Source organism: Pseudoalteromonas sp. 2CM28B, assembly GCF_023161935.1.
In genome coordinates this window covers 115,344-173,014 of sequence record NZ_JALNTH010000004.1, presented here as the reverse complement: position 1 = coordinate 173,014, position 57,671 = coordinate 115,344, and the positions used below count along the sequence as shown (strand labels likewise).

At 41.0% G+C, this 57,671-nt stretch carries 51 protein-coding genes and 1 tRNA gene (2 of these 52 cut by a window edge); 37 read left to right on the top strand and 15 right to left on the bottom strand.

From position 1 onward, the window contains the following. The 5 genes in view from MTN96_RS07535 to MTN96_RS07515 are tightly spaced (at most 3 nt apart) and all read right to left on the bottom strand, a layout consistent with a single transcriptional unit that may run on beyond the window. Nucleotides 1–1,543 carry the 5' portion of a VWA domain-containing protein gene (locus tag MTN96_RS07535; RefSeq protein WP_248531117.1) on the bottom strand. 362 nt of this gene lie to the left of the window's left edge, so only the first 1,543 of its 1,905 coding nucleotides appear in the window; its start codon is at nt 1,541–1,543; the stop codon falls past the left edge of the window. Further along, complete coding sequence (locus tag MTN96_RS07530; RefSeq protein WP_248531116.1) at nt 1,543–2,529, bottom strand: VWA domain-containing protein; 987 nt, start codon at nt 2,527–2,529, stop codon at nt 1,543–1,545. The genes MTN96_RS07535 and MTN96_RS07530 overlap by 1 nt, the downstream gene beginning before the upstream one ends. Continuing rightward, nucleotides 2,522–2,956, bottom strand: a complete 435-nt coding sequence (locus MTN96_RS07525) for a DUF4381 domain-containing protein (protein ID WP_055253030.1) — start codon at nt 2,954–2,956, stop codon at nt 2,522–2,524. Before MTN96_RS07525 ends, MTN96_RS07530 begins: the two co-directional genes overlap by 8 nt. 2 nt (nt 2,957–2,958) lie before the next feature. Further along, nucleotides 2,959–3,903 carry a DUF58 domain-containing protein gene (locus MTN96_RS07520; protein WP_054982187.1) on the bottom strand — a complete coding sequence of 315 codons (945 nt, stop codon included), beginning with the start codon at nt 3,901–3,903 and terminating at the stop codon, nt 2,959–2,961. 3 nt (nt 3,904–3,906) lie between these two features. Then, nucleotides 3,907–4,863, bottom strand: a complete 957-nt coding sequence (locus MTN96_RS07515; RefSeq protein WP_004587307.1) for a MoxR family ATPase — start codon at nt 4,861–4,863, stop codon at nt 3,907–3,909. Between the two features lie 329 nt (nt 4,864–5,192). Between MTN96_RS07515 and fadI the strand changes: the two genes are divergently transcribed. From fadI to MTN96_RS07500, 3 genes are all read left to right on the top strand, one after another. Continuing rightward, on the top strand, nt 5,193–6,503 hold the full coding sequence (gene fadI, locus MTN96_RS07510; protein ID WP_024031879.1) for an acetyl-CoA C-acyltransferase FadI: 1,311 nt from the start codon (nt 5,193–5,195) through the stop codon (nt 6,501–6,503). Continuing rightward, complete coding sequence (gene fadJ, locus MTN96_RS07505; RefSeq protein WP_054982189.1) at nt 6,503–8,725, top strand: fatty acid oxidation complex subunit alpha FadJ; 2,223 nt, start codon at nt 6,503–6,505, stop codon at nt 8,723–8,725. Before fadI ends, fadJ begins: the two co-directional genes overlap by 1 nt. 286 nt (nt 8,726–9,011) lie before the next feature. Further along, complete coding sequence (locus MTN96_RS07500; RefSeq protein WP_064386801.1) at nt 9,012–9,521, top strand: GNAT family N-acetyltransferase; 510 nt, start codon at nt 9,012–9,014, stop codon at nt 9,519–9,521. Nucleotides 9,522–9,558: 37 nt separating this feature from the next. Here MTN96_RS07500 and MTN96_RS07495 read toward each other — a convergent pair whose 3' ends face one another. Beyond that, complete coding sequence (locus tag MTN96_RS07495; protein WP_004587303.1) at nt 9,559–9,945, bottom strand: MmcQ/YjbR family DNA-binding protein; 387 nt, start codon at nt 9,943–9,945, stop codon at nt 9,559–9,561. 194 nt (nt 9,946–10,139) lie between these two features. Here MTN96_RS07495 and yeiP point away from each other — a divergent pair, with 194 nt between their 5' ends. Further along, on the top strand, nt 10,140–10,712 hold the full coding sequence (gene yeiP, locus MTN96_RS07490) for an elongation factor P-like protein YeiP (protein WP_004587302.1): 573 nt from the start codon (nt 10,140–10,142) through the stop codon (nt 10,710–10,712). Between the two features lie 252 nt (nt 10,713–10,964). Next, nucleotides 10,965–11,144, top strand: coding sequence for a hypothetical protein (locus tag MTN96_RS07485; protein WP_374274991.1), 180 nt, complete (start codon nt 10,965–10,967; stop codon nt 11,142–11,144). A gap of 2 nt (nt 11,145–11,146) precedes the next feature. Here MTN96_RS07485 and MTN96_RS07480 read toward each other — a convergent pair whose 3' ends face one another. Then, a complete protein-coding gene (locus MTN96_RS07480; RefSeq protein WP_248531115.1) occupies nt 11,147–13,405 on the bottom strand; it encodes an EAL domain-containing protein in 2,259 nt (752 codons plus the stop codon). A 55-nt stretch (nt 13,406–13,460) separates the two neighbouring features. Next, the gene (locus tag MTN96_RS07475) at nt 13,461–16,184 is read right to left on the bottom strand and encodes an insulinase family protein (protein ID WP_248531114.1); all 2,724 of its coding nucleotides are present in this window, start codon (nt 16,182–16,184) and stop codon (nt 13,461–13,463) included. Nucleotides 16,185–16,367: 183 nt separating this feature from the next. Between MTN96_RS07475 and sixA the strand changes: the two genes are divergently transcribed. Then, the gene (gene sixA, locus MTN96_RS07470) at nt 16,368–16,838 is read left to right on the top strand and encodes a phosphohistidine phosphatase SixA (protein WP_004587298.1); all 471 of its coding nucleotides are present in this window, start codon (nt 16,368–16,370) and stop codon (nt 16,836–16,838) included. A gap of 15 nt (nt 16,839–16,853) precedes the next feature. Then, complete coding sequence (locus tag MTN96_RS07465) at nt 16,854–17,204, top strand: RidA family protein (RefSeq protein WP_004587297.1); 351 nt, start codon at nt 16,854–16,856, stop codon at nt 17,202–17,204. A 6-nt stretch (nt 17,205–17,210) separates the two neighbouring features. On the opposite strand, the gene MTN96_RS07460 is transcribed toward MTN96_RS07465, so the two are convergent. Together MTN96_RS07460 and smrB are read right to left on the bottom strand one after the other, a co-directional pair. Beyond that, complete coding sequence (locus tag MTN96_RS07460) at nt 17,211–18,143, bottom strand: AEC family transporter (protein WP_248531113.1); 933 nt, start codon at nt 18,141–18,143, stop codon at nt 17,211–17,213. Between the two features lie 15 nt (nt 18,144–18,158). Further along, entirely contained in the window at nt 18,159–18,716 is a 558-nt protein-coding gene (smrB, locus tag MTN96_RS07455; protein ID WP_024031888.1) for an endonuclease SmrB, read from the bottom strand. A 151-nt stretch (nt 18,717–18,867) separates the two neighbouring features. Here smrB and prmB point away from each other — a divergent pair, with 151 nt between their 5' ends. From prmB to MTN96_RS07415, 8 genes are all read left to right on the top strand, one after another. Continuing rightward, nucleotides 18,868–19,803 (top strand): 50S ribosomal protein L3 N(5)-glutamine methyltransferase, encoded by a 936-nt coding sequence (gene prmB, locus MTN96_RS07450; RefSeq protein WP_004587294.1) that lies wholly within the window; start codon nt 18,868–18,870, stop codon nt 19,801–19,803. A 58-nt stretch (nt 19,804–19,861) separates the two neighbouring features. Then, nucleotides 19,862–20,959: a chorismate synthase gene (gene aroC / locus MTN96_RS07445; RefSeq protein WP_024031890.1), complete on the top strand. Its 1,098-nt coding sequence runs from the start codon at nt 19,862–19,864 to the stop codon at nt 20,957–20,959. A 119-nt stretch (nt 20,960–21,078) separates the two neighbouring features. After that, entirely contained in the window at nt 21,079–21,456 is a 378-nt protein-coding gene (locus MTN96_RS07440) for a DUF4112 domain-containing protein (RefSeq protein ID WP_248531112.1), read from the top strand. Nucleotides 21,457–21,574: 118 nt separating this feature from the next. Beyond that, entirely contained in the window at nt 21,575–22,222 is a 648-nt protein-coding gene (locus tag MTN96_RS07435; RefSeq protein WP_138577458.1) for a glutathione S-transferase family protein, read from the top strand. 101 nt (nt 22,223–22,323) lie between these two features. Beyond that, on the top strand, nt 22,324–22,878 hold the full coding sequence (locus MTN96_RS07430) for an elongation factor P hydroxylase (RefSeq protein ID WP_055253038.1): 555 nt from the start codon (nt 22,324–22,326) through the stop codon (nt 22,876–22,878). Continuing rightward, the gene (locus tag MTN96_RS07425; RefSeq protein ID WP_029773968.1) at nt 22,868–23,998 is read left to right on the top strand and encodes an ATP-NAD kinase family protein; all 1,131 of its coding nucleotides are present in this window, start codon (nt 22,868–22,870) and stop codon (nt 23,996–23,998) included. Before MTN96_RS07430 ends, MTN96_RS07425 begins: the two co-directional genes overlap by 11 nt. Nucleotides 23,999–24,002: 4 nt before the next feature. Continuing rightward, nucleotides 24,003–24,278, top strand: coding sequence for a YfcL family protein (locus MTN96_RS07420; protein WP_004587288.1), 276 nt, complete (start codon nt 24,003–24,005; stop codon nt 24,276–24,278). Nucleotides 24,279–24,429: 151 nt separating this feature from the next. After that, complete coding sequence (locus tag MTN96_RS07415; RefSeq protein WP_121637194.1) at nt 24,430–25,986, top strand: AbgT family transporter; 1,557 nt, start codon at nt 24,430–24,432, stop codon at nt 25,984–25,986. 81 nt (nt 25,987–26,067) lie between these two features. Here the strand turns inward: MTN96_RS07415 and MTN96_RS07410 are convergent, their stop codons facing one another. The 3 genes from MTN96_RS07410 to MTN96_RS07400 all read right to left on the bottom strand — a co-directional run bounded on the left by MTN96_RS07410 (nt 26,068) and on the right by MTN96_RS07400 (nt 29,033). Next, nucleotides 26,068–26,403, bottom strand: a complete 336-nt coding sequence (locus tag MTN96_RS07410) for a hypothetical protein (protein WP_248531111.1) — start codon at nt 26,401–26,403, stop codon at nt 26,068–26,070. Between the two features lie 386 nt (nt 26,404–26,789). Further along, nucleotides 26,790–28,607, bottom strand: coding sequence for a DEAD/DEAH box helicase (locus MTN96_RS07405; protein ID WP_004587284.1), 1,818 nt, complete (start codon nt 28,605–28,607; stop codon nt 26,790–26,792). Between the two features lie 162 nt (nt 28,608–28,769). Next, a complete protein-coding gene (locus tag MTN96_RS07400; RefSeq protein ID WP_004587283.1) occupies nt 28,770–29,033 on the bottom strand; it encodes a GrxA family glutaredoxin in 264 nt (87 codons plus the stop codon). A 261-nt stretch (nt 29,034–29,294) separates the two neighbouring features. On the opposite strand from MTN96_RS07400, the gene MTN96_RS07395 reads away from it, so the two are divergent. The 9 genes from MTN96_RS07395 to MTN96_RS07355 all read left to right on the top strand — a co-directional run bounded on the left by MTN96_RS07395 (nt 29,295) and on the right by MTN96_RS07355 (nt 39,052). Continuing rightward, nucleotides 29,295–30,326 carry a response regulator gene (locus tag MTN96_RS07395; RefSeq protein WP_248531110.1) on the top strand — a complete coding sequence of 344 codons (1,032 nt, stop codon included), beginning with the start codon at nt 29,295–29,297 and terminating at the stop codon, nt 30,324–30,326. 21 nt (nt 30,327–30,347) lie between these two features. Further along, nucleotides 30,348–30,941, top strand: a complete 594-nt coding sequence (locus tag MTN96_RS07390) for an isochorismatase family cysteine hydrolase (RefSeq protein WP_248451045.1) — start codon at nt 30,348–30,350, stop codon at nt 30,939–30,941. Between the two features lie 10 nt (nt 30,942–30,951). After that, the gene (locus MTN96_RS07385) at nt 30,952–33,756 is read left to right on the top strand and encodes a PAS domain-containing hybrid sensor histidine kinase/response regulator (protein ID WP_248531109.1); all 2,805 of its coding nucleotides are present in this window, start codon (nt 30,952–30,954) and stop codon (nt 33,754–33,756) included. Nucleotides 33,757–34,294: 538 nt separating this feature from the next. Further along, entirely contained in the window at nt 34,295–34,585 is a 291-nt protein-coding gene (locus MTN96_RS07380; RefSeq protein ID WP_054982201.1) for a hypothetical protein, read from the top strand. Between the two features lie 298 nt (nt 34,586–34,883). Then, a complete protein-coding gene (locus MTN96_RS07375) occupies nt 34,884–35,705 on the top strand; it encodes a bifunctional diguanylate cyclase/phosphodiesterase (RefSeq protein ID WP_235207553.1) in 822 nt (273 codons plus the stop codon). Nucleotides 35,706–35,792: 87 nt separating this feature from the next. After that, entirely contained in the window at nt 35,793–36,164 is a 372-nt protein-coding gene (locus MTN96_RS07370) for an Hpt domain-containing protein (RefSeq protein WP_024033793.1), read from the top strand. Then, a complete protein-coding gene (locus tag MTN96_RS07365) occupies nt 36,151–37,569 on the top strand; it encodes a sigma-54-dependent transcriptional regulator (protein WP_374274989.1) in 1,419 nt (472 codons plus the stop codon). The genes MTN96_RS07370 and MTN96_RS07365 overlap by 14 nt, the downstream gene beginning before the upstream one ends. Before the next feature lie 258 nt (nt 37,570–37,827). Further along, complete coding sequence (locus MTN96_RS07360; RefSeq protein ID WP_064386792.1) at nt 37,828–38,358, top strand: peroxiredoxin-like family protein; 531 nt, start codon at nt 37,828–37,830, stop codon at nt 38,356–38,358. 247 nt (nt 38,359–38,605) lie between these two features. After that, the gene (locus MTN96_RS07355) at nt 38,606–39,052 is read left to right on the top strand and encodes an Hsp20 family protein (protein ID WP_004585880.1); all 447 of its coding nucleotides are present in this window, start codon (nt 38,606–38,608) and stop codon (nt 39,050–39,052) included. Nucleotides 39,053–39,110: 58 nt separating this feature from the next. Here the strand turns inward: MTN96_RS07355 and MTN96_RS07350 are convergent, their stop codons facing one another. Further along, the gene (locus MTN96_RS07350) at nt 39,111–40,667 is read right to left on the bottom strand and encodes a cryptochrome/photolyase family protein (protein WP_248531107.1); all 1,557 of its coding nucleotides are present in this window, start codon (nt 40,665–40,667) and stop codon (nt 39,111–39,113) included. Nucleotides 40,668–40,757: 90 nt separating this feature from the next. Next, the gene (locus tag MTN96_RS07345; RefSeq protein WP_004585882.1) at nt 40,758–41,219 is read right to left on the bottom strand and encodes a globin; all 462 of its coding nucleotides are present in this window, start codon (nt 41,217–41,219) and stop codon (nt 40,758–40,760) included. Between the two features lie 376 nt (nt 41,220–41,595). Between MTN96_RS07345 and MTN96_RS07340 the strand changes: the two genes are divergently transcribed. The 13 genes from MTN96_RS07340 to MTN96_RS07280 all read left to right on the top strand — a co-directional run. Next, nucleotides 41,596–41,672: transfer RNA gene (locus MTN96_RS07340), tRNA-Met, on the top strand. Between the two features lie 280 nt (nt 41,673–41,952). Continuing rightward, the gene (gene rimP / locus MTN96_RS07335; protein ID WP_004585883.1) at nt 41,953–42,408 is read left to right on the top strand and encodes a ribosome maturation factor RimP; all 456 of its coding nucleotides are present in this window, start codon (nt 41,953–41,955) and stop codon (nt 42,406–42,408) included. A 38-nt stretch (nt 42,409–42,446) separates the two neighbouring features. Continuing rightward, on the top strand, nt 42,447–43,946 hold the full coding sequence (gene nusA, locus MTN96_RS07330; RefSeq protein ID WP_004585884.1) for a transcription termination factor NusA: 1,500 nt from the start codon (nt 42,447–42,449) through the stop codon (nt 43,944–43,946). A 25-nt stretch (nt 43,947–43,971) separates the two neighbouring features. Then, nucleotides 43,972–46,629 (top strand): translation initiation factor IF-2, encoded by a 2,658-nt coding sequence (gene infB, locus MTN96_RS07325; protein WP_004585885.1) that lies wholly within the window; start codon nt 43,972–43,974, stop codon nt 46,627–46,629. Nucleotides 46,630–46,738: 109 nt separating this feature from the next. Beyond that, entirely contained in the window at nt 46,739–47,146 is a 408-nt protein-coding gene (gene rbfA / locus MTN96_RS07320) for a 30S ribosome-binding factor RbfA (RefSeq protein WP_004585886.1), read from the top strand. Further along, nucleotides 47,146–48,090: a tRNA pseudouridine(55) synthase TruB gene (gene truB / locus MTN96_RS07315; protein WP_248531106.1), complete on the top strand. Its 945-nt coding sequence runs from the start codon at nt 47,146–47,148 to the stop codon at nt 48,088–48,090. The genes rbfA and truB overlap by 1 nt, the downstream gene beginning before the upstream one ends. Nucleotides 48,091–48,199: 109 nt before the next feature. Continuing rightward, on the top strand, nt 48,200–48,469 hold the full coding sequence (gene rpsO, locus MTN96_RS07310) for a 30S ribosomal protein S15 (protein ID WP_004585888.1): 270 nt from the start codon (nt 48,200–48,202) through the stop codon (nt 48,467–48,469). A gap of 500 nt (nt 48,470–48,969) precedes the next feature. Next, entirely contained in the window at nt 48,970–51,096 is a 2,127-nt protein-coding gene (pnp, locus tag MTN96_RS07305; RefSeq protein WP_004585889.1) for a polyribonucleotide nucleotidyltransferase, read from the top strand. 140 nt (nt 51,097–51,236) lie between these two features. Beyond that, complete coding sequence (nlpI, locus tag MTN96_RS07300) at nt 51,237–52,115, top strand: lipoprotein NlpI (protein ID WP_248531105.1); 879 nt, start codon at nt 51,237–51,239, stop codon at nt 52,113–52,115. Beyond that, entirely contained in the window at nt 52,099–53,232 is a 1,134-nt protein-coding gene (locus MTN96_RS07295; protein ID WP_248531104.1) for a hypothetical protein, read from the top strand. Before nlpI ends, MTN96_RS07295 begins: the two co-directional genes overlap by 17 nt. A gap of 154 nt (nt 53,233–53,386) precedes the next feature. Then, nucleotides 53,387–56,179, top strand: a complete 2,793-nt coding sequence (locus tag MTN96_RS07290) for a monovalent cation/H+ antiporter subunit A (RefSeq protein WP_248531103.1) — start codon at nt 53,387–53,389, stop codon at nt 56,177–56,179. Continuing rightward, the gene (locus MTN96_RS07285; RefSeq protein WP_004585893.1) at nt 56,179–56,532 is read left to right on the top strand and encodes a Na+/H+ antiporter subunit C; all 354 of its coding nucleotides are present in this window, start codon (nt 56,179–56,181) and stop codon (nt 56,530–56,532) included. The genes MTN96_RS07290 and MTN96_RS07285 overlap by 1 nt, the downstream gene beginning before the upstream one ends. Further along, on the top strand, nt 56,529–57,671 hold the 5' portion of the coding sequence (locus MTN96_RS07280) for a monovalent cation/H+ antiporter subunit D (RefSeq protein WP_138684550.1). 375 nt of this gene lie beyond the right edge of the window; 1,143 of the gene's 1,518 nt are visible here — the first part of the coding sequence; its start codon is at nt 56,529–56,531; its stop codon lies off the right edge, out of view. Before MTN96_RS07285 ends, MTN96_RS07280 begins: the two co-directional genes overlap by 4 nt.

The window sequence follows — 57,671 nt, the reverse complement described above, 5'->3', positions numbered from 1 at the left end:
TTTGTTGGTCTTGCTCAGTGTCAGACTCATCACTTGGCTCACCTTGCTGATCTTGTGATTGCTCGCCTTGACTTTGCTCTGATTGAGAATCGCTATTTTCACCTTGTTGGCTTTGATCTGATTGCTGATTGTTTTGTTGCTCACTTTGATCAGATTGTTGCTGGTTATCTTGCGAATCACCCTCTTGCTGTTGCTGCTGTTGTTGCTCGAGCAACTGCTCAACCAAAGCTTGGTTATCAGCGGCTTCGCTAAAGTTAGGTTGTAGCGTTTGTGCTTGTTTGTAAGCATCTATGGCTTGTTCTAGCTGTCCAGATTTGGCAAGCGCGTTGGCATAGTTATAAAAACCAGTGGCTGATTTATCTTTACTAAAGGCTTCTAGTGCGGCATCAAAATTACCTTGTTGGTACAATGCAGACCCTTTTAAGCTGCTTGAGTCGGCATTGGCGGCCCGTTCAAAATCTTTATTTTTATAAGCATCTAGCGCTTGCTGATCAGTGTTTTTTAAAAAAGAGGGGAGCTCTAATGCACTTGCCTGTTGGGTTGGCAAAACGCTGAGTACTAAAAAGGCCCCTACAAATGCTGCACTTCTAAATAAATAAAGGCCTAAGGGCAGTAAAATAAGTAACCCATATATACCTGCGTCTATGCGCCACAGGGCATGGCTTTGTATTTCATCTTTTAATAACTCACTGTTGGCACTTGGTGCAAAAGTGGCTATGTCACTGCTGCTTGGTTGGTAAAGGGCAAACTTTCCACCACTGCGCGTCGCTAGGCTTTTTAAGCGGCTTATGTTAATGGTGGGGATGACTATTTGACCGTAGCTGTCTTTTAAAAAACCGCCTTCAGGTAATTTTATTGGTGCGCCTTGCTCTGTGCCTACGCCATAAATATTTAGCCGATAAGAAGAATTACTGGTAAAGCTAGTAATATCGCTTTGCTCTTCTTGGTCTATGCCATCGGTGACTAATATTATATCGCCATCAATATAGCCTGCTTGCGTTAAAAGCTCTTTTGCCATATCAAGGCCAGCTAAAACATTAGAGCCTTTGTCGGGCATAATGTCTGGGCTTAAACTCGGAATTAAATTAGTAAGCGTAGTGGCATCGTTTGTAAGTGGCGAGATAGTAAATGCACTGCCGGCATAGGCAACTAAAGCGGTGTCGCCTTCTTTAAATAGCTCAATCATATCGAGTGCTTTAAAGCGTGATTGCATTAAACGATTTGGTGCTATATCGGTACTGTACATTGAGTACGACATATCCATTACAATCACACGGGCACTTTTACTTTGAAATACAGGAACCTGTTTTTCTTCAAAGCTAGGGCCTGCACTAAAAATAATAGCTAAACAGCAAAATACAGCGACCAGCCAAAGTGGTTGGCTGGCTTTAGTGTTTGACTCGTTCATAATAAACGGCGCCAAATGAGGGGCAATTAGGTTATCTGCGCTTTGTTTTTTATGCTTAATAAAGGCTATAAAAAACAACGCAAGTGCAGGTATTAAAAGCCACAAAACAGCGGGACGAATAAATGTAAAGTCCATTAGTTAGGCTCCTTTAATGCACGTAAGGTGCTTAACATTACTTTTAAACTAATGAGTAAAATAGCAATAAGTAGTGGGTAGTAAAAAAATGAGCTTTGCGGGCGAAATGTTTGCTCATCTGCGCTAATTGGCTCTAATTTATCAAGCTCTGCGTAAATTTGCTGAAGGCCAGCCACATCTTTGGCTCTAAAATATAACCCACCGGTTTGTTCGGCAATGTCTTTTAACAAGCTTTCATCTAAGCTGCCCCCACTCATACCACCCATATTAAATAGGCTAAATCCACGGGGGTTATCTGAGCCTACACCTATGGTATATACTTTTATGCCTTCTTCGCGGGCAAGGAGTAGGGCATCTTCAGGTTTTAAATTACCAGCGGTGTTTTGGCCATCGGTTAATAGCACCACAATACGGTTACTTTTATCTTTGTTGGCAAAACGCTTTACCGATAAACCTAGCGCATCGCCAATAGCAGTGGCACGCCCAACTAAGCCTATTTGAGACTCGCTGAGCATTTTACTTACGGTTTTAACATCGCGAGTCAGTGGCGTTTGTAAAAATGCGGTGTCGCCAAATAATATAAGGCCTAACCTGTCGCCTTGGCGCTGCTCTATAAAGTCACTTAATACCGCCTTTACCATAGTGAGGCGATCAACATATTGGCCGTTGTAAGCCATGTCTTGTTCGGTCATTGAGCCAGACAAATCGACCGCAAGCATTATATCGCGCCCTTCGTTTGGTAATGAAATAGGGTCGTCTAACCATGTCGGGTTGGCTGCAGCAGTGACCAGTAATAGCCAAAGTAGCCATTCAAAAATAGTTAGTTTACGTGCGCTTTTTTCAAGGCTTTGGCTGGCTAAGTTATGTTTGGCAAAGCTTGGAATACGTAACCGGGTATGTGCGTTACTGGCAGCAGGTTTTAATAATAAAAGTAATAAGGGCAGAGGTAGTAATAAAAACAACCATGGCCAGCTAAATTCAAACATGTACTGGCTCCTTTAGTTTAAATTGCTTTATGCCTTGGCGTAATTTTTCGTTAAGCGCGTCATTGGTTTGCTGCGCATTATACAGGCTTAAAAGCTCATGCTCGGTAAAGCTTAAACCGGTTAAGGTATTAAGTGTGTTACACCAGTTAGCAGTTGATTGCGTTGCTAGGCGTTTATCGTAATACTCTATTACTAAGCGCTTTAAAATAATATGAAGTGTTTGCGCGCTTTGCTCGTTGTGGCTTAAATCGATTGCGTAGCGCTTAGGCTTTTTAAATTTATAATTTTTGTAAAACCAAAAAGCAGCTGCACAGATTGCTATGAACAGCAGGGTAATAATAACCCACCAAGCAGGGGCGAGTGGCCACCAACTAACTTGGCTTGGCGCTATTATATCGTGCAGGCCATCGAGTGGATTGGTTTGCATGGTTATTTTCTCACTAATTGCAGCTCAAGCGGGCTCGCTGCATTGAATGATATTAAGTTAAGACCCGATTTAGTTAAGCGATTTAGGCGTGTGCTAAATGCTTGCTCGGCGTTTTTTGCAAAGCGTTCTCTAAAGCTTTTATCCATAAGCGGTAGCGCAAAATCTTGGCCGTTGGCATTAACCGTGACAGTGTTTTTAAACGCGGGGAGCGTATGTTCAAACGGATCACTTATATGACAGCCTATCAGCTCACAGTGGCGGCTTAGTATTTCTAATTGTTTAAAGCTTGCATCATCTAAGGCATTAAAGTCAGAGACTAAATACACTAAGCTGCCAGGTTTAGCTAAGTGGTTAAGGCGTTTTAAATTATCGCTAAAGTTATTGGTTGCTTGTTTATCTATATTGTTAAGTGCTTGCTGGTGGCTGTCGCATAGGTTATGACACAGCTTTAATACCGCTTTTTCGCGGGCGCTGGGCTTTAGTTCTAAATGCGAGTGTTGATTAAACACGATACCGCCAATTCTATCTCCGCGTTGACACGCCGACCACGCAACTAGCGCGCTAATGTGCGCAGCCTGTACCGACTTAAGCAGCAGCTTTGAGCCAAATAGCATAGAGTTTGAAAAATCAGTAAATACAAAAACAGGGCGCTCTTTTTCTTCTTGAAAAAGCTTTGTATGGGTTTCGCCGGTACGCGCTGTTACTCGCCAATCAATAGAGCGAATGTCATCACCTTGCTGGTAATGACGCACTTCGGCAAACTCCATGCCTCGGCCTTTATGGGGCGCAAGGTATTGCCCAGTTAAACTGTTTTTAATTTTAACTTTTGGTGCCAGCTCTAATAACTGTGCTTTAGCTTTGTAATACAGCAGTTCTTTTAGCGCTAAATTTACACCGTGGCTGTGGCTTTCTTTTAGCCACGCCTTTGAGTCTAATTGTGTTTGCATAACTTAGGGTACGGCTACAAGTTCAACAATGCGGCTTATAACCTGATCTTTAGTAATGCCATCAGCCTGTGCTTCGTAGCTTAAAATAATACGATGGCGCAGTACATTATGTACAACGGCTTGAATGTCATCAGGAGCTACAAAATCGCGGCCATGTAACCAAGCGTGGGCACGGGCACATTTATCAAGTGCAATGGTGGCACGCGGGCTTGCACCAAACTCAATCCAACGGCCAAGTTGCTCATCAAACTTAGCCCCTTCACGAGTGGCAATAATAAGCTGTACTAAATATTGCTCAAGCGGCTCGGCTAAATACAACCCTAAAATAGCTTGGCGAGCGGCAAATAAATCGCTTTGGGTAATTTGTTGCATAACCGCTTGTTGTTCATTAAGTGCTTCACCACGGGTTAACCGCAGTATGTCTAGCTCGTGCTCTGCACCTGGGTAATCAATGCTTAAATGTAATAAAAAGCGGTCTAATTGTGCCTCTGGCAGCGGGTAAGTCCCTTCTTGCTCCAGCGGGTTTTGGGTAGCCATTACCATAAATAAATCGCTTAGCGGGTAGGTGTTTTTGCCTACCGTTACTTGGCGCTCTGCCATGGCTTCTAGTAGTGCTGATTGTACTTTTGCTGGGGCACGGTTTATTTCATCGGCTAAAATAAGGTTATGAAATAAAGGGCCTTTCTCAAACACAAACTCGCTGGTTTGTTGGCGGTAAATATCGGTGCCAGTTACATCGGCAGGTAATAAGTCGGGCGTAAACTGCACGCGCTGGAACGAGCCTTCAATACCTTTAGCAAGGGCGTTAACAGCGCGGGTTTTTGCAAGCCCTGGCGGGCCTTCTACTAATAGATGGCCATCAGCTAAAATGGCAATAAGGAGTGCTTGAGTAAGCTCTGGCTGGCCAATAATTTGTGTATCTAAGTACGTTTTTAATTGTTTGAATGCGTTAGCTGCCATAATAAATAGACTTCCTCGTCAGCTGGGTTTGTACCTAATTTATTTTAGGTGATTAATACTGACCTAGTTATAAGGTTTATAAGTGAGTAACTCAAGAGTTAGACTGTATTTTTAAAAATAGTTCGTTATTTTTTAACGGTTTTTAGCGTACCACAAAACTTTGTAAAAACGCGTAAAAAAGCCTATTGTGGTAGTCAATATTAAGCACTATGTATATATCTACCTTTAGTGCTTTTGTATAAATTTGTGTTTATCTATTGGCTTTAGCACACGGGTTGTTTAGAATCGAGGAAAACAAACAGGTCAGACCTGTCAGCGGGAGAGCATAAATGTCTGAGCAAAACATACTAAAAACACCAAAAGGCGACCGTATTGCCATCGTTAGCGGCTTACGTACTCCTTTTGCAAAACAAGCAACAGCGTTTCACCATGTACCAGCCCTTGATATGGGTAAGTTGGTGGTTAACGAAATGCTTGAACGATTAAATTTCGACAAGTCAGAAATCGATCAACTTGTATTTGGTCAAGTAGTACAAATGCCAGAAGCGCCAAATATTGCACGTGAAATTGTTTTAGGTACGGGTATGCCAGTAGGCGTAGACGCGTATTCAGTATCGCGCGCATGTGCTACCAGCTTTCAGGCCATTGCTAATGTAGCTGAATCTATTATGGCAGGCTCTGTAAATGTAGGTATTGCCGGTGGCGCCGATTCATCTTCAGTATTACCTATTGGCGTAAGTAAAAAATTGGCAGGTAGCTTAGTTGATTTAAACAAAGCACGTACCTTAGGCCAGCGTTTACAAATATTCTCAAAACTGCGTTTAAAAGATTTATTACCAGTACCGCCTGCGGTTGCTGAGTACTCAACAGGCCTTTCAATGGGGCAAACTGCTGAGCAAATGGCTAAAACACATAATATAAGCCGTGAAGATCAAGATGCACTAGCGCATCGCTCGCATTCACTTGCAACCCAAGCATGGGCCGATGGCAAGTTAAAAGATGAAGTAATGACGGCGCACTTACCGCCATATAAAAGCTTTATTGAAGAAGATAATAACATTCGTAAAAATTCTACAGTTGAAGGCTACGCTAAGCTTAAACCGGTATTTGACCGCCAACATGGCTCGGTTACTGCTGCAAATGCAACACCATTAACCGATGGTGCAGCTGCCGTACTGATGATGAGCGAAAGCAAAGCAAAAGCACTAGGCTACGAAATTTTAGGTTATGTACGTAGCTTTGCGTTTTCGGCAATTGGTGTAGAAAAAGACATGCTAATGGGCCCAGCGCATTCAACGCCTATCGCACTTGATAGAGCAGGAATTACACTTGCTGATTTAGATTTAATTGAAATGCACGAAGCCTTTGCATCGCAAACACTTGCCAATATGAAAATGTTTGCATCAGATAAGTTTGCGCAAGAGCAACTTGGTCGTAGCAAGGCAATTGGCGAAATTAACATGGATAAGTTTAACGTTAACGGCGGCTCACTGGCATATGGTCACCCATTTGCAGCAACCGGTGCTCGCTTAATTACGCAAAGCTTACACGAGCTTAAACGTCGTGGTGGCGGTTTAGCATTAACAACAGCGTGTGCTGCTGGTGGTTTAGGTGCAGCCTTTGTATTGGAGAGCGCGTAATGACAGATTCAGTATTTAATTTAACGGTAGATGAAAACAAAATTGCCGTAGTAACCATTGATGTGCCGGGTGAGAAAATGAACACCCTGCGCGATTCATTCGCTGATGACTTAAAAGCTTTACTTGAAGCGGCTAAGCAAGAGTCAGTAAAGGGGATGGTATTTATAAGTGGTAAAAGCGATAACTTTATCGCGGGCGCTGATGTAAAAATGCTTGATAGCGTGCAAAAGCGTGAAGATGCGTTAGCAATTAGTGAACTTTGTCATCAAGCCTTTTTTGATATGACAAAACTACCTTATACAACAGTAAGTGCAATACATGGTGCTGCGCTTGGTGGTGGTTTAGAGTTTGCTTTAGCGTGTGATTACCGCGTAGGCACAGATAGCGATATGACTAAAGTAGGCCTGCCAGAAGTACAACTTGGTTTATTACCAGGTGGCGGTGGTACGCAGCGTTTAACTAAAATTGTAGGCATTCAAAAAGCACTTGAATGGATGCTAACTGGCAAGCAAATTCGCCCTAAGCAGGCTAAAAAAGCAGGCGTATTAGATGATGTAGTACCACAAAGCGTATTACTAAAAGTCGCTAAAGAATTTGCCGCTAAGAAAAAGCCAGCAGATAAAGAGCCAAAGCTTGATAAAGTAAGTAAATTATTAGAGTCAAACCCGTTTGGCCGTAACTTTATCTTTAAAAAGGCCAAAGAAAACGTCCTTAAAAAAACCGGCGGACATTACCCTGCACCGCTTGCAATTATTAAGGCTGTGCGTGCAAGTGTAGAGCTGGATAAATTAAAAGCATACAAAACAGAAGCTGAAAGCTTTGCAACACTTGTAATGAGTGATGAATCTAAAGCGCTTCGCGGTATTTTCTTTGCAACCACTGAAATGAAAAAAGAGTGGCGCAACGACGATGCGCCAGCAATTAGTAAAACAGCTGTTTTAGGTGGCGGCCTAATGGGTGCCGGTATTGCGCATGTAAGCGCAGTAAAAGCCAAAGTACCTGTACGTATTAAAGATGTAGCAGAGCAGGGCATTAGTAATGCCATGAACTACACCTACAAAATTTTAGATAAGCGCCTTAAACGCCGCATTATGTCTAAAGCTGATATGCAGTTAACAATGAACCGTATTACCGGTACTACCGACTACAGTGGCTTTAAACACATTGATTTAGTAGTAGAAGCTGTTTTTGAAGATTTAGCCTTAAAGCAAGGTATGGTTGCCGATATAGAGCAGCAATGCCAAAGCAATACTATTTTTGCAAGTAACACGTCATCACTGCCTATTTCACAAATTGCAGCACAGGCACAGCGCCCTGAAAACGTGATAGGCCTGCATTACTTCTCGCCAGTTGAAAAAATGCCATTAGTGGAGATTATTCCGCACGAAGGGACTTCACAAGAGACTATAGCGCGCGTAGTTAACTTTGCACGTAAGCAAGGTAAAACGCCCATTGTGGTAAAAGACATGGCAGGTTTTTACGTAAACCGTATTTTAGCGCCTTATGTAAATGAAGCAGCTAATTTAATGCTTGCCGGTGAGCCAATTGAAAAAATTGATGCAGCCCTTGTAGAGTTTGGTTTCCCAGTTGGGCCGCTTGCTTTACTTGATGAAGTAGGGATTGATATAGGCTCTAAAATTGCCCCAATTCTTGAAAAAGAATTAGGCGAGCGATTTAAAGCGCCTGATGCATTTTCTCGTATGATTGATTCAAAACGCCTAGGCCGCAAAACGGGTCGTGGCTTTTATGAGTACGATAAAAAGAGCAAAAAAGTTGACGAGTCAGTGTATGAGCTATTAGGTGTAACCCCTGCACCGCGTTTAAATAAAAGCGAAATTGCTAAGCGTTGCGTATCACAAATGCTTAACGAAGCCGTGCGTTGTTTAGACGATGGCATTATTGCCAGCCCACGTGATGGCGACATTGGCGCTATATTTGGTATTGGCTTCCCACCATTTTTAGGTGGACCGTTTAGCTATATGGATAAATTGGGCGCCAGCAAGGTTAGCTCTGAAATGTCTACATTAGCTAATAGCAATGCAAATTTTGCCCCATGCGACACGTTAGTAAGTATGGCTGAATCAGGCGCTAAGTTTTATCAAACGCAGCCTGTTGCAGATGAGCCAAGCCCAGCACCTGTTGCTGAACAAGCTATAGAAGCAGAACCTGCTGATGAGCAACCTCAAGAAGAGAGCGTTGACTCACCAAAGCAAGACTCGTAAACAGCTTGATTAAAAAAAACCGCATTATATGCGGTTTTTTTATATCTGCTATTTGTAAATATAGAATTCTAGGGCGCAATAATACCAACCCGCAATAATACTTAATTATTCTGCGGGGATAACGTGTCGCTACCTGTGTTAAAAACGTGCATTTATAAAACCTAAATTGCCAGTTTTTATTTAGTTATCGACAGGTTTTTACCCTCAAATAAGTCTTATAATTAAGTGGCTTGCTATAAAGTATGTTAGCTTATTTTGCAGCTAAGCAGATAAGAGGTAAACCATTATGCAGTTGTTTACAGCACGATTGGCAATGCGCCCGCTTCAAAGCAGTGATTGGCCATTATTTTTGCAGTTACATCAAAATCCTACCGTGATCCGTTATTGCTACGATATGCCCAGCGAAGCGTTTGTACGCAGCCGCTTTGAACAACGTTTAAAAAGCTGGGATAGCACTTCTACTCATCCACTTTGCCTTGTGGTATTTGATAAGTATTCAAATGAGCCCATGGGTGTAACGGGGTTTACATACGAACTTGAGCAAGCTGAGCTAGGCTATTTGTTTTTACCCGCGTATTTTAATCAAGGCTTTGCCAGTGAGTCATTGCGTGCCGTGATTGAGTGGGCATGGCAACAATGCGGTATTACACAGTTTAAAGCCGTGGTTACAAAGGGGAATATAGGGTCTGAAAAGGTATTACAAAAGTGTGGATTAACGTTAACTGGCATTAATACGCAAGCGCACACTATTAATAATACACGTTATGACGATTTGATATACACATTAAAATTGTAGCAAATAGGGCTAGCAAGCTAGCCCGTGATGGTGGTTTCTATAGATGTGCTTCAATTGCTTTACGGTCTTTTTCTGGCATATTCTCAACAACTAATTTGAACGAATTATCGATCATTCTTTCAATTTCGCCTTGTGGAATAGAGCCATCTAATATCACCGTATTCCAAAGCCGCTTGTTCATATGATAGCCAGGGATCACCGCAGGAAAAATATCGCGCAATTTAAGTGCTTCATCGGGATCGCACTTTAAATTAAGCCACCAAATAGGATCTCCATCATCATTAACGTCTCCATCATTACCTAAGGCAAGGGTGGCAAACATTTTATGATTTACTTTATAAACATCAACCTCTTGAGCAAATGGTTTTGTCACTTGCACCAAGGGCTTCTTTACTAAATACTCATGTACTGTGTTTTGGTCCATGATCCAATCCTTGAAGTCATACTCGGTAGAGATACCATAGCAGTTTTTTTCGCTTTTGATTATAGGTATTTAGTTTTAAATTAAAAATTTGCAAGTCTATATCAAATGCAGCCCCAAATTAACGTATTTTTAGTTGAACAATACCCAGTTCGTGGTATGTTTCTGGCAATCAAAAAAATAATAGGAAAACCCCCATGCCAAAGGCGAGTGAAGTTAAAAAAGGAACCGCGATTGAGTTTAATAATCGCGTGTTGGTAGTTAAAGATATTGTACGTTCAGTACCGCAAGGTCGTGCAGGCGGTAGTTTGTACCGTATGCGTTTATACGATGTAGTAACAGGTGCGAAAGTAGACGAAACCTTCAAAGACAGCGACATGCTAACCCTAGCAGATTTAACTCGCCGCGAAGCAATGCTTTCGTACATTGATGGCGATGAATACGTGTTTATGGATAATGAAGACTACACGCCGTATAACTTAAACAAAGAGGCGATAGCAGAAGAAATTCAATTCGTTAATGAAGAAACGCAAGGCGTACACGTTATTGTGATTGATGGCTCGCCTGTAGGTTTAGATTTGCCATCAAGCGTAGAGCTGGTTGTTGAAGAAACAGACCCTTCAATCAAAGGCGCTTCTGCCAGTGCACGCTCTAAGCCTGCACGCCTGAGCACGGGTTTAACCATTTCGGTGCCTGAGCATATATCTACGGGCGACCGTATCCGTATTAATACGGTTGAGCACAAATTTATGGGCCGCGCTGAAAAGTAACCCAAGCTATACAATAAAGCTGGCGCTATGCCGGCTTTTTTTATGCCTAAATTTTTCAACTAGGTAATAGTAATCTGCATCAATACTTAATTTATATAAGCTGATAACTAAAATGGTGACTCATTGGCTTATCAAACCTGCTGCTTTAAAAGTGTGTTATTTGCCGTTAAAATGCGCGGCTTTGCTTTTGAGCTCAGTTGGGGTGATGTTTGCTTTTGAGCTCAGTTGGGGTGATGTTTGCTTTTCGTTTTTATTAATGCTCTATGTGCTTTGGCCATTTATGTTCAAGCGCTTAAAAAAGGTATGCCAATTAAACGGTGGATTTTATTAGGGGCGCTAATCGGACCTGGCGCATGGTGCTTATTTGGTTTGCATTACAGGCGTGCTTTTATACGCAACGTAGGAGCTGGTGCGTGTATATGGCGCCCGTAACATTACCTTATTTGCGCTAAATGGTTATTAGCACTAATAAGGCTTGGCGTAGAGTTGCTTTGTTGCTGTTTCAAAAAGGCCGTAAACTCATCTTTTGAAAGCGGTTTTGAATAGAAGTAGCCTTGTACGGTTTCACAATTCAGCGTTTTTAGTATGTCAATTTGGCTTGCTTGCTCCACACCTTCAGCAACCACATGTAAATCGAGGTTTTGCGCAATCGTCACGATAGAGTCAACCATGTTGCGGCCTCGTTCGGTTTTCATGTCATCAATAAATGCTTTGTCTACTTTTAAGGTATTCAGCGGAAATTGTTTTAAGTACGCTAAAGATGAATAACCTGTACCAAAATCGTCCATGGCTAAATGAATACCACGGGCACTTAACGAGCGCATAATTGCAATGGCTTCTTGTGGGTCGTCCATTACCGTGCCTTCGGTAATTTCCAGCTCTAAAAAGTAAGAAGGTAGCTCGTTTTTTTGCAATATCACGTCAATACGGGTCGTTAAATCTGGCAAGCTAAACTGCTTAGCCGATAAGTTAACTGCAACGCGGCCGCTAAATAGTCCATCGTCTAGCCATTGTTTTACATCGCGACATGCTTTGTTTAAAACCACTTCACCAATTTCTATTATTTGCCCGGTTTCCTCTGCAATAGGAATAAAAACACCGGGGCTAATAACGCCTTTTTTAGGGGTTATAAAGCGCACTAATGCTTCCATTCCGGTAAGTTTACCTGTGCGAATATTCATTTTTGGTTGGTAATACACTTCAAAATGGTTTTCTTTTAGACCAAAGCGCATTAGGTTTTCTATTTGTAAGCGTTTAACCGCTTGGCGGTTCATGGTGTCGTTAAAAAACAGGTAACTATTGCCTTTCTTTTTAGCATGATACATTGCGGTATCAGCGTTTTTTAATAGTAGCTCTGGGGTACTGCCATCTTCGGGGAATAACACTATGCCTACGCTTGAGGTAATAGCGAGCTCGTGGCCTGCCATTTTAAATGGGGTCGCAATTGCAGCTAAAAATTGCTTTGCCATGCGAGTAATAACATGAATATCATTAGTATCTGCCATAACTAAGGCAAATTCATCACCCCCTAAGCGGTAAAAAACATCATTCTCACGGGTTAATTTATTTAATCGCATAGCCAGTTTTGCTAACAGGCTGTCGCCTAGCTGGTGGCCTAATGAATCATTAATCTTTTTAAAGTTATCTAAATCAAATACCAAAAGGGCATGGTGAGTATTTTGTTTTACTAGCTTTTGAAGGTCGGTAAAAAATAAATTTCTGTTAGGTAAACTGGTCGTACGGTCTCTATTTGATAAATTATGCAGTTGCGATTGTGCATTTTTACGTTCGGTTAAATCTGAATAAACCACTACATAGTTTGTTATTTGGTGTTGATCGTTTTTTATCTCATCAATAGAAATCTCTATGGGCAGTAACACTCGCTCACTATTGCGCAGTTTTACCTCTTGTTGAATTCGCTCACGCTCTCGTACTATATTTTTAATGTTTTCTGTGTAGCTTTTATCGTAACCAGGTAAGTTAAAAGGCTTTTTGAGATATTGCTCTCTAACGCCACCAAAAAGCGTTAAAAAGCTGGGGTTAATATCAACTAAGTTAAAGTTTTTATCATATATAGCAAGTGCATCAGTGAGTGATTCTACACACTTAGCAAATAAATTGAGGCGCTCTTGTGTTGATTTTAACACTGAAATATCGCGCACTGTGCCGGTCATTCTCAGTGGCGCTAAGTTGGCATCTTTTTCTATTATTTTTCCGCGGTCTAATACCCAGTGCCAGTGGCCAAAGGTGTCTTTAATACGGTAAGTGGCTTCAAAAAAAGCAGACTTTTGAGCAAAGTGTTTTTTTAATAAATGCTCTACTGAGGCAATATCGTGTGGGTGGATCAAGCTTTTATTTGGCGGAAAACCCATTAACGTTGTTGAATCCATCATGTATTTATCGTTAATACGAATAACTTCGCCAGTTTTTATATTCCAATCCCAAAGCGTATCGCCACTGCCTTCAACCGTGCTTTTTAAGCGCTTTTCTGAGAGGCTGTGCTGTAATCGAGAGCGCTTTAATTTATAAATTACAAATAATAGGTATGGCAAAGCCAGCGCAAGTAGGGCACTGGCAATAATTAAAACGGTGTTGGTATTTATATTAAAGGCGTGTTCAAAGGCAACCGCTGCGGGTGCTAGGCTTAGCAGCAACCAGTAAAAACCACATTTTATTGTTGTTATTTTTATCATTTGTTTTATTACTACTAATTAACAAATGATAATTTAAATCATGCCACTTGCAGAGTCAAAGAGATTGCGAGCAAAGCGGCATTTTTTGCGATTTATTTACTTTTGCGCTACTTAATAACTCATACCTTGGCCTATCTTTAGAAAAAGTAGCTATGGCATAGCTTTTCATTTCTTCTAGGCTGAGGGCGTGCAGTGCCTCTAGCAGGCGTTTTTGCATATGAAAGTCATGATCTTTATTGCCTATTGCAAGCCAAAAGCGCTGTGAACGTAACCGTAAGTTTTTATCTTTTTCAGCAATATGAGTTGTCAAACCTTGTTTATGCTGCTGCCATGTTGTTTCATCCAGGGAGTCTAGGTTAGCAATAAACTGGCTTACAAAATGATTATGCCTGTGCAGTAGAGTCTGAGCTTCAAATTTTGGTGATTGAATATAAAAAGCAATACCGGCGCGGGTGTTAAATGGTGCATAGCCAGAGCCAACTAAGTAACCTAGCTGTTGTGTGGTTCTCAGCTCGTTAAAATAGTCTTGGTTAATTATATGATTAAGTGCCATTAATTTAACTTTTTCATCCACTTCTGCACTTTGTGCTTGGTAGTAAATGACCATGGCATTATCACTGCATGACAGTTCAAGTTCGCAGCGAGTCACTTGGTCTATCTCGTGCAGCGGGCGTGTTAAATCCTCAATAGCCGTGGCATTTTTTAAATGCTCAGCCACTTTTTTATGAAATACCTTCGCGTCTGTTTGTTGCCAATTACCGTGTAAAAACGACTCAACATGTAAGGCTTTAAAAAAGTCGGCTCTAAATTCGTTAAATTGCTGAAAACACGTATTTTTAAGTGCCGTGGCTAACTCGTCGGGTTGTGGGTTCCATGGCATTATTTTGGCACCTAACACGCTAAATAATTCACTCACCGGTTTATTTTGGTTGCTGTTGCGCCAGTGCCTTACCAATTGCTTTTTGTATTCGGCAAAGCGGCGTGCGCAAATATCAACATTAAATAGCGCATCAAGTAATTGCTCCACCAACTCTAGCTGACTAGTCGATAGCCCAGCGGTGTGCAACGTAAGCCCGCCTTGGTGAGAGGTTAAATGATAACTTAAACCTGCCAATTCTGCGGGGTAAAATTGCTCGCTAACACTGTCCATAAATAAGTCACTAAAAAGGCGCGTTAATGCCATGTGCTTTACATCTTTTACTGCAAAGTGCGAGTCCATTGCTAAATAAAAATGACCTTTGGCCACTCTAAAGGTGTTGTCTTGTTTAAACCAAAAGTCAAACCCAGGCTCTTTAACTAACAGTAAAGGCTTGGTTTGAGGTTTTTCGACTTCGTATAGCACCACTTCTTTTGTTAAATAGGGGTTTGCTGTGGGCAGCAGCATAGTGCTCAGCGGTTTATTTATATGCGCAAGCGACTCCAGCCAATGCGGCGAAATTGGCTCAACTTTGTAAGGGGTGTTGTACCACGCGGTGGTGTGCTCTGCCTCTACGCCTGGATGAATAAGTACTAAGCGCATATTATGCGGGGTAAGCCATTGCATCGCCATTTCGTGAGTGGCTTTATTAAAGCCCTCCATTAAGTAATCGCCTTGCACATAGTTAGCTTCGTCGTAGTGCTGCATATTAATGCTTAGGTTACTTACCCAATCTATTAAGCGCGATTTTTCTTGGTTATCAAACGCAATTTGTAACAGGTTTTTTTTATCTTGATACAGGCGCGGTAGTTTGTCGGTGTTATCGTTGATTAGGCAAATATACTCAAACACAATTTCTATTATGTCTTCAAAGTATTCAATCCCTTCATCGGTAAGCGCCATGCTAATGTTAAAATCTTTAAAGTTACTGCCATTTATACCGCCGCCGGCAGAAAGTGCGTTAATCCACCCTTGTTCTTTTAAAATTGAGTACAACGAGCCTGCGCCTTCGTAGCCTAGTAAGTGGGCTATAAAGCTGACGGTTTTGTGGCGATAAAAGTCATCGATATTTGGCATAGCAAAACTAATAATGAGTTTTTGCATGTGCTTGTGTGGTTCAATGTGCAGTACTTTGCCAATATCTTGCGCGCGATATAATGGCTCCTCAATAGGGGCTTTAAGCGCACCTTTATGGCCATTAATGCCACTAAAATAACGATGCGTCCACTGCGCGAGTGTATCAAGCGGTTCGTTGGCACAAATTACCAGTGTCATCCACTGCGCTTGATAGTGCTTATTAAAAAAATCTCTTAACTCGTCACTAATGCAGCGCTCTCTATCGGCGAGAGTATGTAAATTACCCACCGAAAATTTAGCAAAGGGGTGGGCTGGGTTTACGGTTTCTTTATGAGCTTGATAAATACGACGCCCATCATCTTTTATTTTTAATTTAAACTCAGCCTCTATGGCATTACGTTCTTTTTCGGTTTCAGCTGGGTTTAATAATGGGGCAATAAAAAAACGGCTAAATTGCGCAAGTGCTTTTTCAATGGCTTGGTTATTAATATCAAAGTAATAGCACGTGTGCTCAGTGCCGGTCCAGGCGTTGGTGTTCCCGCCCGATTGAGACACAAAATTATTAAAGCTTCCAGAATCAGGGTATTGGTCGGTACCTAAAAAAAGCATATGCTCTAAAAAGTGTGCAAGGCCTTGCCTGTCAAGGGGGTCATCAAAATGGCCAGCGTTAACCGCCATAGAAGCAGCGGCTTTAGTTGAATCTTTATCTTGCACTAATAATACTTTTAGCCCATTGTCGAGTGTAATGGCGCGGTATGCTCTGTTATCATTGCGGCTGATATTCAAATGATGCTCCTGAAACTAGACGTTTACTTGTTAACAACAGATGATAGCTTCAGGACAGCGAAAAAATAGCGAAAAGATTTACCTGAATATCATGAGAGAATTATTCTTTGGAATAATAGTTAATATAGCGGACAAATGGGCAAACTGGCTACTGTTTTATATTCATTAATCGGTTGATTTTTTATGAAAACAATCTTAATTATGCGCCACGGCGAAGCGACACCGATGCAAGCTAACGACGCAGCAAGAAACCTAACACCGAAAGGCCATGCAGAAGCAGAAAAAATGGGCTTATGGCTACACAAACACTTTTCTGTTGATGCGTTATTGGTAAGTCCTTACTCGCGCGCGCAGCAAACAGCTAAAGAAGTTGAAAAAAACAATGTATTTAAATTTAGTGAAACCTGTAGCGACATAATCCCCGAGGGTAAGCCACAAATAGCAGCTGATTATTTAGAAACACTTATTGCCATGCATCCTCAGTGTAATACCTGGTTGGTGGTCGCCCATATGCCTATTGTGAGCTATATAGTTGATCAGCTCAGCCCGGGTAATATGCCTATTTTTAACACTGCAGCGGTTGCTGTAATTCAGTATGATGAAACCTCACAGCGCAGTGAATATGTAAATATTAATGCGCCTGCAAATATATAGAGAAAAGAGACAACAATGAGTATAGAACGCCTTGAAACGGGTGCGCGCATGAGCCGTATAGTTAAACATAATGGAACCGTTTATTTATGCGGACAAGTATGCAGCGATGCAGAGCAAAACATTACAGAGCAAACGCAAACTATGCTCGACAAAGTAGAGGCCTTACTTGAGCAGGCGGGGAGTTCTAAAAAGCATATGCTAAGCGCAACTATTTACGTTAAGAGCATGGAATATTTTGCCGATATGAATGCTGTATGGGATGCGTGGGTGCCAGAAGGTTATGCACCAGCACGCGCCTGTGTTGAAGCTAAAATGGCGCGCGATGCGCTATTGGTTGAAATTTCGGTAGTGGCCGCACTTAAATAAGCGATTTTATAAAAGCACTGCAAGCCAAAACGAAAAGCTTACAACACTAAGTGCCGTTGAAAGCACCACTGCACCGGCGAGCGTAACTTGATGCGTATTTAATTGGCTTGCAATTAAATACGCATTAACGCCAACAGGCGAGGCGCTCAGCAATACCAGTACGTTACGAATTTGCGTATCTAGTACAAACACCCACGTAGCTGCTACACACACAGCAGCAGGCAAAATCAGTATTTTTAACAGTGAAGAAATAAGGGCCGGCTGCCAATTTGCTGCTACCTTATAAAACACCAAATTAGCGCCTAACACAAATAAAGCACATGCAATAGCAGGGCTGGCGAGTAGCTCTAAGGCATTGGCTAAATTCGCAAATAATGTAATTCCCGACACATTTAAAAGTAATCCACAGCCAATACTTAACACTATAGGGTTAAGGACCATGTTTTTAGCAAATTTTGCCCACGAGAAGTCAGCTGTGTTTCCTTTCGCGCCTATTAAATAAGTTAACGCAAAAAGCAGCGTGCTATGAAATGTGATGATCATAAAGGCGATAGCAATCATGTCTTTGCCAAGTGAAGCAATAACAATGGGTATACCCACTAACACCATATTTGAATAACTACCGGCAAGACCAAACACACTATGCTGTTGATAATTTCCAGCATTGGCTTGTTTAGTTAAATAGTACCTATCAATAAGTATGCCCAAAGCAAATACCGCTAATACAGGAATATAAAAGCTTAAAAATGCTTCGAGGCTAATACTTTGATGCAAATTTATTTGCGACATATTGAGCATTAAAAAGGCGGGTAAGCTCACATAAAAAGTAAATTTACTTAAGCCGGCAATATGCTGCTGATTAAAAAACTTAAAATAACAACAGGTGTAGCCCAGTGCGACAATAAAAATTAAGGGAAAAATAATCGAAAAAATTTGCACGTATTCTTCCTTTAATTAACGTCTAAACTCATCGCTTTGTGGTAAATCAATTAAAATCAGCACGGCACCGCGCCCGCCGTATTCTAGCGGTGCTTGATGCATGGCAATTACATCGGGGTGCTGTACCAAATACTGCGGTACTTTGTGTTTTAAAACACGCTCGCCAATGCCATGCACTATGCACGCGCAGTAATAATGCTGTTTTTTGCACTCGTGGATGAGTCCCGCGAGTTCATCTTTTGCACGTTCTTTATTAAGCCCGTGCAGGTCGAGTGTTAAATCGGGCGCAAAGTCGCCGCGTCGTAACTGTTTTGCTAAAAAAGAGTCGTGGCCATTTTGCACGTAATTAATGGTGCTATTTGTGTCTATATCGGGAATATATTCGTCAGAGAAGAAAAATTCAGACTCAACCTGCTTTTTTTGCTGGGCAAATTGCTTCGCTTGTGACACCTTAGGTTTTGTATCAAACCTATGGGTATCTTGTTTAAACACCTTAGCGCCTGTAATTGTTTGGCGAAAAAGGTCAATGTCGTCATTGCTTAGGGACGATTGTGATGAGATGTCTTTTTTCATAAATTTTACCTAAACAAAAAAACGTAAAAACGCAGCGCAAAAGGCGGTACAATATAAAGGTGAGGGGCAATTGTAATTTGCTCAGCACAGTTAGGCAATGCAATCGTCGCAAAGACTCAAAACAGTCAGTTAGCTAAAACAGGTAAAAAATATGAGTGATTTACAAATAGAAGAAGCAACACTTGATGAAGCTGTTGCAGAACTGTCAACGTTACATGACTGGTTACGCTGGACTACAAGCCAATTTGCAAGTAGTGGAATATTTTTTGGACATGGCACAGATAACGCGTGGGATGAAGCAGTTAGCTTATTACTGCCTGCGCTAAGTTTACCTATTGATGCCCCCAAAGAGTTAATGCATGCGCGGTTAACAAGCACAGAAAAAAACCGCCTAGCAGGGTTAATCGCAGAGCGTATAAACGACTGCACGCCGGTTCCTTATTTAACAAACATTGCTTGGTTTGCGGGCATGCCATTTTATGTTGATGAGCGTGTGCTTATTCCGCGCTCGCCGTTTGCTGAACTTATTGCTAATAAGTTTTCACCGTGGCTTGAGCAGCCGCAAAGCGTTAACCGTATTTTAGATTTATGCACAGGCTCTGCTTGTATTGCTATTGCGCTTGCTCAGGCGTTTGAAACGGCGCAAGTAGATGCGGTTGATATTTCGTATGAAGCGCTTGAAGTAGCAGATATAAACATAAACGACTATATGCTAAGTGACCGCGTACTGCCTATTCAGTCAGATGTATTTAGTGGAGTGCCAGGGCAAAAGTATGACCTAATAGTAGCCAACCCACCGTATGTTGATGCTGAGGATATGGCTGATTTACCACGAGAATTTCATCATGAGCCTGAGCTTGGTTTAGCATCTGGGCATGATGGCTTAGACGTTACACGTACTATTTTAGAGCATGCTAGCAATCATCTAACTGATAACGGTTTGTTATTTGTAGAAGTTGGTAACTCTATGGTACATATGGATGCTTTGTATCCGGGCGCACCATTTGAGTGGGTTGAGTTTGAGCAAGGCGGCTTAGGTGTATTTGTAATAAGCAAAGCGCAGCTTGATACGTATTTTGCAAAATAAATTTTAGGCCGAGCGTATGCTCGGCAACTTTTGTAGTCATTAGGAATGAGGAAAGTTAATGGCAGGTAATAGCATAGGGCAGTTGTTTAAAGTGTCCACCTTTGGTGAGAGCCACGGCGTTGCCCTAGGCGGTGTTGTAGATGGTACTCCCGCAGGCCTTGAGATCACAGAGGCTGACTTACAAATTGATTTAGACCGTCGTAAACCTGGGCAAAGCCGCTATACAACGCAGCGCCGAGAAGACGATCAGATAAAAATTCTTTCAGGTGTTTTTGAAGGTAAAACCACAGGTACCAGCATTGGCTTACTTATCGAAAATACCGATCAACGCTCAAAAGACTACGGTAAAATTAAAGATGTGTTTCGCCCAGGTCATGGCGATTACACTTACTGGCACAAATACGGCCTGCGCGATTATCGCGGCGGTGGTCGCTCTTCTGCGCGTGAAACCGCAATTCGTGTAGCGGCAGGCGCAATTGCTAAAAAATACTTAAAGCAGTTTCATGGTATTGAAGTAAAAGCATGTTTAAGCCAACTTGGGCCAATAAAAGCCGAAAGTTACGACTGGGATGAAGTTGAAAACAACTTATTCTTTTTCCCTGATGCAAGTAAGCTAGAAGCGCTTGATGAGTACATGCGAGACCTTAAAAAGCAAGGTGACTCTGTAGGCGCTAAAGTTAAGGTAGTGGCGAGCAATGTACCTGTAGGGTTAGGCGAACCTGTATTTGACCGATTAGATGCTGAAATTGCGCATTCACTAATGAGCATTAACGCCGTTAAAGGCGTTGAAATTGGTGATGGCTTTGATGTAGTAGAGCAAAAGGGCTCAGAGCATCGCGATGAGTTAACCCCAGAAGGCTTTACCTCAAACCACGCGGGTGGCGTACTTGCTGGTATTTCTACAGGGCAAGATATTATTGCCTCTATTGCGCTTAAGCCTACATCAAGTATCACTATTCCAGGTAAAAGCATTAATACTGAAAACGAAGCAGTAGAGATGATCACCAAAGGGCGTCACGATCCGTGCGTTGGTATTCGTGCGATTCCTATTGCTGAGGCAATGATGGCCATTACCTTAATGGACCATTTACTGCGCCAGCGCGGGCAAAACCCACATGTTAACCACGAACATGGACCAATTAACGGCTCTGTTTAACCGTTAATATTTTAAAAAAGCGCGGAGTACCGCGTTTTTTTGTGCCTGTAACTTGCATTTAAGCCTTTCAGGGGTTGTTCAAGTTTGCGCTATATACTGTTTTAAGGAGGAGAGTAATTATGAACGATAATAAGCACGATAACACACACCTTGAAACTCAAGCTGCTATAGCAAGGCTAGAACGCTTTAGTAAGCTTACAGACAGCAGCATTGGCATTCCTTTTACTAAATTTAATATTGGCTTAGAGGCTGTGATTGGTTTAATACCCGTTATAGGTGATGCCGCAGGGCTTATTTTATCAAGCTATGTACTGTTAGAGGCGCAGCGTTTGGGCGTAAGTAAACGCATAAAAACGAAGATGATCATTAATATGCTGATTGATTTTGTAGGCGGCTTAGTGCCATTTTTTGGCGATATATTTGATGCTTTTTTTAAAGCCAACACCCGCAATACCCGTTTATTAAAAAAACATTTAAATGCGCAGTTAGCTAATTGATAGTAATACTGTTTTTTTAGAGGCTTTAAATTTAACATTAAGAATAAAAAACAAAGTGTTGTTGGTTGTTTAATCACCTAGTAAGGTAGGGAAGCCTATTCACTTTGGTATATACAAAATGCAATTATTTATCGGTAATAAAAACTATTCTAGCTGGTCATTACGCGCATGGTATTTAATGAGTAAATTTGATGTCCCGTTTGACGAAACCCAGCTTGTGCTCGACACCAGTGACTTTTACGACGAACTAAAACAACACTTCCACGTTCAAAAAGTGCCGGCGTTAATTGATGGTGATTTGCAAGTGTGGGACTCGCTCGCAATTTGTGAATATATTAACGATGCCTATTTATCGGGAGCAGGGTGGCCGAAATATATTACTCAGCGAGCTACAGCGCGCGCATTAAGCGCTGAAATGCATGCCGGCTTTATGGCACTGAGAAACGAAATGCCGATGAATATAAGAGCCACACGTAAAGTAACGCTATCAAGTGCTGCACTAAAAGATATTCAACGTATTGATGAGATATTTTCCCAGCAGCAAGATATGTTTCCTAATGAATGGTTTTTTGGCGACTTTAGTATTGCCGATGCGATGTACGCCCCCATTGTACTTCGTTTAAAAACGTATCAGATTACCTTATCCCCAGCGGCGCAGCAGTATTGTGATTTTGTGATGCGTTGCCCTGTTTTGCAAAAGTGGATAACCCAAGCACTTACAGAAACCGATATAGTGCAGTGCGATGAGGCGGGAGTAGAGGTATAACTCGCTCATCACTTTTACTTTAAAGGTAAAAGCCCGTACAATTCGTCTCGTTTTTAGTGCGCTAATTTTGCGCTGTAACCGAGACGAATTAATCAGTTTTTATGCATCATATAGCCGATCTTATATCTATTTTCGATAGTGTTTTTTATCAAAGCCATAACACTCGCTTAGTAAAAGGCGATGATGAGCCTGTTTATCTACCTGCCAATAATACCCATGGTTTTAATCAAATTGTATTTGCCCACGGCTTTTACGCCAGTGCCCTACATGAAATAGCGCATTGGTTAGTGGCTGGCAATAAACGCAGAGAGCTTGAAGATTATGGGTATTGGTACTGCCCAGATGGGCGAGATAAACACCAGCAGGCTGAATTTGAAAACGTAGAAATAAAACCACAAGCCATAGAGTGGCTGCTCAGCACCGCTGCTGGCTTTGATTTTAATGTGTCGGTAGATAACTTGAACGGTGAGCAAACTTGTCGGTTTGACTTTCAGGCGCGAGTACACCAGCAAGTATTAATGTTATTAGAGCAGGGAGTTAACGCACGTACCCATGCATTATTAAAAGCGTTAAGTGATTTTTATAAAACACCGTGGCCGTTAACCGCTCAACAATTTAATTGGCACCACCCTCAGGAGTTACAAAATGCAGTTTAAGTTAGGCTTAATTATTAACCCTGTTGCAGGACTTGGTGGCAGCGTTGCTTTAAAAGGCAGTGATGGCGAAAACACTGCTGCAAAAGCAATTGAACTGGGTGCGCAAGCCAAAGCTAACAGCCGCACACAGGCAGCCCTAGAAGTACTTGTACCCTATAAAGAGCAGTTAACAATTTATACTGTAAATGGCGATATGGGCGAAAAAGCAGCACGCGCACTAGGCTTCAATGTTGAAGTAATTTATACCGCCAATACCGTAACAAGCGCCGATGATACAGAGGCTAGCGCTAAACTACTTAAAAATTTAGGCGTAGATTTAGTCCTGTTTGCTGGTGGCGATGGTACTGCGCGCAATATTTGTCATGCCATAGAAGATACCGTACCAGTGCTGGGTATACCTGCTGGCTGTAAAATTCATTCTGGCGTATATGCAATTACACCTAAAGCAGCAGGGCGCGTAGTAGAAATGCTAGTAAAAGGCGAGCTAGTTACACTTGCAGATGCCGATGTAATGGATATTGATGAAGAGGCGTTTAGGCAAGGCACCGTAAAAGCTAAGCGCTACGGTGAAATGCAAATACCAAGCGAAGTACGTTATGTACAAGCGGTTAAAAATGGTGGTAAAGAAACAGACGAATTAGTACTTGCCGATATTGCAGCGCATGTGGTGAGCGAAATGGATGAAGACACCTATTACATTATGGGTAGTGGCTCAACTGTTGAAGCAATAATGCAAGAAATGGGGCTAGATAATACTTTATTAGGCGTAGATTTAATTAAAGATCAAACCCTAGTTGCGCAAGACTTAACTGCTAAACAGCTACTTGAGTACACGCACGGGCAAGCTACTCAATTAGTTATTACATTAATAGGCGGGCAAGGCCATATTTTTGGTCGAGGGAATCAGCAGCTAAGCCCTGAGCTTATTCGCACCATTGGCAAAGAAAACATTATTGTGGTGGCAACTAAAACCAAATTACACGCGTTGAACGGGCGTCCACTTATTTGTGACACCGGCGACAGCGCTTTAGATGATGAATTAACAGGTTACATTAAAGTAACCACCGGCTATAACGACCATATTATGTATGCTGTCGGTTATGAAAACCAGGAGAAGTAACACAATGAGTTTAGTGAATTATATTGATGCTGCGCAGCAATACTTTGATGATTTAGTAATTAAAGCAACAGATGATGAGCTGTTCGCTGGTGGTTACTTGCGCGGACATTACGACCTTGCAGTAGGTTATGCAGAAGTAGAAGAGCTGACAATTTCTATTGATGAGCTCAACGAAACCGTGGAACAAAGCTTAGTAAAAGCATACCGCAATGGCGAGCTAAACGAAGAAGATAAAACCTTGGTTGTTAGGCTTTGGGAAGAAGTGAAAGCCCTCGCTTAACCGATGTTTAGTTCACAATTATGAAAACGCGGCGACGATAACGAAGCCGCGTTTTTTTATGCTCTATTTGTGCCCATAATAGATTTATTGGTTAATTTACTGTTACACATTAATAGTATATTGTTACTTAAACCTATTTTGGGAGCTTTAAATGAACAATAATAATCAAGCTGCGGTACCTACAGGGTTAATCGCGCGTTTTTTAAACTTTGTGGAGCGAGTTGGTAACAAACTTCCCGATCCGGCGATTATTTTCTTATTCGCTATGTTACTTATTTGGTTGTGCTCGTGGCTACTGTCGGGGGTGAGCTTTGACGCGTTAGACCCACGGACAGGCCAAGCCATTGTTGTAAATAACCTATTAGAGGGCGACTCACTCGCCTCATTTTTATCTTCTATGGTAAAAACCTTTACAGGCTTTGCACCGCTAGGGGTGGTACTGGTTGCCATGTTAGGTGTGGGAGTGGCTGAGCACTCAGGTTATATCAATACAGGCCTTAAGCTAATGCTTAAAGTTACCCCAAGGCAACTGCTAACCCCTTCAGTCATTTTGGTAGCTATTGTAAGCCATACAGCAACCGATGCTGGCTACGTATTAGTGATCCCATTAGCGGGTGTTATTTTCTTTGCCGCAGGGCGACACCCATTAGCGGGTATTGCAGCCGCATTTGCTGGTGTGAGTGGTGGATTTGGCGCTAACTTTATTCCATCAGGAATAGACCCATTACTGCAAAGCTTTACCCAAAGTGCGGCGCAAATTATTAACCCCGATATGTCGATTAACCCCCTTAATAACTGGGCGTTCACTTCTGCCTCGAGTTTATTTATTGTGTTATTAGGCTGGTATATCACTGATAAAATAATAGAGCCTCGGTTAAAAAACACAGCACTTAATGAAGACACCCAAAACTTACCCGCGTTTGATGAAGCTAAAAGTGATGAAAAACGCGCTTTTTTTATAGCCAGTAGCGTAATGATTGCAGGACTTGCTTTGCTTGCGTTTGTATCCGCTCCTGCCGATTCAGCAATGCGCAGTGCTGATGGCTCACTAACTAATTTTAGATCGCCCCTGATGCAATCTATCGTGCCTTTAATCTTTTTATTATTTTGGATACCCGGTGCCGTGTATGGTTTTACCGTTGGTACCTTTAAAACCTCAAAAGATATGATAGATGCGATGAGTACCGCGATGAGTGGCATGGCCTATTATATTGTAATGGCGTTCTTTTGTGCGTTGTTTATTGCAGCGTTTTCTAAGTCTAACTTAGGGGCATTAATGGCCATTGAAGGGGCGCAGCTTTTAAAAGCAATGGAGTTGCCCAGTGCGGTAACAGTTGTGGGTATTATATTTTTAACCGGCTTTGTAAACTTGTTCGTTGGCTCAAGCTCTGCAAAATGGGCGTTACTGGGACCTATTTTTGTACCAATGTTAATGCAGCTAGGTATATCACCCGATTTAACCCAAGCGGCTTACAGAATCGGAGACTCTAGCTCAAACATAATTACGCCACTCATGCCGTATTTCCCATTGGTTGTGGTGTATTGCCAAAAGTACGTAAAAGATACCGGTATAGGCACGCTCATCGCGCTTATGATCCCTTACTCAATCGCGTTTATGATTGGCTGGAGTATTTTCTTGCTAGGGTATTGGGCACTCGGTATTCCGTTAGGGTTAGATGCGAGTTACGTTTATCCGGCGTTACCTTAACTTAAATCTTAATTTATGAACCTCACTCACTGGAGTGAGGTTTTTTATATAAAATTGCTGCAATGTAAAAAGTAGTGTTAATTACCTTTCTAATTCTCTCACTATATAGCCAAACAAACTGGCCTCACCAACAATATACACATAATCGTTTTTGTTATTCATTATTGTAGATTTATCGTCGTACCATCTAAAATCGTGCGTTTTGTTAGTTGTAGGGTCTTTAAAGTATAAACGAGTACAACTATCTTCATAATCAGACCCACATTCTTGTACATCAGTGAGGATATATTCCTTATACCAATAATCGCCTTGCGTGTAGTAAGCCCATAACTCAATGGGGGCAGAGAGTAAAAAATAGAGAGTTGCATAGATTAACAAAGGGAGTAATGGGTAGATGAAGATTAATGATAACTTCATTTTTGTATCTGAAAAGCTATCTTTAAGGTGCTCTCTATAGTCACTGCAACGTCTATATTTTTTGATTACAAGTACATGGAGATAGATAAATGATGCCCCGCAAAAATAGGAAGCGCTATATAAAAAATAGCCTCATAAATTTTATTTTCGATAAATGGCGGGTCGGTAAAATCCATTAACATAAGCATGGCAATGCTCAGTATTGGAAAGCTTATTATTGCTGCAAAGAGCAAGTTGTCATAATATTTTTTCAATTTTAATTCATCCGTGAATTATAGTTTTTTCTTAGTTTACAGAATTTTTATTTTTTACAAAAGCAGTGGCTTTAAAACAAAAAAACCTTGGCACTTTCGTGGCAAGGTTTTTTATAACGTAAGCTATAAAGCTTAGTTAGATGTGAAGCTCACAGGGCGACGTTCTTTACGAGGACCGCCACGCTTATCACCGCGTTGGTTGTCTTTGTTAAAGCTACGCTTTTTATCACCACTTGGGCGCTCAGCGCGTTCACCACGTGGCTCAGCTGGGCCTTGATCTTGTGTTAGTGTCATACCCATTGGGCGTTTACAAATAAACACTTTTTGGAAGTGATCAAGTACATCTTTAGGCATGTTTTGCGGTAATTGTACCGTACTGTGACTGTCGTGTAGACGAATGTCACCAATAAACTTGCTTGAGATATCAGCTTCGTTAGCAATCGCGCCAACAATGTTTTTAACCTGTACACCGTGCTCACGACCCACTTCGATACGGTAAGTATCCATAGGGCCTGCATCGCGGCTGTTACGCTCGCGAGGTTTACGCTCAGGGCGGTCACCACGTTCGTTACGACGACGGTCATTACGATCGCCACGCTCGTTACGTGTATTACGCTCGTTGCGAGGTTGAATCTTAACTTCTTCAACTTTAATTGGCGACTGTTGCTGTGCTAAACACAGTAATGCACCCGCTAGGTCTTCTAAAGATAAGTCTAGTTTTTGTGCCATGCTAGCAGCAACTTCATTGAAGAACGTAATGTCTTTGTTTTCAAGAGCAAGCGTAAGCTTTTCTTTTAACGCATTAATACGTTTTTCTTCAACTACTTTAGCTGTAGGTAGCTCAACCTGTGCAATTTCAGACTTAGTATGGCGAATGATATTTTTAAGTAAATAACGTTCGTTATGCTTAACAAATAAAATTGCTTTACCAGTACGTCCAGCACGACCTGTACGGCCGATACGGTGAACGTAGGCTTCTGAGTCTTGTGGAATATCGTAGTTGATAACTAAGCTTAAACGGTCTACATCAAGACCACGTGCTGCTACGTCTGTTGCAATAACAACGTTTAGCATACCGCTTTTTAAGCGATCTACCGTGCGTTCACGTGCTTGCTGGTTCATGTCACCATTAAGTGGCGCAGCAGAGAAACCTTCGCGCTCTAGTAACTCAGCAAGTTGCACAGTGTCGTTACGTGTACGTACGAAAACAATAGCACCTTCGTATTGCTCTGCTTCTAAGAAACGAACAATGGCTTTGTTTTTGTGTACGTGTGCATTCCAAAACACTTGCTCAACAGATGATACAGTTGAGTTACGCGCAGATATATGAACCTGTTCAGGGTTATTCATATATTTGCTGCTGATGTTTTGAATTTGCTTAGGCATGGTTGCAGAGAAAAGACATGTTTGCTTTTCGCGCGGTGTTTTTTCCATGATGTTTTCAACATCATCGATAAAGCCCATACGTAACATTTCATCGGCTTCATCAAGTACAAGTGCTTGTAAAGCATCAAACTTGATAGTGCCACGGTTTATGTGATCGATTAATCGACCCGGAGTAGCAACAATAATTTGTGCGCCACGACGAAGTGCGCTTAATTGAATGCTGTAGCTTTGGCCACCGTACAGTGCTAATACTTCAACACCACGAGTACCTTTTGCATATTGTTCAAATGCCTCAGCAACTTGGATCGCAAGCTCACGTGTTGGTGTGAGTACAAGGATCTGTGGCTGTTTCACAGACGGGTCAATATTGTTTAGTAACGGCAGTGCAAATGCTGCAGTTTTACCTGTACCCGTTTGTGCTAGTCCCAGTACGTCCTTTCTTTCTAGCAATAACGGTATACATTGAGCTTGGATTTCAGATGGTGTCTTGTAACCCAACTCTTCAACTGCCTTTAAAATTGCAGGAGAAAGATTTAGAGATTCAAACGTGACTGGTTCTGACATTAATACGCCTCAACGAATTTAAAGAGGCGCGCATTGTATAGGAAATACGAGGCAATTGCTTGTATAAATTACAACTAATTTGTATGTGGTTGATGTTGGTCGAAATTTAACCAGTTTAAATATTTGATTTTTTAAACTGGTTAACAAGCTATATACAAAGCGTTATTTATATAGGCCTAGATTTTCTTTTGCGTAAGCTTCAAATTCAGTAAAACCACCAATGTGAGTTTGATCGACAAAAATTTGTGGCACAGTTGGGCATGGTTTTCCTGCAGACTTTTCTAAATCCGCTTTGCTAATGCCTTCTTTGATAATATCGATATAACGAAACTTAAAATCATCACGCTCATTTGATAGTTGCTCGGCAACATCTTTAGCACGTACACAAAATGGGCAGCCTTCGCGGCCAAAAATTACTGTAAGCATAATACTCTCCTCAATTTAGTTGGGTTCATATTAAACGATTAATTAATAATTTAAAGCGCAAAAAATCGATTGGTTAATTCTGTTTTACTGTTAACTCGCTTAATTACTCATTTGCCATGCATTTTGAATTGCAATTTGCAAAAGCGCATTTATGCAAAGGATGTGTAATTTTTAAATCTAATGAATTCATCGTATTAGTAAAGACGCTGCAAGTGGCATGTAAATTGATATTTAACTACAGAGCCATTCTTATTAGGAACGATGATGAGTAATAACAGCCATGTTTTAGAAATTATTCAAGGGGTAATTGCCCGCTTTTGCAAAGCAGATAACACAAATGTGGCAATTACACTCATCAACAAATTACAGTGTAATTATATTTGTTTACAGGTGTCTCCTGAGCAAATGATTATCCAGTGTGAAGCGTTTATTTTACCTTCGCTAAAAGCCGCTAAAAGCCATTTTGTGCTAACAGTAGAGGCCAATTTACAGGGTATTAATTTAAATTACTGGGTAGATTCGAATCCTGAAATGCACACCATTGATATACACGGTTTACTTGCAACCCGTGAGCCAATTTCATCGGTAGATACAAACAAAGAGCTTATTAGCGCAGCTAATAGTAAAGTCGACTTAGAGCAAAGTATTCATTACCTAGTTAATTTAAGTGCGCAAAACTATGGTTTAAAACTCGCCGACAGCAACCATACCAACGCTTTAAAAATTGAAGATTCGCGTCACCTATCTGCAGAGCAACTTGCGAGTAACTTTTTAAATAATGGGGCGTCTCAGAGTATAAAAATTTGCGCATTTGATGCGCTCAGTGAGCTGCAAAGCCATCACGCTATTTCTCAACCTGTATTGGCGTGGCCGTTTTTTGATACTGACTTAGTAAATGCGGTAAATAATTTAAATACCCACAGCAAATTATCTGTATTGGTTGCTGATGACAGCTTGCCAAGCCAAGTTGCGACCAAAGTCATGCTTGAAATGCTTGGCTGCGCAGTAACCTGTGCAGAAAATGGCTCAAGTGCCTTACTTATTGCCCAGCAAGAACCTTTCGATTTACTGCTGTTAGATGAGCGTATGCCAGGTATGTTTGGCAGTGATGTGGCTCAGCAGCTCATTAAACAAAACACCCCAAACGATAACACGCCAAAAGTTATTTTAACGGGCATTACTGAAGAGCAACAAATTGCTCAGTTGTTCGAAAAAGGGGTGACGCACTATCTTCAAAAACCGGTAACAAAAGCTGTATTAGAAGAGTTTATTAAGCCTTGGCAAGCTGCCTAAAGGCCCGTTTAGGAGGACGTTATGAACGATTTATCAAAAACAGCTTTGCTGCTCATTGGTTTTCAAAATGATTACTTTTCGCCTGATGGCATTTTATACCAAGTGGTTGAAGAGTCATCAAGAGTAACCGGCGTGGTAAATAACACGTTAGCGCTGCTAGACAAATACATAGATAAATTTGCATTAGTGCTCAGTACGCCTATTCACTTTACACAAGATTATAGCGAGCTTAAAAACCCAATTGGTATATTAAAAGTGATTGCCGAAGTAGGGGCTTTTAAAGCCGACTCTTATGGTGCTCAAGGCATTAAAGAGTTTGATAAATATGGCAAACGTATTATGCAAATACCCGGTAAACGCGGGTTAAATGCGTTTACTCATACAGAGCTTGCAAATGTGCTTAATAAAAATGGCATCACTAACATTGTTTTAGCAGGCACGGTGACCTCTATTTGCATTGACTCTACGGCGCGCTCTGCGGTAGAGCTTGGCTTTAATGTGACGGTACTTAATGACTGTACATCAAGCAGAACGCCGTTTGAGCAATCATTTTACTGTGAAGAGGTTTTTCCGCTTTATGCCAAGGTGTGCAGCCATACAGAATTAGTAAATTAATGAGGCGCATATGGAAGAAAAAGACGAGCTACAAGTACAAGTTCATTACGCGCTAATAGAGCAGCTTTCTGCAAACACCCGCAGGCAGACTAAGTTACTTGCCTTACTTGATGAGTGTGTATTTGAATGTGATAAACATTTAGTGTTTAGCTACGTGAACGAAGCATGGCTTAATAAGTTGGGTTTTACGCCGGCCATGCTAATAGGTAAAAAAATCACATCGCTGTTAGAGACCAAAGACTCGTTAAAGCTGTCAGCGTATATTGAGTCTATTTTTGAAGGCGTTTTTAGTGCCAGTATAGAGCTGCAAGTAAAAAATAATGACGGCCTTACTAACTGGTTTGAAATGCGCTTGGCTTGCGACGATAGCGGCGGGTTTATTGGCTCGTTACACGACATTCAACGACATAAAGACTACCAATACTTACTCACCCAGCAACAAGAGTACGCTAAGCGACTTTCTTTAGTGGCAAGCCACACCAATAATTTAGTTATAATTACCGACCGATTTGGCAAAATAGAATGGGTTAATAAAAGCTTTGAAACGCTTACTAGTTATAAATGTGAAGAAGTCATCGGGCTTAGCCCCGGTAAACTGTTGCAAGGGCCTAAAACAAGCCTAGAGTCGCGCCAGTTAATGGCTAAAGCGATTAAAAATGCCGAGCCTTTTCAAATAGAAACCGTTAATTATGATAAAAATAAAAACGAATACTGGGTTGCTATTGATGCCACCCCCGTAAAAGATGATGACGGTAATGTTAAGCATTTTATAGCCATAGAAACCAACATTACCCAGCGTGTAAAAGCTGAACAAGCCATGGCAGAAATAGAATATAACTACCACTCTGTAGTCGATAACATCCCTGATATTGTATTGAGGTTAGATGCGCAGGGCGGGTTATTGTTTATGAACAAAGCATGGCAAGATTTTTTCCAAACAGACATAAATAAACACCTTGGCTTACCCATTGCTAATTTTGTAATGGGTGAGGATGTGGAAAAGCTAAACACAGCTCTTACAGGCTACAGTAGTGGCAATCGAGAAGTTAAACGTTTGGATATTAGGTTAACCAACGCGCTTAATGAGCCAAATTGGGTTGAAATGACCCTCACACCCATTACCTCATTTAATGGCACACACTTAACGTCTATAGCGGCGACCGTGGTTGATATTCAAGAACGTGTGATAGCTGAACAAATACTCTTAGATGCTAAGCACCAGGCTGAATCGTTGGCTGAGTCTAAAAGTCGCTTTATGGCCAATATAAGCCATGAAATACGCACACCTTTAAATGCAGTGATTGGCTGTGCAGATATCTTACACGACACGGGTCTCACAACAGATCAAAAACGTTACACCCAAATGATTAAAACAAGTTCAGATGCATTATTGAGTATTTTAGATGACGTGCTGACCTACTCACGCTTTGAAGCGCAAGCAATCTCAATAGATAATCAGCCATTTAGCCTCGATATTTGCTTAGAAGAGGCTATCGATATTGTAAGTGAAAGCGCCGTGCAAAAAGGCCTCGAACTTATTTTTGATCTGCACCCTGATGTTCCTGCGCAGGTGGTGGGCGATCATGGTCGTATAAGGCAAATTGCAATAAATTTACTCTCAAATGCCATTAAGTTTACTCAAAAGGGTTCACTTATAGTGACAGCACAGTGTGTTGAGTTTGAAAATAATAAATTTACGTTGCAGCTTAGCTTTAAAGATACAGGAATAGGGATTGCGCAAAACAAGCTCGAGAGTATGTTTAAGCCGTTTATTCAATCAGATAACTCTATCACTCGAGAATATGGCGGCAGTGGCTTAGGTTTAGCCATATGTAAGCAAATATGTGATGCTGCAGGGGGCAGCATTACTGTTAACTCGCAGTTTGGTAAAGGGAGTGAGTTTATTGTGAATTACCCTTTGTTAATAGATACAAGCGAGCAGGTGCAAAGAGAAGGCTTTTCAGCCAGAACCAAAAAGCCCTATGTGTGTGTGATTAGTAAAAACTTGCAATTAAACACGGCGATAGAGCATATGCTTACTCGCCATTCGATAGATTTTTCACGCCTTGAAAACATCGAAAAGCTAGACAGTATCAATACGCCCGACGCTATTGTTACCACTAATAAAGCCGATTTAGACGCAGCGCAACAATTTTTAAAAAGTTACAAGAGCCTAAATAAACCGTGTTTATTACTCATAGACCTACTGGGTAAAAACCAAAAAACAGAGGCGCCGAGCTCTGGTATGTTGATGTTTAATGGGCCTTTTAAGCCTTCGCATTTGCCCAGAGCGATTGCTGCGCTTGAGGAAGAGCTTTTTCATCTTGATATTATTTTTACTAATAAAAAAGAAACCACACTAAACACAGCCACTATTAATGCTCAGCCATTTAAAGGTACGCACGTACTCGTGGTTGAAGACAATAAAAATAACCAAATTGTGATTCAGCAATTTTTAGAGCAGCAAGGGTGCTTAGTTAAAATAGCCAGTAATGGGCAAGAGGCGATTGAAAAAGTTAAAACGCAAACAATAGATTTAATATTTATGGATATTCAAATGCCAATTTTAGATGGTATTTCTGCCACTAAAAAAATCAGAGAGTTAGCTATTGTCACCCCTATTATAGCGTTAACAGCGAATGCGATTCATGGAGATAAAGAGCGTTTTATTAAAGCAGGAATGAATGACTATTTAGCTAAACCAATTATTAGCGAAAAACTCAATTTGCTCTTAAATCAATACTTACCAAAACTTAATGACGCTAAACACTCTAAGTTAGAGCGCATTAACGAAATTTGGTCGTTATTAAAGTAACAAGCAATGCAACCGTGCTTTTAGGTTAATAGTTATAGATGGCCTTAAGGTATTTTGATTAAAGTTTTAAGTTGTTAAGTAAATAAACGTAAATAGTGGGTTTAGCAAAAATTTAACCTCAAAAGGTTAAAATTGACTGTTTTCTCAAAAAAGCGGTGGCGATTGAGTAATGCGTAGTCAATTACTTTTACTGCCTAAAAAGCCTTAATGTATTAAGCAAAACTGTAAAAAATGCTTAAATACTAATCCTTTTTAATTGATTGGGTTGTGTAGATTGGTTCTTAATGGTTGTTTTTAAATTGATTTGCATTTTGCAAATCAAAATGAAATTGAATCTCATAATGCAAATATCCGCTTAGCTATTTTTTATTCTCCCTATCAAAGCAATTCATTCACCCATTGATTTATAAGGACTTAAATTTTTTATCATCATTAAATTTATTTTGGCATGGCTTTCGCAATATAAACACCAAGTAGAGCGAAGTTATCATTGATATAAATTTGCTAAGTAGTTAAATAAATTTTAAGGGTGTCCATTATGCAAACTAATACTAAAGTTAAACAGCAACCAAAAAAAATGTCTTTTGTTCTTACTCCAGAGTTAATGGTGCTGTCTATAATTATTGTTGCAGCTGTTATTGTTGGTGCAACAGCACTGCGAGGCACCGTTACTATTGAACCTGTTAATAAAGGTAATACCGAGATGTTCACAAATAAATTTAGCAATAGTGATTTAGATAATGCCACTATTGAAAGCAACACATTAAACTACGCTCAAAACATAGATGAGCAACCTGCCCAATCAGGCACACAAGGTTTAAACAACTAAACAATACTTCTCCTTTAGTATTTATTTCGGCTGACTCTAAGCAATTAGGTCAGCCTTTTTATTTTTAAAGCCACTTTATACCCAAACCATCGCTTACTCCTGCTCCCACTTTAAATCAGCTTGCGTGTCAGTGTGATTTGCAAAATGCAAATATACCCATCAATAACTTTTGACTAACAGCCCGTCTTTAACTAATTGAATTTTATGTATTTATTTTTTATTTTGACGGGTCGTTTTGGTCTGCAATTTGCAATTTATGTAACAAGCTTACGGTGAGCCCTTATTTGTGGAGAAATTTATGAATGCTTTTAAAAGTTTAGAGCCTATCAATACTGTCAACATTGCACGCTGGCATGAACTTGAGCAAATTATGGCTCATGCAATGAAAAACCATTGTTTTAATATGGTGTACCAGCCGCTTGTATCTTTAACAAGTGGGCAATTAGTTGGCTTTGAATCATTAGTACGCTGCGAATCTTCACGCTATGGTGTTGTTGGCCCAGATGAATTTATTCCGCATGTAGAACAGTCAGGTATGATTTTAGATTTAGGTGATTGGATTTTTAAGCAAACCCTAAGCGATTTAAGCCAAATGAGAAAAATAGGTATGAATGATATAACTATTTCATTGAATATTTCGCCGGTACAAATTATTGAAGGGGATGTGTTTTCTAAAGTAATGAGCTTACTTGATAAGTATCAAATAGACCCCGCAGCCATAAAAGTAGAATTAACAGAAACAGCATTAATAAAAAGTCCGCAGCGTATTGCTAAAACATTTGAGCATTTTCATAAAGAAGGGGTAAAAATTTGGCTAGACGATTTTGGAACGGGCTATGCCTCTTTAGGCCTTTTAAGGCAGTTTAATATTGATGGGCTAAAAATAGATCGCAGCTTTATAAGTGGCATTACAACGAACAATGAAGACTTTACTCTGTGTAGTGCAATTATTGCTATGGCGCAAAGACTCGGGTTAGAAACCATTGCTGAGGGGATTGAACAGCGCGAGCAATTACAAATATTAGAGCAGCTAGGGTGTGATGTAGCACAAGGTTACTTACTCGGAAGACCAAGTAGTTTAGCTAATAATACGGCGACATGGGTAAAAATGTACACTTAACTTAATGTTTAGATTTGCAAAATGCGAAAAACGACTTACTCTAAAAGTATAAAAGCTTTGTATCACAATAATAAATAAAGGCCTAATATGCCAATACCTGAAGAATATATTGATAACACCATCACTCAAGCTCATGTGCTAGCGCAATTAGAGCAAGATGTTGGCTCACTCACTTTAGTAAGGCTGGTAAACTTATTTATTAATGAATTAGAAGAAATGCGAGTTCGTCTTAAAAATGCAATTGATGAGCAAGATGAAGATAATATTAAAGATATAATGCACGTACTTAAAAATTCTGCGGCGCTATATGGCGCATTAACTTTGGCAGCCCTTGCCAGTCAATTACATGATTACCCCCCCGTTACCATTGATGAAAATATTCACGCTGCTCAGATCGTTCAACATAATCTAGAAAAAACCCACGCTGCATACCAAGTTATTGCTAATAATATTACTTAAAAGGCTCTGCCATGAACGATTCTCAAAAAAATCACTGGTTTATATAGTAGAAGACAGCATTGCAAGCGGGGCTCTTTATGCGAGTCAATTAGAGCAAGCAGGGCACGAATGTAAACACTTTACCGATGGCTACTCTGCCTTGGTAGGTATAAAAGAGATGATGCCTGATGTCATTGTCCAAGATGTTTGTTTACCCGACATTAGTGGCTTAGAAGTGCTGCAGTTTGTTAAAAAGCAAGAAAAGCCCGCTAACGTAGTCATGATCACCTCAAATAGCTCTATTGATGTTGCAGTAGAGGCAATGCGTTTAGGTGGTTTTGATTTTTTAGAAAAACCGTTTTCAGGCCAGCGCTTAGTGAGCGCCGTAGATAGCGCGCTTTCGCAAAAAGCACCTCCTGCAGTTAAAATTCAAGAACAAAAAGCGCAAAACACTTCTGGGTTTATTGGTGAATCGTTAGCAATGCAAACGGTGTTTAGGCTTTTAGATAGTGCAGCGCGAAGCAAAGCATGTGTTTTTATTACCGGTGAGAGTGGCACAGGTAAAGAGGTGTGCGCGCAAACTTTGCACGACACTAGCCCACGAAGTGAAGGGCCATTTATTGCAATTAACTGTGCTGCTATTCCAGGAGAGTTATTTGAGTCAGAGTTTTTTGGCCATGTAAAAGGGGCCTTTAGCGGAGCGCTAAGTGACAGGAAAGGGGCTGTAGAAGTTGCAAACGGTGGTACTTTATTTTTAGATGAGCTGTGTGAAATGGAGCTCAACCTACAGGCTAAGTTATTGCGTTTTTTACAAACGGGTGCGTTTAATCGGGTAGGTAGTAGCGAGGTTTTACACAGTAATGTAAGGCTAGTGTGTGCAACAAATAGAAGCCCTGTAGTTGAAGTTGCCGAAGGGCGTTTTAGAGAAGATTTATACTATAGGCTTAATGTTATTCCTGTAAAGTTACCTCCGCTACGCGAACGAGCTGGCGATATAATGTTGCTTGCAAAGCATATTTTAAAGCAAAAAAGTGAAAGTAACGCTAAATTATTTCATCGCTTTTCAAAAGAAGTTGAAAACCTTTTTTGCAACTACGATTGGCCCGGTAATATCCGTGAGCTGCAAAATGTTATCGAAAATATCGTTGTTATCAACGAGGGTGACGTAGTTGAGTTAGATATGTTGCCAAGCTCATTTGGTGTTAATTCTGCTATTCCAATCAAAAATACCAGCTCGTCTCAATCTGCGGAGCAAATACAAACTAACTCGCTTATGGGCGTACACGACATAGAGCCCCTGTGGCAAGTTGAAAAAAGGGCAATAGAGTCGGCAATAGCCGTATGCGATGATAACATTCCACTTGCTGCGGCCTATTTAGGCGTAAGCGCCTCGACTATTTACAGAAAAATAAAAGGCTGGAGTTAGCTTTACGCTTCTTGCTCACATCTTCTTGGTGTTTATACTGTGCTAATGCTACTTAAAAAGAGCAAGATGCCTGTTTTATCTAACATTTTATTATTCTGCTTACAGCTTATAATTCTCCTAATCATATTAAACAAGGCTACTTAATAAAAGCGAGTCGCCTGCCATTTCGTTCTCAGTTACATTTTCATGGTTGAAATAAACAAAGATACCCTAAGCTCTATTACTACACCCTAAGTTTAATAGTAAAAGGAGATCATAATGAGTAACGTTAATTTACAGCCAGCGAGTGTAATGCAGCCTTTAGTGGTAAGCGATTTAGATAACAATGACGTGAATTTAGTTGACCGCGTAAGCGACAAACCTTGGAAAATGATAGTGGTGTACAGAGGCCAGCATTGCCCTAAATGTACCGAGCAACTCAACGAGCTTGCAACAATGCATGACGATTTTGCCAGCGCAGGTGTAGAAGTTGTAGCAGTAAGTGGCGATAGCGAAGAGCAGCTTAAAAAGCATCTTGAAAAAATAGACGTAAATTTCCCTCTTTATTACAATTTAACCATTGAGCAAATGACTGATTTAGGCTTATACATAAGTGAACCGCGCAGTGATGCTGAAACAGATCACCCATTTGCTGAGCCTTGTATTATTGTTTTAAACGAAGACAACCAAGTACAGATGCTTGATAAATCAAATAGCCCATTTGTTCGCCCAAGCCTTAAGCAGCTGCTAGGCGGTATTAAATTTTCACGCGAAAACGACTACCCAATTCGCGGTACTTTTATTAAGTAACGTGTATTGAGTAATTTGATGAATATACGAAAAGGGCACATTTTGTGCTCTTTTTTATTTTTTTTTCACTTTTTTTAATTTAATTACTTGAAAACTATTTTACTGCCCATAAATAGTTTAGTGAGGACGCCTGATGGGTCCCAAAAAAGACAGAAGTTATTGAAATTTATATTATTAATTTAATTATGTTGTACTTGTTCAAAGGAAAAGTAACAACATTATATCGCTTAAATATGAGGATATTATTATGCGTACAGTAGACTTATCACCACTTTATCGTTCATTCATCGGCTTTGATCATTTAGCATCTTTAATGGATGCGGCAGCTCGTACAGACAAGCAGCCTAGCTTTCCTCCTTACAATATCGAAGCACTAGATAAAGACAAATACAGAATCACTATGGCCGTTGCTGGTTTTAGTGAAAATGAACTCACCATTGAGTCAGAGAACAACACTTTAAAAGTTGCAGGCACTAAACCAAACAAAGATGAAAATGAAGAGCGCAAGTTTATTCATCAAGGTATTGCGGAACGTAACTTTGAGCGTAAGTTTCAACTTGGGGATCATGTAAAAGTACTCGGTGCCGATTTAGCCAACGGTCTGCTTAGCATTGACCTGGAGCGCGAAATCCCAGAAGCACTTAAACCTCGTAAAATTGAAATTGGCGGTGGAAACCTAATCGAAGGTAAATAATCGCTAATAAACATTTTCCCTGATTGTAGCCGCCTCAACTGAGGCGGTTTTTTCGTTTTTATAACTTGTTTATATGCGTTAAATAATAATTTGCTTGGGCTAAGGTCTGCTGTTGAAGTTGGGGTGTTTGTTTATCCCAGTTTCTATAAACCATGCCAATGCGTGGGTTTTTTTCAAGTAATGCGCGGTGTTTATCCATAAATTGCCAATATAAGCTGTTGTAAGGACACGCCTTCTCACCTACTCTTTGCTTAACATCATAATGACAGTTTTTGCAGTAATCGCTCATTTTATTGATGTAATTACCACTGGCTGCATAGGGTTTAGTGGCGATAATAGCATCATCTGCAAATTGGCTCATGCCACGGGTGTTAGGTATTTCAACCCATTCAATGGCATCAATATAAACCCCTAAATACCACTGGTCGACTTCATTAGGGTCGATGCCTGTTAATAAGCAAAAATTACCAATGATCATTAATCTTTGAATATGATGAGCGTATGCGGTGTCTAAGCTCTGCGTTAATGCGTGGCTTAAACAGTTCATTTTTACATTACCCTGCCAAAAGTACTCCGGTAACGACTGGTTAGCCTGTAATTGGTTTTTTTGTGCATAGTCGGGCATGTTTGCCCAATATATACAGCGAACATATTCACGCCAACCTAGGATTTGCCTAACAAAGCCTTCTACTTGAGAAATCGAAATTGTGTCGGGATGAGCATTAAATTCGTCAATTACACGCCTAATAACGTACAGCGGGTGGATTAACTTGGCGTTTAAAGCAAATGATAAACGGCTATGGTACAAGCTGGCGTTATTTGTAACTTGGTCGGTCATTGCATCTTGAAACTGGCCGAAATTTTTTAGTAGGTGGATACAAAAATACTCTAAACACGTTTTGGCTTGTTTGCGAGTGAGCGGCCATGGCAGCTGCTGAGGATTTATTTCACCAAAGTAATTTACGTTATGTTTTTTAAGTCTGCTAATGATAGAGCTTACATCGTTATTAAATAATTTTGGCGGGGGGATAGCGTTCAAATCTGCTTTTTTAAATTTGTTTCTGTTATTACTATCAAAGTTCCATTGACCTCCTTGCGGGCTACTCCCATCCATAAGAATAGTGTATTGCTTGCGCATAGCACGATAAAAGTGCTCCATAGTCACATGTTTGTTTTTTTCAAACCGCTCGTTAATACGTTCAAAAGGCAGCATAAAATGCTCGGTGTCATAGGCTTTAACGCGAAAACCAGACTCTTTTTTAAATTTACTTAGCTGTGCTTTGAGGCGAAATTCATCAGGGTATTGATAATGTATTTCACTGCAACGATACTGTTTGGCTATGCGCGTGAGTAAATCAGGCAAGGTTTTGTCTTGGTGGGTATCATTAAGGGTAAGGTGCAGTGTGCTGTAATCCGCGCTTTGTAAAGCTGTAGCAAAACGCTCCATCGCATAAAAAAAAGCACATAACTTTTGCACATGGTGCTTAACGTAATTGGTTTCTTGTTTTAACTCGGCAATTAAATAAAGCGTATCAGGCTCTTTTTCTTTAAACCACGAATGCGAAGCATTGAGTTGATCACCTAAAATTAGGCGCAACACTTTATAATGAGCCATAAACCACCTAAATTTAGTTGTACGTAAAAAGCGACAACGTGGATCTAGGTAGTTTGCTCATACGTGCATAAAAGCTAAAGCTTGTATTACTTAAAGCTTACTTGTGCGAAGTTGAGTGATTTTTTGCTCAAGCGAAATAACATTTGTTTTGTTAAACAAAGTTGTATTAGCAAAACTTTCAAAATAACGAAGCGCTTTTTGCCAAGCAAACTGTGTTTGTGCGGTGAATAAACGCCCTAAGTGCTCGTTTAAGGTATCGTAAAAGGCATCGCACAGTAGCGATATTTCTTTTGGTGTAACGCCCATCTTTTTTAAGTATTGCAAGTGAAAGGTTAAAAATGGGGCAACAGAAGATGGGTTATCTAAATGCCTAACTATACGCTCTAAAACACAATATAAAATATAACTTTTTTCGTTAAAATAAGCGGCACTTGGGTACTGCATTGTTATATTTGACTCTTCAAGCTTTGCATGAAAGCGCGCGGTAAACGCATGAAAGTTTGGCTTAACTATATGCAAACTTTTAATTAACTGTGGCTGATAAGTATTCATTAGCAATCTCATTAAATTTTGTAATTTTTATTTTTATCCACATCGGTGAGCTTTTAGTATAGTGCGTTGCTCAAATATCGCACGTAATCTAAACGTAAAAAGCACAAAATTGTATCAGTTTTATGAATTTTAGATATTTTATTTATGAATATATGGCTTTTTACGTACATATTAGTGACGTTACGATTACCATTTTAACGTCTGCATAATCATAGTACATACTGGTGAAGCTTAAAATGGGGGGTCACTGATTTTATCAAACTTATTAGTTATTATGGTTGCTAATTACCCCGTATATCCTTATAATAGCCGCCATTGTTTAGCGGTTGATTAACCACTAACAGCGATATTGAATTTTAGGTTTAATATCTATTGGCGCGGGATGGAGCAGCCTGGTAGCTCGTCGGGCTCATAACCCGAAGGTCGTCGGTTCAAATCCGGCTCCCGCAACCAATTTTTATAGTAGGTATATCCTTACTAATTCTATATCGCGCATTCTAAGTAATGCGCGTTTTGCGTTTAAGCTAATGTAGTTTAATTTGGTCAGTGTAATGACCCGCAGCCAAGCTTGGCCTGAGGCCACACAGTTTTATGCTTTATTGGTGTGACGCCCCGCTTGGTTCGGGGCGTTGTTGTATCTGCACCATTGATTTATGGCTTTGTCATTAAATCAAAACTTAAACTCAGTATTTTAGGGCTATAAGCCCTTTTTTTGTTTGTATGGAGGATTTTCGTGACAAAACTTGAGCAAGATTTATTAACCATGCTTACGCCTGCAGTAGAAATGTTAGGCTTTGAATTACATGGTCTTGAGTTTGTACAAGCAGGCCGCCATTCTACCTTAAGGGTTTATATTGACCATGAGGATGGAATATCTGTTGATAATTGTGCGGATGCGAGTCGCCAAATTAGTGCGATTTTAGACGTCGAAGACCCAATTACAAACGAATATGATTTGGAAGTATCGTCTCCTGGTGTTGATCGTCCATTATTCAAACAAGATCACTACGAGAAGGCGCAAGGAGAGGAAGTACGCGTGCGTACTAAGCTTCCACAAGACGGTCGCCGTAATTTTAAAGGCGACTTAGTAGCAGTTAGCAGTGATATGATCACACTTAAAAGCGATGGCGAAGAGCACTTAATCATGCTTAGCAATATCGAACGTGCGAACATCATCGCAAAGTTTTAATTCGAGTGCGAAGGAATAGGGCAAGCGAGGCATTACCCATGGCAAAAGAGATATTATTGGTTGCTGAAGCCGTTTCCAATGAGAAAGCGGTTCCAAAAGAAAAGATTTTTGAAGCGTTAGAGTTCGCTCTAGCAACAGCGACAAAGAAAAAACACGATGGCGAAATTGAAGTACGTGTATCAATCGACCGTAAAACCGGTGATTACGACACGTTCCGTCGTTGGCAGATTGCAGAAGTTCAAGAAGATGGTTCTTTAGAAAACCCTTACAGCGAAATCACATTAGAAGCAGCTCAAGTTGAAGAACCTGACTTGCAACTGGGTGATTATGTTGAAGAACAGATTGAATCTATCAAATTCGACCGCATAACTACACAAATGGCAAAGCAAGTTATCGTACAAAAAGTACGTGAAGCTGAGCGCGCTTTAGTTGTAGAAGCTTATAAAGATCAAGAAGGCGAGCTAGTAACAGGTGTCGTTAAAAAAGCAACACGTGATGCAATCGTACTTGATTTAGGTAACAACGCAGAAGCGGTTATTTACCGTGACGATATGCTGCCACGTGAAAACTTCCGTCCAGGAGATCGTATCCGTGGTCTTCTTTACGAAGTTAAACCTGAAGCACGCGGCGCACAGTTATTTGTAACGCGTTCAAAACCAGAAATGCTGATGGAATTATTCCGCATTGAGGTGCCAGAGATTGGCGAAGAAATGATTGAGCTTCGTGCTGCAGCACGCGATCCGGGTTCACGCGCTAAAATCGCCGTTAAATCTAACGACAAGCGTATTGACCCAGTAGGTGCGTGTGTTGGTATGCGTGGTGCACGTGTTCAAGCTGTATCATCAGAGCTTGGTGGCGAGCGTGTTGATATCGTACTTTACGATGACAACCCAGCGCAGTTTGTTATTAACGCAATGGCACCGGCTGAAGTAGCTTCAATCGTAATGGATGAAGACACTCATTCAATGGATATCGCTGTAGAAGCTGATAACCTAGCACAAGCAATTGGTCGCAATGGTCAAAATGTTCGTTTAGCAAGCCAATTAACTGGCTGGGAACTAAACGTAATGACTGTTGAAGACATGCGCGCTAAAAACGAAGCAGAGTCAGATAAGTTAATTAACTTATTTACTGAAAACTTAGATATTGATGATGAATTTGCATCATTACTTATCAACGAAGGTTTCTCAACACTTGAAGAAGTAGCGTATGTGCCGGCTTCTGAGTTTTTAGAAATCGACGGCCTAGATGAAGAAACGGTTGATTTACTGCGCTCACGTGCAAAAGATGCATTAACCACTAAAGCGCTTAAAACGGAAGAAAGCTTAGAAGGTGTAGAGCCTGCTGAAGACTTACTTGCGCTTGAAGGCTTAGAGCGTCATCTAGCATTTGTTATGGCAAGCAAGGGTGTAATTACACTTGAAGACTTAGCTGAGCAAGGTATTGATGAATTGGTAGATATTACAGAGCTAACACCTGAAAAAGCAGGTGAGCTAATTATGGCTGCACGTAATATTTGTTGGTTCGCAGACGAGTAATTTATTAACGGAGGTATTACACACTATGGCAGAAGTAAATGTTGAAAAACTAGCCGGCGATATAGGTACAACTGTTGATAAATTGCTTCAGCAATTTTCACAAGCGGGTATCACTAAAAAAGCAGGGGATAATGTAACTGAAGCTGAAAAAGCACAGTTACTTGATCACTTAAGCAAATCGCACGGTGGTACTGGTTCAGATGGCCCAGCACGTATGACTTTACAACGTAAGAGCAAAAGCACATTAAGTGTAACGGGCTCTACGGGTAAGGCAAAAGCTGTTCAAGTTGAAGTTCGCAAAACACGTACTTACGTGAAAAAGAGCGCAATGGAGCAAGAGCAAGAACAGCAACGTCTAGCCGCTGAAGAAAAAGCGCGTATCGAAGAGCAGCAAAAAGCTGCACAAGAAGCCGCTGAATTAAAAGCGAAACAAGAGGCAGAACGTAAAGCAAAAGAAGACGCTGATCGTAAAGCCAAAGAAGAAGCTAAACGCAAAGCAGATGCAGAGCGTAAAGCTAAACAACAGCAGATGACCCCAGAGCAAAGTGCTAAGTCTGAGAAAGATCGCATCGAAGCTGAGCGTCTGCAGAAAGAAGCAGAAGAGGCCGCATTGAAGAAAGCTGAAGAAGAAGCGAAACGTCAAGCAGAAGAGGCAAGAAAGCTAGCTGAAGAAAATGAAGCTCGCTGGAAAAAAGAAGAAGAAGAACGTAAGAAACGCGAAGAAACCGCGGATCACCATCTTACGACTTCTACTTATGCACGTGAGGCAGAAGATGTTGCCGATGCACGTGATGAGCAAGGTTCACGCCGCGCGAAGAAAAAGAAAAAAGCCCCAGCAAAAGATAAATTTGCAGGCGCTAAAGGCCGTAAAGGCAAGCTAAAAGCACCTACGTCATTGCAACATGGTTTCCAAAAACCTACTGCCGATGTTAAAAATGAAGTGCGTATTAGCGAAACAATTACAGTAGCTGAGCTTGCATCACGCATGGCTGTTAAAGGCGCTGAAGTTGTTAAAACAATGATGAAAATGGGTGACATGGTTACCATTAACCAAGTGATTGACCAAGAAACAGCACAACTTGTTGCTGAAGAAATGGGTCACAAAGTTATCATCGTTAAAGAAAACGAATTAGAGCAAACAGTACTAAATGACCGTCATGAAGATGGTAAGTCTGAGCCGCGTGCGCCAGTAGTAACTGTAATGGGTCACGTTGACCATGGTAAAACATCAACGCTTGATTACATTCGTTCAGCTAAAGTTGCATCAGGCGAAGCCGGTGGTATTACACAGCACATTGGTGCATACCACGTTGAAACTAACGGCAACATGATCACTTTCTTAGATACACCGGGTCACGCCGCGTTTACATCAATGCGTGCACGTGGTGCTAAAGCGACAGATATCGTAATCCTAGTGGTTGCAGCTGACGATGGTGTAATGCCACAAACTAAAGAAGCGGTACAGCATGCTCGCGCAGCTGGCGTTCCTTTAATCATTGCTGTAAACAAAATGGATAAAGAAGGCGCAGATCCAGATCGCGTTAAAAACGAGCTAGCTCAGTTAGACGTTATCCCTGAAGATTGGGGCGGCGATACGCAGTACGTTCATATCTCAGCTAAAACAGGCTTAGGTATTGATGACTTACTTGAAGCTGTTCTTATGCAATCTGAGCTTTTAGAGCTTCGTGCTCCATCAGAAGGCATGGCAGCAGGTGTTGTAATTGAATCTCGTCTTGATAAAGGACGTGGTCCGGTTGCTTCTATCTTAGTTCAATCAGGTACCCTTAACCAAGGTGATATCGTACTGTGTGGTCTTGAATACGGCCGTGTTCGTGCAATGAAAGACGAAAACGGTAAAGACATTAAATCAGCGGGTCCTTCTATTCCTGTTGAGATTTTAGGTCTATCTGGTATTCCGGCTGCAGGTGATGAAGCGACTGTTGTTAAAGATGAGCGTAAAGCGCGTGAAGTTGCTTTATACCGTCAAGGTAAATTCCGCGACGTTAAATTGGCTCGTCAGCAAAAAGCGAAGCTTGAAAACATGTTTACTAACATGGCTGAAGGCGATGTATCAGAAGTTAACGTGGTACTTAAAGCAGACGTTCAAGGTTCAATCGAAGCAATTTCAGACTCACTAACTAAGCTTTCTACTGATGAAGTAAAAGTGAAGATTGTTGGTTCTGGCGTAGGTGGTATCACCGAAACTGATGCAACACTTGCTGCTGCATCTAACGCAATCGTAGTTGGCTTCAACGTTCGTGCCGATGCATCTGCACGTAAAGTGATTGATACTGAAAACTTAGACCTTCGCTACTACAGCGTAATCTACGCGCTAATCGAAGAAGTTAAGCAAGCCATGTCTGGTATGCTTGCTCCTGAGTTTAAGCAAGAGATTATTGGTCTTGCTGAAGTACGTGACGTGTTTAAGTCTCCAAAAATTGGCGCAATTGCTGGTTGTATGGTTACTGAAGGTACTATTAAACGCAGCGCACCTATTCGTGTACTACGTGATAACGTGGTTATTTACGAAGGTGAGCTTGAGTCACTACGTCGCTTTAAAGATGACGTTCAAGATGTTCGTAACGGCATGGAATGTGGTATCGGCGTTAAGAACTACAACGATGTTCGCGTTGGTGACCAAATCGAAGTATTCGAAACAGTTGAAGTACAACGTACACTTTAATTGCTCGTAAACTAAGATTGTAAATGGGGGCTTTGCCCCCATTTCTGTATCCATTATTTAATTAACTTATTATTTTAATTCAGTAAGTTATGATTTTAGGAAAACAATCATGAGAGAATTTTCTCGCACTGATCGTGTTGCTCAGCAAATTCAAAAAGAAATTGCTGTAATTTTACAACGCGAAATTAAAGATCCGCGCTTAGGCATGGTGACAGTGTCTGCGGTAGAAGTATCGCGCGATTTATCTTACGCAAAAGTTTTTATTACGGTGTTTAATACCGAAGATGAAAACAAAGCAAAAGAAAGCGCAAAAATACTTAACGAAGCAACGGGCTATATCCGCTCGTTACTGGGTAAGCGTATTCGTGCTCGTATAATGCCTGAGCTTAAATTTGTAGTAGATAACTCACTAATGGAAGGGATGCGTATCTCTAACTTAGTGGACTCGGTTATTCGCGAAGATAACGCTAAACATGTTGATGATGAAACTGATAGCGAAGAAGGCACTAAAGACTAATGGCAAGACGCAGTAAAGGCCGTCCGATTGATGGTATTTTGTTGTTAAACAAACCTCAAGGCATTTCATCGAACAAAGCCCTACAGCAAGCTAAAGGTATTTATTTTGCCCAAAAAGCTGGCCATACCGGTGCGCTAGACCCACTGGCCACTGGCATGCTGCCTATTTGCTTTGGTGAAGCGACCAAGTTTACCCAATTTTTGCTCGATACAGATAAAACCTATGTGGTAAGAGCAAAGCTAGGTGAGCGCACAACGACCTCTGATTCAGATGGCGAAGTGGTTGAAACCCGTGATGTAAACGTTACCACTGAACAGTTAGCCGCAGAAATTGAAAAGTTTTTAGGCGAGTCAGATCAGTATCCATCAATGTACTCAGCGCTTAAATATGAAGGTAAGCCTTTATATAAATACGCGCGTGAGGGCATTGAAGTACCGCGTAAATGCCGAAAAATAAACGTGTTTAGCTTAACGCTTGATGAGTTTGATGAAGCAAACAACGAAGTACAAATGACCGCCCATGTATCTAAAGGGACCTACATTCGTACCATTGTTGATGATTTAGGCGAAAACCTAGGCTGTGGCGCACATGTTATTATGCTGCATCGCTCAGCGGTTGGCCATTACCCTAAAGATAAAATGGTATCGCTTGAGCACCTTGAAACCTTGTTAGCTAAGGCTAAAGAAGAAGAGGTTGCCCCTTCTACATACCTTGATGAATTACTATTGCCAATGGATAGTGCATTGGTTGATTTACCCGTTGTAGAAATTAGCAAAGAGCAGGGTGTTTCGTTTAGCCATGGCCAAGCAGTCGTATTAGGCATTGATTTACCCGGCGGGGCAATTAAAGTCCTGGCCGATGGTGTGTTTATTGGTACCGGTGAGCGCAACCCTGACGGGCATTTAAAATCAAAGCGTGGCTTGTCTAATCAGCAACCCGAGTAAACTTTAACTTGTAGTTATTCTCATAGTTGGTAGAATACGCCCGCTTAATCGTTTTGGCTGAATTAGTGATCGGCTAAAGCACCTATTAAATTTAACTTTTGGAGTTATTATGTCACTAAGCAATCAAGAAAAAATCGATATCATTGCTAAATTTGCACGTGCTGAAGGCGACACTGGTTCACCTGAAGTACAAGTAGCTTTACTTACTTTTGATATCAACAAGCTTCAAGGTCACTTTGCTGACCACAAGCATGACTTCCACTCACGTCGTGGTCTGCTTCGTAAAGTAAGTACTCGCCGTAAATTGCTTGATTACCTTAAAGGTAAAGATATCTCGCGTTATACTGCGTTAATCCAAGAGCTTGGCCTACGTCGCTAAGAACTTGATTACGAGAAAAGGAGCTTTATAGCTCCTTTTTTTGTGCCTAAATTTAACGCTTCACACCCCATCGTTAACTTAACCTCCCTTTAATATAAATAACACCAACCTTGTGCTAGCACTTAACAATTAAGGGTAGGCAACGCTTGCAACCACTGCGTTAAAATTATCTTTAAGAACAATTTAATAGCGAATTATTCACCTAGCTATCTAAAGGTTTTTAATAGCTAAAAATTACACGCTTAACTAAACGCCTTTCTATAAAACAATTAAAAAATAATGTGGCAAAAGCGATTACGTTTTATCTTTGGGTAGGCTCGCAATTTTACGTCGCTTTGGTATATACTATGCGCGTAGATAAATAGGTTATCTGCAGTCATTAAAAATTTTGCCAATTGTAGTACTTAATTGATTTCCAACTGAATACAATTATGTACTGTAATTGGCCCTTTTAATGACACTTATTAATGAAATATAAAAACATTTAAGGAATATTTTAAGTGCAAGCAATTATTAAAGAATTTCAACTAGGTCAACACACAGTTACCCTAGAAACAGGTGCAATCGCACGTCAAGCAGACGGCGCAGTATTAGCAAGCATCGGCGACACGTCAGTATTAGTTACTGTAGTTGGTAAGCGTGAAGCTCAACCTGGTCAAGACTTTTTCCCACTAACAGTTAACTACCAAGAGCGTATGTACGCTGCGGGTCGTATCCCGGGTGGTTTCTTAAAGCGTGAAGGTCGTCCTAACGATGGCGAAACACTTATTGCACGTCTTATTGACCGTCCAATTCGTCCACTGTTCCCAAATGGTTTCGTAAACGAAGTACAAGTTATTGCAACCGTTGTATCTGTAAACCCTGAAATCCAACCAGATATGGTTGCGATGATTGGTACATCAGCAGCACTTGCTATCTCTGGTATCCCATTTAGCGGCCCAATTGGTGCGTCACGCGTTGGTTACATCAACGGTGAGTACGTACTTAACCCAACACTAAAAGAGCTTGAAGAAAGCCAACTTGATTTAGTAGTTGCAGGTACTGATAACGCAGTACTAATGGTTGAATCAGAAGCTGACGTACTAGCTGAAGACGTAATGCTAGGTGCGGTTGTATACGGCCATGAGCAATCTCAAGCTATTATCAACGCAATTAACGAATTTAAAGCAGAAGCGGGCAAGCCTACATGGGATTGGTCTGCACCTGAGAAAAACGTATCGCTTGAAGAAAAAGTAGCTGAACTTGCTGCTGATAAAGTAGGTGAAGCTTACCGTATTACCGATAAAGTAGCGCGTAAAGAAGCATTAACTGCAGCAAAAGACGCTGTAATTGAAGCGCTTACAAGCGAGCTTGCTGAAGATGAAACACTTGATAAGCAAGAAGTAGGTAAAGTATTTGGTTCTTTAGAGAAGAAAATTGTACGTGGCCGCATCACTGCTGGTGAAAAACGTATCGATGGTCGCGAACCAGACATGATCCGTGCACTAGACGTAATGACAGGTGTATTACCACGTACTCACGGTTCTGCAATTTTTACTCGTGGTGAAACTCAAGCATTAGTTACCGCTACACTTGGTACAGAACGTGATTCACAGTTAATCGATGATTTAACGGGTACTCACAAAAACCACTTCATGCTTAACTACAACTTCCCTCCATTCTGTGTAGGTGAAACTGGTTTTGTAGGTTCTCCTAAGCGTCGTGAAATTGGTCACGGTAACCTAGCTAAGCGTGGTATTTCTGCTGTAATGCCTACACTTACTGAGTTCCCTTACTCAATTCGTGTTGTATCTGAAATCACTGAATCTAACGGTTCGTCTTCAATGGCATCTGTTTGTGGTACGTCACTAGCACTTATGAACGCGGGTGTACCAATTAAAGCGTCTGTTGCGGGTATCGCGATGGGTCTTGTGAAAGAAGATGAGAAGTTTGTTGTTCTTTCAGATATCTTAGGTGATGAAGATCACTTAGGTGACATGGACTTTAAAGTAGCAGGTACTACTAACGGTATCACTGCACTACAAATGGATATCAAGATTGAAGGTATCACACAAGAAATCATGCAAATTGCGCTTAAACAAGCAAAAGCTGCACGTTTACACATTTTAGGTGTGATGGATGAAGCGATTTCTGCTCCTTCTGAAGAATTATCAATGTTTGCTCCTCGCATCTACACTATGCAAATTCCTGCTAAGAAGATTGCTGAAGTAATTGGTAAAGGTGGCGCTACAATCCGTCAACTTACTGAAGAGACAGGCACAACAATTGAAATTGAAGACGACGGTACAATTAAGATTGCTGCAACAGACGGTGAAAGCGCGCAAAACGCAATTACACGTATTGAGCAATTAACAGCAGAACTAGAAGTAGGTACTATCTACACTGGTAAAGTTGTACGTATTGTTGACTTTGGTGCGTTTGTAAACATTCTTCCTGGTAAAGATGGCCTAGTGCATATTTCTCAAATCAGCACAGAGCGTGTTAACAACGTAACTGACCACTTAAGTGAAGGTCAAGAAGTTAAAGTTAAAGTACTAGAAGTAGACCGCCAAGGCCGTGTACGTCTAAGCATTAAAGAAGCAATGGAATCAGCAGCACCTGCAGCTGATGAGTCGAAAGACGCATAATTGCTAAACTTTAACCCGTTAATATACGCGGGATAATAAAAAAGGGGCTGTTTAGCCCCTTTTTTTATGCTTTAATGAAACCTTATTAGACAAGGTCTGTCTTATTTTTATTGCGATATATCTTGGTATTAAGGATTTTAATGATACTCAAACATTTAGCTTTGGCATCTTTTGCTATTTTGTCTTTAAGCGCTTGCCAAACCACGACTGAATCAAAACCTACGCCGATTGTTAATGTGCCTTTTACTGCACCCCTTGCATCTGACTTTAGAAGTGAAATTGCGATTGCACGTTACTCTGAGCTATTAAATAGAGCCGATTTAAGTACTGAGCAACAAGCTAAGCTTTATTATGACCGTGGGGTATTATTTGATAGCTTAGGAATGACCACGTTATCGCGCATTGATTTTAACCGCGCTATAAAACTAAAGCCTGATTTAGCTGAGGTGTATAACTTTTTAGGTATTCAGCACACGTTAATGCAGCAATACGAAAAAGCGTATGAGTTTTTTGACTCAGCCCTTGAGCTTAATGAAGAGCATGAATACGCTTATTTAAACCGTGGCATTGCACTGTATTATGGTGAAAGAGCAAATCTAGCGCAAAGTGACTTTGATGAGTTTTTAGCGCGTTCACCCAACGATCCTTACCGTGTTTTATGGCTTTACCTTGCACAGTCGCAAGAGGATAAACAACAAGCATTAGCGGCTCTTAAAACAAATGCTGCAGCCCTTGATGAATCGCAATGGGCGTATCAGTTAATTTCGCTATATACCGGCGATATGAGTGAGCATACGTTTTTATCGGGTATTAGCGATGGCGTTAAGTCAGAGCAAGAATACGCACAGCGCTTGTGCGAGGCGTACTTTTATTTAGCCAAAATGCACCAAGCAGCCGGTGAGCAGTTTTTAGCTGCTGATTACTTTAGGTTGGCATTATCCACTAATGTGCATGAGTTTATTGAATACAAATATGCACGTTTAGAGCTTGAGCTTATGGCTGGTGCAGACGCTAGTTAAATACCCGTGTTATCTAATTGGTTTGCTTTTTAGCCTGCTTATTGCAGGCTCTAGCAACCAGTTAAGCAGCATTAGCTTTTGGCATGTACTTCACGCTCAGGCTAATCCTCTGCAAAGTTATTGGCAATTTCCCCGTTACTTTTCAAATAATATAGCGCATCTTCCCGAGCTGACCTTAGGCTTTTTAGCGCGTAAAAATATCCCATCAGCCCAGTACAATTATTCTTTAACGCTTATCAATACAAGCAAAAACGAGCAAGCAAAGTTATTTTGGCTACAAAGTATTGAGCATGTTGGGCACAACAAGCGCCAACAACTCGCGCATGCTCTTTTAAAGCAAGGTCGCTGGAATGACCTTCAACTATTGTTAGCTCAAAACTTACTGCCTAGAGGCGCGGCATTTAACCATTTAGCGCTGCACAAAGGGAGTGACTATGAGCAAGTTTCGCCTTCCTTTTTACATCAACTTGGTTTTGCAGCGTTAAATACACGCCCGCCGATTAACAATAGCTGTAGTTACAATGTGCTGCTATTGGGTGTAAATAGAGAAGCCTTGTTTAAGTTATCAAGTTTTGCCGCGCAGTATAATAAAAAACCTGAGCCGCAAAGCGGGGCGTATTGCTTAAGTAAACCGGTTTACGCTGGGGGCGCAATTGACTGCGCTACCACCTCGAACATGGCTAATTGCTTATGGCAAAACGCGCACTTAAAAGCGCAGTCTACTAACAGCTATGACTACACTGTAATTATGGGTACGAGCGGCAGCGCCAATGTAACAGGTAAAAAAATGCAGCTAAGTACCCAAGCAAACTATAATGTATTTTTGCATGAGCTAATGCACTTTAGTGGTTTTGAAGATGAATATACGCTGCCTATTTCTAAACAGCGCTGGTTGTGTAAGCGCCAAGGATACGTAGCCCCAAATTTATATATTTCGCAAGGTGAGGCTGCGCCAAATGGATGGCACAAAAGCTTAAGTTGCCAGCAAGGCGGCGTGGCATATAAGCCAACTAAGCAATGGTCAATTATGCAGTATCAACAACTAGGTTTATCAAAGCGGTACAGGGCTTTGTGGGTTGATCAAATCAATGCTGCTAAAACCGCTCAGCTTGATTAAATTTAAATCGATTAGGCTTGCTATCTATAGACAAAATGGCCGTTTATAAGTATAACTGTACGTATTAATGTCGTTTAAAAACAGACAGTAAAAGCATCTTTTCGTGATGTATAAAACGTAAGGATAAACTTATGATTATAAAAGGCCCTACATTATGACTTTGCTCTGGATACCTTTGTTATCCTTAATTGGCAGTGTTATTTCTTCATGCACCGGCAAACTATCCCGTACGCAAGCTGCAGCTGTCACTGTACTTGCCCCTTTAGCAGCATTAGGTATTACGCTATACCACACCCCCGCTATTTTAGCAGGTGAAACGATTCGTTATGCTGTAACGTGGATCCCCGCTGTTGGACTGGACTTATCATTTCGTCTTGATGGCTTGAGCTTACTGTTTATGTTTATGATTTTAGGCATAGGCATACTGGTAATTACCTACGCACGTTATTATCTGAGTAAAAACGACTCCTTAGCTAAGCTGTATAGTTACTTATTGCTGTTTATGACCGCAATGCTGGGCATTGTTATGTCTAACAATGTTATTCAGCTTTGGCTGTTTTGGGAACTGACCAGCATTAGCTCGTTTTTATTAATTAGCTATTGGTGGCATAAAACAGAAGCACGAAAGGGCGCTCGCATGGCGCTAGCTGTTACCGCTGCTGGTGGCTTAGCATTGCTGGCAGGTTTAATGTTAGTGGCCGATATAGTTGGCAGTTACGACCTAGATGTAATTTTAGCTAGCAAGGCAATTGTTCAATCACATGATTTATACGAAACAGCACTGGTATTAGTTTTGCTAGGTGCATTTACTAAATCGGCACAGTTTCCATTTCATTTTTGGCTACCTCACGCTATGGCAGCCCCAACCCCTGTTAGCGCGTATTTACACTCTGCGACTATGGTAAAAGCAGGTATATTTTTATTAGCGCGTTTTCACCCAGTACTTTCAGGTACAGATACTTGGTTTTTACTGGTTGGTTTAACCGGTTTAACAACGCTTTTATTTGGCGCTTATATCGCCTTATTTAAACACGATTTAAAGGGCCTGTTAGCGTACTCAACCATTAGCCATTTAGGGTTAATTACCCTGTTATTGGGCCTAGATACTGAGCTCTCTACTGTGGCGGCAATATTCCATATTATTAATCATGCCACGTTTAAAGCCTCGCTATTTATGGCAGCAGGTATAATTGACCATGAAACCGGCACTCGTGATATGCGTAAGCTTAATGGTATGTGGCGGTATTTACCGTATACGGCCACACTTGCCATGGTTGCGGCTGCTTCAATGGCGGGTGTGCCATTGCTTAACGGCTTTTTATCTAAAGAAATGTTTTTTGCCGAAACCTTACATCAGCAAGTGCTTGGCTCTATGTCGTGGTTAATCCCGGTGTTAGCCACTATTGCAGGGGCGTTATCGGTGGCTTATTCGTCGCGTTTTATTCACGATGTATTTTTTAATGGCGAGCCAATTGATTTACCACGCCAGCCGCATGAGGCTCCGCGTTACATGCGACTCCCTATTGAAGTATTGGTTGTGCTGTGTGTGCTGGTTGGTTTGTTCCCGCATTTTTCAGTCGATGGCATTTTATCTGCTGCGTCTTTGGCTGTACTTGGTCAAAAGGTACCAGAGTACGAACTGGCTATATGGCATGGTTTTAACTTACCGCTATTAATGAGCGCCATGGCGGTAGTGGGTGGTTTGTTTATTTATATAAATCGTAAATACCTATTTCAATTTCAAGCATCATTACCGCCACTTAATGCTAAAAAAACCTTTGAGCTAATTGTGCTTAAAGTTATTAATTGGTGCCAAAGCAGGGTAAACACTATCGAAAACGGCTCATTACAACGCTACATTTTTGTAATGCTGGCGGTGGTATTGTTATGTGCCGGTTGGCCATTATTTGAAATGCAACAATTAGCGGGCAGTATGCCGCGTATTCCGGTTGATGTGCATAACGCAATAGGTGCAGGCCTACTGATTATAGGTGCTTTTGCTACCGTTATTTGGCATCGCTCACGCGTAGTTGCGTTACTAATGATTTCTATTGTAGGGCTTATGGTGTCGGTGGCGTTTACGCGTTTTTCTGCGCCCGACTTAGCGCTTACGCAATTAACGGTAGAAGTAGCAACCGTTATTTTATTAATGTTGGCGTTGTTTTTCTTACCACAACATACGCCTAAAGAGTCTAGCTCATTACGAGTACTCAGAGATTTAGGGATAGCCTCAACATTAGGTGTTGTGGTGGCAAGTATATGTTATGCATTACTTACACGCCCACTCGAATCGATATCAGATTTTTTCATAGCCAATGCCAAAACAGGAGGTGGCGGTACCAATGTAGTAAACGTTATTTTGGTTGATTTTAGGGGCTTTGACACCCTAGGCGAAATAACCGTATTGGGTATTGCAGCGTTGGGTATATTTAAAGTGCTTTCTCGTATTCCATTGTTCATGCCAGCAAGTGATGGTGAAGGGCGCCCATGGGCACGCGAGCGCCACCCTATACTACTTGCCAGTATTTCGCATAGCTTATTACCGCTTGCATTATTAGTATCGGCTTATATTTTCTTACGTGGTCATAACTTACCTGGCGGCGGCTTTATTGCAGGGTTAGTAACATCAATTGCCTTTATATTGCAGTATATGGCTCATGGCTCAGCTTGGATAAGCGAGCGCTTTGCAGTCAACTACCGTAAAATTATTGCATCAGGTATCGGTATTGCCTTGTTTACTGGAGTCGGTAGCTGGTTCTTTGAACGGCCGTTTTTAACTACGTGGTTTGATTATTTCGATATTCCATTTATTGGCAAAACAGAACTTGCAAGCGCAATTGTGTTTGATTTAGGCGTTTATTTAACAGTGGTTGGAGCCACGTTAATGATATTAGCAAGCCTTGGCAACATGACAGCAGATACCCAGAAAAAAGAGGTAAACATTTAATGGAGCTATTGTACGCATCTTGCGTTGGTGTATTAGTTAGTTGTGGTGTGTTTTTACTGCTAAGGGCCCGTACGTTTCCGGTAGTGCTTGGCCTTACTATGATTTCCTATGCCGTTAACTTATTTTTGTTTTCTGCGGGTCGCTTAACCATAAATAAAGCAGTTGTGCTTGGTACAGGGGCTGAATATGCCGACCCTTTACCTCAAGCACTAGTACTTACTGCAATAGTGATAGGGTTTGCAATGACTGCGTTTGTGGTTATTTTAGCTATACGTGGTAGAGCCGATTTAGGAAGCGATCATGTTGATGGGCAAATCATCAAAAGCGCAGCCGATAGCAAGGAGCAAAAATGATTCAACATTTAACCTCTTTGCCTATTTTATTACCTATGTTGGCAGCGGTAATATTGCTTTTGCCACCCTGTGGTAAAAGTTTACGTATTCGCCGTATTGCCTCATCAATTATGGCGGTGATTACATTTATTGTTAGTGCATTGCTGTTAATCCATATATATAACAGTGGTATCAATGTATACGCTATTGGTAATTGGTCTGCTCCTTTTGGCATAGTGCTTGTTGCCGATATGCTTTCTACTTTATTGGTTGCACTTACATCCTTTTTAGGAATGGGAGTCATTTTATATGGCTGTGCCGGCGATGATGCAAAAGGAAACTTTTTTCATCCATTAGTTCATTTTTTAATATTAGGTGTTAATGGGGCATTTTTAACGGGTGACTTATTTAATGTATTTGTATTTTTTGAGGTGTTGTTGATTGCCTCATACTCACTACTTATGCATGCCGGAGATAAACAAAATACCCGTGCAGCGCTCCAATACGTCATATTAAATTTGGTTGGCTCGAGCGTATTTTTAATTGGTTTAGGTATTTTATACGGCGTACTGGGTACATTAAACATCGCTGATATGACGCAAAAAGTAGCCCTGTTAACGGGCGATGACGTCTATTTGGCGAAGGCCGGCGGCTTACTGCTGTTAGTTGTATTTGCTTTAAAAGCCGCATTGCTCCCTTTGCACTTGTGGCTACCAAATACTTATGCCAGTGCAAAGCCTGTGGTTGCCGCTTTATTTGCTATTATGACCAAGGTGGGTGTATACGCCATGTTGCGCGTTTATACCGTTATTTTTGGTGAGCAAGCCGGTGAGCTTGAACATATGGCGCAATCGTGGTTATGGGGCTTAGCCATTGCTACTATAGTGGTTGGTGCAATTGGCGTAATGGCTGCGCAAGATTTACGTAAGTTAACGGCAAATTTAGTTGTTGTATCAGTGGGCACGTTAGTCGCTCTAATTGCACTGCAAAACGTCACTGCAACAGCTGCACTGCTTTATTATTTAGTGCACTCCACATTAGTCAGCGCTGCACTATTTTTATTAGCTGATTTAATTGCCACACAAAGGGGCAAAGTAGGGGATAGACTGGTTGCCGGACGAGCCGTAAACCAACCTTACTTATTGGGAGCATGCTTTGTA

Bases quoted from the DNA above. Each gene is read 5' to 3' on its own strand.
- MTN96_RS07530 (WP_248531116.1), bottom strand. From the start codon at position 2,529: ATGTTTGAATTTAGCTGGCCATGGTTGTTTTTATTACTACCTCTGCCC.
- MTN96_RS07525 (WP_055253030.1), bottom strand. From the start codon at position 2,956: ATGCAAACCAATCCACTCGATGGCCTGCACGATATAATAGCGCCAAGC.
- MTN96_RS07520 (WP_054982187.1), bottom strand. From the start codon at position 3,903: ATGCAAACACAATTAGACTCAAAGGCGTGGCTAAAAGAAAGCCACAGC.
- MTN96_RS07515 (WP_004587307.1), bottom strand. From the start codon at position 4,863: ATGGCAGCTAACGCATTCAAACAATTAAAAACGTACTTAGATACACAA.
- fadI (WP_024031879.1), top strand. From the start codon at position 5,193: ATGTCTGAGCAAAACATACTAAAAACACCAAAAGGCGACCGTATTGCC.
- fadJ (WP_054982189.1), top strand. From the start codon at position 6,503: ATGACAGATTCAGTATTTAATTTAACGGTAGATGAAAACAAAATTGCC.
- MTN96_RS07500 (WP_064386801.1), top strand. From the start codon at position 9,012: ATGCAGTTGTTTACAGCACGATTGGCAATGCGCCCGCTTCAAAGCAGT.
- MTN96_RS07495 (WP_004587303.1), bottom strand. From the start codon at position 9,945: ATGGACCAAAACACAGTACATGAGTATTTAGTAAAGAAGCCCTTGGTG.
- yeiP (WP_004587302.1), top strand. From the start codon at position 10,140: ATGCCAAAGGCGAGTGAAGTTAAAAAAGGAACCGCGATTGAGTTTAAT.
- MTN96_RS07480 (WP_248531115.1), bottom strand. From the start codon at position 13,405: ATGATAAAAATAACAACAATAAAATGTGGTTTTTACTGGTTGCTGCTA.
- sixA (WP_004587298.1), top strand. From the start codon at position 16,368: ATGAAAACAATCTTAATTATGCGCCACGGCGAAGCGACACCGATGCAA.
- MTN96_RS07465 (WP_004587297.1), top strand. From the start codon at position 16,854: ATGAGTATAGAACGCCTTGAAACGGGTGCGCGCATGAGCCGTATAGTT.
- smrB (WP_024031888.1), bottom strand. From the start codon at position 18,716: ATGAAAAAAGACATCTCATCACAATCGTCCCTAAGCAATGACGACATT.
- prmB (WP_004587294.1), top strand. From the start codon at position 18,868: ATGAGTGATTTACAAATAGAAGAAGCAACACTTGATGAAGCTGTTGCA.
- aroC (WP_024031890.1), top strand. From the start codon at position 19,862: ATGGCAGGTAATAGCATAGGGCAGTTGTTTAAAGTGTCCACCTTTGGT.
- MTN96_RS07440 (WP_248531112.1), top strand. From the start codon at position 21,079: ATGAACGATAATAAGCACGATAACACACACCTTGAAACTCAAGCTGCT.
- MTN96_RS07435 (WP_138577458.1), top strand. From the start codon at position 21,575: ATGCAATTATTTATCGGTAATAAAAACTATTCTAGCTGGTCATTACGC.
- MTN96_RS07430 (WP_055253038.1), top strand. From the start codon at position 22,324: ATGCATCATATAGCCGATCTTATATCTATTTTCGATAGTGTTTTTTAT.
- MTN96_RS07425 (WP_029773968.1), top strand. From the start codon at position 22,868: ATGCAGTTTAAGTTAGGCTTAATTATTAACCCTGTTGCAGGACTTGGT.
- MTN96_RS07420 (WP_004587288.1), top strand. From the start codon at position 24,003: ATGAGTTTAGTGAATTATATTGATGCTGCGCAGCAATACTTTGATGAT.
- MTN96_RS07415 (WP_121637194.1), top strand. From the start codon at position 24,430: ATGAACAATAATAATCAAGCTGCGGTACCTACAGGGTTAATCGCGCGT.
- MTN96_RS07410 (WP_248531111.1), bottom strand. From the start codon at position 26,403: ATGAAGTTATCATTAATCTTCATCTACCCATTACTCCCTTTGTTAATC.
- MTN96_RS07405 (WP_004587284.1), bottom strand. From the start codon at position 28,607: ATGTCAGAACCAGTCACGTTTGAATCTCTAAATCTTTCTCCTGCAATT.
- MTN96_RS07400 (WP_004587283.1), bottom strand. From the start codon at position 29,033: ATGCTTACAGTAATTTTTGGCCGCGAAGGCTGCCCATTTTGTGTACGT.
- MTN96_RS07395 (WP_248531110.1), top strand. From the start codon at position 29,295: ATGATGAGTAATAACAGCCATGTTTTAGAAATTATTCAAGGGGTAATT.
- MTN96_RS07390 (WP_248451045.1), top strand. From the start codon at position 30,348: ATGAACGATTTATCAAAAACAGCTTTGCTGCTCATTGGTTTTCAAAAT.
- MTN96_RS07385 (WP_248531109.1), top strand. From the start codon at position 30,952: ATGGAAGAAAAAGACGAGCTACAAGTACAAGTTCATTACGCGCTAATA.
- MTN96_RS07380 (WP_054982201.1), top strand. From the start codon at position 34,295: ATGCAAACTAATACTAAAGTTAAACAGCAACCAAAAAAAATGTCTTTT.
- MTN96_RS07375 (WP_235207553.1), top strand. From the start codon at position 34,884: ATGAATGCTTTTAAAAGTTTAGAGCCTATCAATACTGTCAACATTGCA.
- MTN96_RS07370 (WP_024033793.1), top strand. From the start codon at position 35,793: ATGCCAATACCTGAAGAATATATTGATAACACCATCACTCAAGCTCAT.
- MTN96_RS07360 (WP_064386792.1), top strand. From the start codon at position 37,828: ATGAGTAACGTTAATTTACAGCCAGCGAGTGTAATGCAGCCTTTAGTG.
- MTN96_RS07355 (WP_004585880.1), top strand. From the start codon at position 38,606: ATGCGTACAGTAGACTTATCACCACTTTATCGTTCATTCATCGGCTTT.
- MTN96_RS07350 (WP_248531107.1), bottom strand. From the start codon at position 40,667: ATGGCTCATTATAAAGTGTTGCGCCTAATTTTAGGTGATCAACTCAAT.
- MTN96_RS07345 (WP_004585882.1), bottom strand. From the start codon at position 41,219: ATGAATACTTATCAGCCACAGTTAATTAAAAGTTTGCATATAGTTAAG.
- nusA (WP_004585884.1), top strand. From the start codon at position 42,447: ATGGCAAAAGAGATATTATTGGTTGCTGAAGCCGTTTCCAATGAGAAA.
- infB (WP_004585885.1), top strand. From the start codon at position 43,972: ATGGCAGAAGTAAATGTTGAAAAACTAGCCGGCGATATAGGTACAACT.
- rbfA (WP_004585886.1), top strand. From the start codon at position 46,739: ATGAGAGAATTTTCTCGCACTGATCGTGTTGCTCAGCAAATTCAAAAA.
- truB (WP_248531106.1), top strand. From the start codon at position 47,146: ATGGCAAGACGCAGTAAAGGCCGTCCGATTGATGGTATTTTGTTGTTA.
- rpsO (WP_004585888.1), top strand. From the start codon at position 48,200: ATGTCACTAAGCAATCAAGAAAAAATCGATATCATTGCTAAATTTGCA.
- nlpI (WP_248531105.1), top strand. From the start codon at position 51,237: ATGATACTCAAACATTTAGCTTTGGCATCTTTTGCTATTTTGTCTTTA.
- MTN96_RS07290 (WP_248531103.1), top strand. From the start codon at position 53,387: ATGACTTTGCTCTGGATACCTTTGTTATCCTTAATTGGCAGTGTTATT.
- MTN96_RS07285 (WP_004585893.1), top strand. From the start codon at position 56,179: ATGGAGCTATTGTACGCATCTTGCGTTGGTGTATTAGTTAGTTGTGGT.